Consider the following 44,582-nt stretch of genomic DNA (forward strand, 5'->3'; position numbering starts at 1 on the left):
ATGGTGATCGCGATGGACTGGTTCTCGGGCTGGCTGCGCGGGCGCCTGATCGGCCGGAACGAGGCGCATTGATGGCGCGCCTGAGCCCCGACACGCCGTTCGTTCACCCCGATTGCGAGATCACCGACAGCCGCTTTGGCCGCTATGTCGAGATCGGGCGCGGCAGCCGCGTGGCCCACTCGGTGATCGGCGACTATTCCTATTGCGACCGCCAGGCCGACATCGCCAATGCCGAGATCGGCAAGTTCGCCAATATCGCCAGCTTTGCCCGGATCGGCCCGACCGATCACCCGATGGACCGGGCCAGCCTGCATCATTTCCACTATCGTTCGGCGGATTACTGGGACGACGCGGAAAACGACGCGGATTTTTTTGCCCGCCGCCGCGCCCGCATCGCCCGGATCGGGCATGACACGTGGATCGGGCACGGCGCCGTCATCCGACCCGAGGTGACCATCGGGCATGGGGCGGTTGTCGCAACGCTGGCCGTCGTCACCCGCGACGTGGCGCCCTACGAGATCGTCGCGGGCATACCGGCCCGGCCGATCCGCCAGCGAATTGCGCCTGACATCGCGGAACGCCTGATCGCCCTGGCCTGGTGGGACTGGGATCACCAGACCCTGCGCGCGCGACTTGCCGAGTTCCGCGCGCTGCCCATCGAGGCGTTTCTCGAGAAATACGAAACCCGCTAGGGGGTGACGGACCGGGTCGGTGTGCGTACGAAGAGCATACGCCCGCCGCCTCACTCGGCCGCAAGTCGTGGCTGCGCCAGCACAGACATGAACCGTGCGGCGACCTCGCCGGCGAGATAGGCCAGCTCTCCCCTCGCAAGCGTCGCCTCGATCACCCGCGTCTGGGCGTTCATCACGACGATATCGGCCCGTTTGCCGGGGTCGAGCGTGCCGCGATCGGCAAGCTTCATGATCCGCGCCGGGTTGGTCGAGATCATCGCCCAGGCCCGCGCAAAGGACAGCGGCCCGTCTTGGGCCAGCGCCTGCGCCGCGGCCGGCAGCGCCGGGTAATGGTAATCCGACACCAGCACATTGCAAAGGTTCCGTGCGATGAGGGTCGAGGCCGACACGTTGCCCGACTGCGACCCCCCGCGCACCACGTTGGGCGCACCCATCACGACCGCGTCACCATAGGCCCGGGCCACCGCAGCCGCGTTACTCCGCGTGGGGAACTCACAGATCCGTGCCCCGATGGCGTGGAACAGGTCGCGGGTTTCTCCGTCCGGGTCGTCATGGCTGCCGTAAAGCACGCCCATGTCGTCGAACGCCGCGGCCAGCGCGTTGAGATGGCGCGGAACCTCTCCGGCCCGGTCCTGCGCGGCCCGGATACGGGCAATGAAATCCTCGACGGTTCCGCCTTCTCGCTCGGCCCAGTGGGCGAGGTTCTGCGGCGCCTCGCGCACCATCTGGATCGCCTCGGGGATGTGGTTGTTGAACACCACGTAGTCGATCCCGAACCGGCGCACCGCCGCGATCATCCGCTCGCGGGTCTCGGGCATGTGGGTTTCGCAGCGGATCTGCAACCGCATGTCGGTCATCGCACCGGGCCTGTAAGCCATAAGCGCCCCGGCCAGATCCTCGGCGAAATCCGGCCCCCGCAACCCGCCTTCCCAGCTCCAGCCCTGGGCCAGCCACGCGGTGGTGATCCCATGCGCCGCCAATTCGCGATCAAGCGAATGCAGGGCCATGTCGATCGGAAAAGGTGCCTTGGGGCGCGGCGCGATGTGGCGCTCGAACCCGTCGCCATGCATGTCCACGATCCCCGGCAGCAGGAAATAGCCCGACAGGTCGACATCCACCGCATCCCTGCCATGCACCGCCCCGACGATCCGCCCTTCCGCAAGGGACAGATCATCGGTGCGCAACGCATCGTCGCGCAGGACTGCAGCACCCGTGAGGCGCAAGGGAGGAAGCCGTCGTGTCATCGCCGAAACCTGCTCTGGCTTTTTGCACGGTTATACAGGGGCTTCGTATCGTTTACATGACGCAGCGTCATCAATCGGGCGCCACGGTCAGCGTCACGCGCTCGCCCGCGAACCATGTCGTGCCCCGCTCGATCGGCCGCCCCTCGGGGCAGACATTCACGCTCAGCGCCTTGAGGAGTGGATCACCCTCGCGCAGCCGCAGATGCAGCGCCTGCGTCGCCGTGGCCCGCTCGGCCACGAGCCGGGTTTCGGCGCGGGTGAAATCGGCAATCCCGTTCATCCGCAGCGCCTCGGTCACGGAACTCGTCTCGGTCAGCGCCTCGGCCAGAGCCGGCACGCGGGCCTCGGGAAAGACACTCTCGAAATGGGCGATCGGCGTGCCTCCGGCTAGCGAAAGCCCTTCATAGACGATCACCCGCGCCCCGGTGTCCAGCCCGAGCGCCGCCGCCTCGTCGCGGTTGCAAAGCCGGGTTTCGACCCGCAACACCTGCTTTTCCGGCAACCGCCCCGTCGCCGCGATGTTGCGGTGAAACCGCACGCGACGACCGATGGGATAGTCCGCCGGGGGCGTCTCGACGAACACCCCCGCGCCGCGCCGCGAGCGCGTGATGCCCCGCTCCGACATATCCGCCAGCGCGCGGCGCACCGTGTGGCGATTGACGCCGAACCGCGCGGCCAGAACCGCCTCGGTCGGCAGCTTGTCACCGGCCCGGTAGTGCCCTGCCGTGATCTCGCCTTCCAGGGTCGCGGCGATCGAAGTCCAGACTGGTTTGCGTGTCATGTGTCACCAAAAATTCACGAAAGACGGGTTGCCATGCCACCACCGGCGGCTCTATGATTTGTCTAGTTGTATAGTAATGTGGACAAATCGGCAAGGTGTCTAGATGACCGCGCAAGACAAGCAAAACAAGGCCCGCAAAGCCTGGATGGGCCTGCTGGCCAAATCTCCGGGCGAACGCCTTGCCGCCCTCACCGGCCACATGACCGGTTGGCCCGAATACGAATGGCTCCGCCCGCCCGAGGTCGGCGGCGTGATGGTGCGCGGCCGCACCGGCGGCACCGGCGCGCCCTTCAATCTCGGCGAGATGACGGTGACGCGCTGCGCCTTGCGCCTTGCCACGGGCGAGGTCGGGCATGGCTATGTGCAGGGCCGCGACAAGGCCCATGCCGAACGTGCCGCCCTGATCGACGCTCTGATGCAGACCGAGCGCGCCGAGGAACTGCGCCGCGCGGTGCTTGACCCGCTGGAAACGCAACTGCAGGCCGACAAGGCCAGCCGCGCCGCCAAGGCCGCCGCCACCAAGGTCGATTTCTTCACGATGGTCCGGGGGGAAGACTGATGCGCGACGACACGCTTTCCGGTGGCTTTGCCAACCCGTCCGTCGATGCCGCCCATGCGTTCCGCGCGGCGCTTTCGGCGCTGTCCCGGCCCGGGCACATAGAAACCCTTGCCGGGGCTCATGCCCCCGCCCCGGTCTCGCCCGCCGCGGCGGCGCTTCTGCTCACGCTCTGCGACGCGGAAACGCCGATTTACCTCGCCCCCTCGCATGACACGCCCGCCATACGCGACTGGATCGCCTTTCACACCGGCGCACCCATCACGCCCCCCGAGGCGGCACAGTTCGCCCTGGGCCGCTGGCCCGACCTGCCCGGCCTGGAGGACTTCCCCACCGGCACGGCGGATTATCCCGACCGCTCGACCACGATCATCGTCGAGCTGGATCGGCTCACGGCGGAGGGCGCGCGCCTCACCGGACCGGGGATCGAGACCGAGGCGCAACTCTCGCTGCCCGCAATCGCGCCGTTCCGCGCCAACCGGGCGCTCTTTCCGCTCGGGCTCGATTTCTATTTCACCTGTGGCGCGTCGCTTGCCGGGCTGCCACGCAGCACGAACGTGGAGGATGCCTGATGTACGTGGCGGTCAAGGGTGGCGAACGCGCCATCGACAACGCACATGACTGGCTGGCCGAGGAACGCCGCGGCGATGCGTCGGTGCCCGAACTGGACGTGGCGCAGATCCGCGAACAGCTTTCCCTCGCCGTCAATCGCGTGATGGCCGAAGGCTCGCTTTACGACCCGGACCTCGCGGCTCTGGCGATCAAGCAGTCGCGCGGTGACCTGATCGAGGCGATCTTTCTGATCCGCGCCTATCGCACCACGCTGCCCCGGATCGGCCATTCCCGCCCGGTCGATACCGGCGCCATGGCCTGCATCCGGCGCATTTCGGCCACGTTCAAGGACGCCCCCGGCGGGCAGGTGCTGGGCCCGACCTTCGATTACACCCATCGGCTTCTGGATTTCAAACTCGCCGCCGAGGGCGAGACGCCACGGGCCGCCACGGGCGAGGATCTCGCCCCCGAGATGCCCCGGATCACCGATTTCCTGAACCGTGAAGGGCTGATCCAGGACGAACCGGCCTGTGACGACACCCCGCCCGACATGACCCGCGCGCCGATGGAGTATCCCGCCACCCGCGCCCTGCGGCTTCAGGCGCTGACGCGCGGCGACGAAGGCTTCGTGCTGGGCATGGCCTATTCCACGCAGCGCGGCTATGGCCGCAACCATCCTTTCGTGGGCGAATTGCGCATCGGCACGGCCGCCGTGGAACTGGACATCCCCGAGCTGGGCTTTGCCATCGAGATCGGCGAGATCACCCTGACCGAATGTGAAACCGTAAACCAGTTCATGGGCTCCAAGACCGAGCCGCCGCAATTCACCCGCGGCTATGGTCTCGTCTTCGGCCAGACCGAGCGCAAGGCGATCTCGATGGCGCTGGTCGATCGCGCCTTGCGCTGGGAGGAACTGGGCGAGGATTGCGAAAACGCCCCGGCCCAGGACGAGGAATTCGTGCTCTCCCACGCCGACAACATCCAGGCCACGGGCTTTCTCGAACATATCAAGCTGCCGCATTACGTCGATTTCCAGTCCGAGCTCGAGCTGATCCGCAAGGTCCGCGCCGAGGCCCAGGAAGCGGCCCGGCAGGAGGCGGCGGAATGACCCATATCGTCTTTGATATCGGCAACGTGCTCCTGCGATGGGATCCCTACGCGGCCTTTGCCCACCTGCCCCGGGCCGAGGTCGAGGCGATGTTCGACGCGGTCGATTTCCCGGCCTGGAACCTCGCCAATGACGGCGGCCGGAGCCGGGCCGAGGCGATCGCGGCCATAAACGAAACCCACCCGGGGCACGCTGCGCGGATGGAGGAATATTTCGACCGGTTCCACCACACGATCCGCGAGCCGATCCACGGCACGTGGCAGATTGCCGACCGGCTCAAACGGGATGGCAGGCGGCTCTTCGGCCTGACCAATTTCTCGGCGGACACATGGCCCGTCGCGCTCGACCTGCATGGCGGGTTGGCCCATCTGTTCGAGGATGTCGTGGTTTCGGGGATGGAAAAGACCGTGAAACCCGAACCGCACATCTACACCATCCTGTGCGACCGCAACGGGCTGGAACCCGCTGATTGCCTCTTCATCGACGACCGCGCAGAGAACGTCGCCGGCGCGCGGGCCGTGGGCTGGGACGGGGTACAATTCACCACGCCCGAAGCACTGGAACTGGCCTTGGCCGAAAGGGGGCTGCTGTGAGCGATTACAACTTCGCCTATCTCGACGAACAGACCAAGCGGATGATCCGCCGCGCCCTGCTCAAGGCGGTGGCGGTGCCGGGCTACCAGGTGCCGTTCGCCAGCCGGGAGATGCCCATGCCCTATGGCTGGGGCACCGGCGGGGTGCAGGTCACGGCGGCCTGCCTCACCCCCGATGACACGCTCAAGGTGATCGACCAGGGCGCCGACGACACCACCAACGCCGTGTCGATCCGCAAGTTCTTCGAGAAAACCGCGCAGGTGGCGACCACCGAACAGACCCGCGCGGCCAGCGTGATCCAGACCCGCCACCGCATCCCCGAGGAACCGCTCACCGCCGACCAGATCCTGGTTTACCAGGTGCCGATCCCCGAGCCGCTGCGCTTTCTCGAACCGCGCGAAACCGAAACCCGGCGGATGCACGCGCTCGAGGAATACGGCCTCATGCATGTGAAACTCTACGAGGACATCGCCCGCCACGGCCATATCGCCACGTCCTATGCCTACCCGGTCAAGGTCGAGGGGCGCTACGTGATGGACCCGTCGCCGATCCCGAAATTCGACAACCCCAAGCTGGAAACCGCGGCGCTGCAACTCTTCGGCGCGGGCCGCGAACAGCGCATCTATGCGATCCCGCCGCATACCAGGGTGGTCAGCCTCGATTTCGAGGATCATCCCTTCGAGGCGAGCAAGGCCGATCATCCCTGCGATCTCTGTGGCGCGCGTCACACCTATCTCGACGAGGTCATCACCGATGATGCGGGCGGGCGCATGTTCGTCTGCTCCGACACCGACTATTGCGCCCAGCGCCGGGCCGAGGGCCATCGCGGCCGGCTTTCCCCACAGGAGGACGCAGCATGACCCCGCTTCTCTCGGCGCGCAGTATCGCGAAATTCTATGGCCCCCGCATCGGCTGCACGGATGTGAGTTTCGACCTCTACCCCGGCGAGGTTCTGGGGATCGTGGGCGAATCCGGCTCGGGCAAATCCACGCTCCTGAACTGCCTTGCCGGGCATCTCGCCCCGGACACGGGCGAGATCCTCTTCGACACCCGCACCGACGGGCCCCGCGACACCCTCAGGATGAGCGAGGCCGAGCGGAGGATGCTGTCGCGCACCGATTGGGCCTTCGTGCACCAGAACCCGCGCGACGGGCTGCGCATGGGCGTCTCGGCGGGCGGCAATGTAGGCGAGCGGCTGATGGCCGTGGGCGCGCGCCATTACGGCAACATCCGCGCCGAGGCCACCGACTGGCTCGGCCGGGTCGAGATCACCGAGGACCGGCTCGATGACCGCCCCTCGGATTTTTCCGGCGGGATGCAACAGCGGCTCCAGATTGCACGCAACCTCGTTACCGGGCCACGGCTTGTCTTCATGGACGAACCCACCGGCGGGCTTGACGTGTCGGTGCAGGCGCGGCTGCTGGACCTCCTGCGCGGGCTGGTCCGCGAAATGGGCCTCTCGGCGATCATTGTCACCCATGACCTTGCCGTGGTGCGGCTCTTGGCGCATCGGCTCATGGTGATGAAATCCGGCCACGTGGTCGAACAGGGCCTCACCGACCAGGTGCTGGACGATCCGCAACATGCCTATACCCAGCTTCTCGTTTCCTCGATCCTGCAGGTGTGACCCGATGATCCGTATCGAAAACGTCTCGAAATCCTTTACCCTGCACAACCAGGGCGGCGCGGCGATCCCTGTGATGGAGGGCGCCTCCCTCACCGTCGCTCCCGGCGAATGCGTGGCCCTGACCGGCGATTCGGGGGCGGGCAAGTCCACCTTGATGCGGATGATCCACGGCAATTACCTCGCCGCCTCGGGCCGCATTCTCGTGGGCGAGACCGATGTCGCCCGGGCCGAGCCGCGCGAGATCCTCGCCCTGCGCCGCGACACGCTGGGCTATGTCAGCCAGTTCCTGCGCGTCGTGCCCCGCGTGCCAACCCGCGACGTGGTGGCCGAACCGCTTCTGGCCGTCGGTATCGACCGCGCCACCGCCCATGCCCGGGCCGAGGCATTGCTCACCCGGCTCAACATCCCGCAAACCCTGTGGTCGCTCAGCCCCACAACCTTCTCGGGCGGCGAACAGCAGCGGGTGAACATCGCCCGGGGTTTTGCCCATGATTTCCCTGCCATGCTGCTTGACGAGCCCACCGCCAGCCTCGACGCCACTAACCGCGAAACCGTGCTGCGCCTGATCGAAGAGGCAAAGGCACACGGCGCCGCGATCATCGGCATCTTTCACGACGCCGAGGCCCGCACCCGCGTCGCCGACCGCGAAATCGATGTTTCGGCCTTCACCCCGGCGCGCGCGGCATGAGCGGCGCGATATTTACAATCGTCGGCCCCTCGGGCGCGGGCAAGGACACGCTGATGCGGGCCGCCGCCGCCCGCCTGCCCGACCTCTGCCTCGTGCGCCGCGTGATCACCCGGGCACCCGATTCAGGCGGCGAGGATTTCGAAGCCATCAGCGAGAGCGAGTTCTCCACGCGCCTCGAACGCGGCGCGTTCGCCCTGCACTGGCAGGCCCACGGGCTGCGCTATGGCATTCCCGTATCGGTGAACGCCCATGTCACAGAGGGCAAGACCGTGCTCTTCAACGGATCGCGCGCCATGCTGCGCGAAGCCGCCCGGACCTTTGCCGGCCTGCGGGTGATCCATGTCACCGCATCCGACGCCGTTCTGTCGCAGCGTCTGCGCGCCCGCGACCGCGAAAGTGCCGCCAACATCGCCGCGCGGCTGACCCGCGCCCGCCTGCCCCTGCCAGAGGGGCTCGACGTGACCGAGATCGACAATTCCGGCCCGCTCGACATGGGCCTCGACCGGCTGATATCCATCCTCACCCCCGACCCGGAGACCACGACATGACCGACATGACCCTTGCCAACGCCCGGATCGTGCTTCCGGATGAGGTGGTCCATGGCGCGATCGAAGTGAAAGACGGCCATATCGCCGCCATCGAACCGGGCAAGAACGTGCCCAACGGCGCCGTCGATGCGGCGGGCGATCTGGTCATTCCCGGCCTGATCGAGCTTCACACCGACAATCTCGAACGTCACATCCAGCCCCGCCCCCGGGTCGATTGGCCCCATGCCGCCGCGATCCTCGCCCATGACGGCGAACTGGCCTCGGTCGGCGTCACCACCGTGTTCGACGCGATGCGCGTGGGCTCGGTGCCGGGCGGCAAGGGACGTTATCTCAAGTATGCCCGCAACCTCGCCTCCGAACTGTGGGATCTGCGCGCCGCAGAGGCGCTCAGGATCAACCATTACCTGCACCTGCGTGCCGAGGTCTGCTCGGAAACCCTGGTCGAGGAAATGGCCGAATTCGGCCCCGAGGACCGCGTTGGCATCGTCAGCCTCATGGACCATACCCCCGGCCAGCGCCAGTTTCGCGACATCTCGAAACTCAAGGCGTATGTCCAGGGCAAGCTCAACCTGACCGACCCGGAATTCGAGGAGCACGTCGCCGACCTGCACGCATTGCGCCGCGCCAATGGCGAGCGTCACGAGGCCGCGGCGGTGGCCGAGGCCGCCCGCTATGGCGCCGTGCTGGCCAGCCATGACGACACCACCGCCGAGCATGTCGCAAAGAGTGCCGCCCACGGCATCGCGCTGGCCGAATTTCCGACCACGGTCGAGGCCGCCCGCGCCTGTCATGCGCATGGCATCAAGGTGATGATGGGTGCGCCCAACCTCATTCGCGGCGGCTCGCATTCGGGCAATGTCGCGGCGCATGAGCTGGCCGAGCTTGGCCTGCTGGACATCCTGTCATCCGACTACGTGCCCTCGGCGCTGATGAGCTCGGCCTTCCTGCTGGCCGATCTCTGGGACGACCTGCCCCGCGCCATTGCCACCGTCACCGCCAACCCCGCACGCGCCGCCGGGCTTGAGGACCGCGGTCGCGTCGCCACCGGCCTTCATGCCGACCTGGTCCGGGTTGCACGCATCGGCGGCACGCCGGTCATCCGCGGCGTCTGGTGCCACGGGCGACAGGTCGGTTGATTACCGCGCCTCGCCGTCGCGCTCGCGGCGAAGCGCCTCGATCTTGGCATCCAGCGCCTCGAGCCGCGAGAGAACCTCGTCGCGATAGGCATCGGTATTGGCCACGTCCTCTTCGTGATGCGCCTCCTGCATCGAGTTGACGATGAGACCGACCACGAGGTTCACCACCGCGAACGTGGTAACGAGGATGAAGGGCACGAAGAACGCCCAGGCCAGCGGATAGACCTCCATCACCGGGCGCACGATCCCCATCGACCAGCTTTCCAGCGTCATGATCTGAAAGAGCGAATAGGCGCTGCTGCCCAGGTCGCCGAACCATTGCGGAAAGCTGTCGGCGAAAAGCTTTGTCGCCATCACCGCCGCGATGTAGAAGATCAGCCCCATCAGCAGAAAGACCGACCCCATCCCCGGCACCGCGCGGATGAACCCCTCGACCACCCGGCGCAGCGACGGCGCGACCGACACCACCCGCAGCACCCGCAGGATGCGCAAGGCGCGCATCGCGGTAAAACCGGCGCCGGCCGGGACAAGCGAGATGCCGACGATCACGAAATCGAAGTTGTTCCAGCCATTGCGGAAAAACCGCGGCCCATGGGCCACGAGCTTCATCGCGATCTCCACGACGAAGATCGAAAGGCAGGCCGTATCGAGCGCCAGGATCAGCGGCCCCGCGGCCTCCATCACCGGTTTCGATGTCTCGAGCCCGAGGATCACCGCGTTGAAGATGATCACGCCAGTGATGAAGGTGATGAAACGCGGATGCTCGACAAGACGCGCAAGGCGTTGACGCATGGGTTTATCCTTCGGCACTCAGAAGCGCGGGCAAGCCCTCGCGATAGCTGGGGTAAAGCAGGCGCACGCCCAGTTCGTCCTTGATCCGGTCATTCCGCACCCGCTTCGACTCGGCATAGAACGAGCGCGCCATGGGCGTCATCTCGGCCTCGGAGAAATCCTCTTCGGGCGGCAGCGGCAGGCCCAGCAATTCGGCGGCATGGGCCAGCACATCCTGCGGCGGGGCCGGATCGTCGTCACAGACGTTATAGACCGCGCCGGGATCGGGCCGCGCGATCGAGGCAGCCAGAACCTGCGCAATGTCATCAACATGGATGCGCGAGAAAACCTGACCCGGCTTGATGATGCGCCGCGCGGTGCCCCGGCGCACCTTCGAGAACGGGCCGCGCCCGGGGCCATAGATCCCCGCAAGGCGAAAGACATGCAGCGGCAGGCCGGTCGCCTGCCATTGTGCCTCGGCCATGACGCGCTGGCGGCCGCGCTCGGTGCCCGGGGCAAGGGGTGTGCTCTCATCGACCCAACCGCCTTGGTGATCGCCGTAAACGCCGGTAGTCGACAGATAGCCCACCCATTCGAGGTTCGGCGCAAGACGGGCAATGCCGGACCCCAGTTCCGCGATCACCGGATCGCCGTCCTCTCCCGGTCCCGCCGAAATCAAGAGGTGCGTCGCCCCGGCCAGCGGCGGGCGCGGGTCATCACCCGGCCAAATGTGGGGCGTGACGCCCTCCGCCGCGATCCGGTCCCGTTTCTCGGGCTTGCGCGTCGTGCCGAAAAGCCGCCAGCCCCGCGGCGCCAGAAGACGGGCCAGCGCGGATGCGGTGAAGCCGTGACCAAAGGTGAAAAGCGTGCCTGCCATGGCTGCATAAGTGCGGCCTGACCGGTCCAATTGCAAGGGCCGGAGCCGCGAGATCACCGTGCCGCCCGCAATTGCCGGAACATCGAGGTCGTATAGAGGACAAGTGCCGCCCAGATCATCGGAAAGGCGATCATCCGGGCCCGCCCGAATTCTTCGCCAAAGACGAAAACGCCGATCAGCATGATCATGGTCGGCGCGGTATATTGCAGGATGCCGATGGTTGAAAGCCTGAGCAGTTTCGCCCCGTTGGCATAGAAGAGAAGCGGCACGGCGGTCACGACCCCGCAGCCCAGCAGAAGGCCGATATCGGCAGCCCCGGTGAAATGGCTTTCGCCCCTGGCGACGCGCCATGCCACCCAGATCAGCGCCGGCGGTGTGAGGATCAGCACTTCCAGCAGGAACCCCTGGTTGGGTCCGATCGGCAGCCATTTCTTGAAGAAGGCATAGAACCCCCATGAAAAGGTCAGGCCCAGCGCCGCCCAGGGCACCCGCCCATTGTCGAGCGTGAGCACCAGAACCGCCAGCGCCGCCAACGCGATGGCCGCGACCTGCATTCGCGCCAGCCGCTCGCCGAGCAACACGGCCCCAAGCAGGACCGAGAAAAGCGGATTGATGTAGTACCCAAGCGCCGCGTCGAGCGCGTGATTGGTCGCGATCGCCCAGACATAGATCGCCCAGTTCACCGAGATGAGCGCGGCGGTAACACAGCCCATGGCCAGCATCTGCGGATCGCGCAACGCGATGCGGATGCTGTCGGTCCGGCCCAGCACGATCAAGAGTCCGCCGGCCACCGGCACCGACCACAGGATCCGGTGCGCCACGACCTCGGCCGCCGGAACATGCGACAAGAGCTTGAGATAAAGCGGCAGGAAGCCCCAGAGCCCATAGGCCGTGAGGGCAAAGGCGAGTCCTTGCGGCGTGTCGCGGTTCTCGGGCCGGTCGGGGGTTCGGGTCATCGGGCATACTCCTCGGCCATCGGCTTAGCGGCAGATCGCGCGATGATCCAGAGCCCGTGGCCGCCCCCTCTGGCGAACGCCCACCCACCCACCCCGTCCGCCAGAGGGGGCTTGGTGCCGCTTTTTCGGCGATGCGCAGACGGAGAGGGCGGATTTCGAGTATTTTCACCAAGAAAGAGACAGGTTCACAATTTTTCTGCCGGTGTTCTTTCTTGGGAAAAATACTCATCTGCAGGCCGTCCAGCCTGCGCAATTCGTTCCTGTGCGCGGCACCTTGACAATGCCCGCCGCCACGCGCGCTATGGCCAAAAGACGAAAGGCCCGCCATGCATCCCAACCCGGCATACCGCCCCGACAACGCGGACGAATCTCTCGCCTTTGCGCGGGAGGCGGGGTTCGGTCTTCTGGCCGTCGCCGACGGTGACCGGGCGCCGATGCTGTCGCATGTTCCGTTTCTCGTGGCCGGGGACGGCGCCTCGGCCGAATTGCATCTGGTACGCTCTAACCCGATCGCGCGGGCCTGTGGCGCATCGATTGCCGCGCGGATCGCGTTGCAGGGGCCGCATTCCTATGTTTCGCCCGACTGGTATGGCATCGACGATCAGGTGCCGACATGGAACTACCTCGCGATCCACCTGACCGGGCGGCTCACCCCACTGCCCGATGCGGAGCTGCCCGGCATCCTCGACCGGCTTTCGGCGCATTTCGAATCCCGCCTCGCGCCCAAGCCGGAATGGACCGCCGACAAGATGGACCCCGACACCCTGGCCCGCATGATGCGCCAGATCCGGCCCTTTCGGTTTGTCATCGAACGGCTCGACAGCACCTGGAAGCTGAGCCAGAACAAGCCCGCGCCCGCGCGGCTGGCCGCGGCGGACATGCTGGCCAGCTACGGCCAGGGACAGGAGGTCGCTGTGCTCGCCGCGATGATGCGCAAGCCGCCCATGTGACCGGCGTGGACAGCCCCGGCCCCGCGCTCTAAGGTCGCCACGACACCACGCGAAAGGACCCCCTTGGAATGGAACTGATCTACTCCGCCGCCTCGCCATATGTGCGCAAGGTCTGCACGCTCCTGCACGAGACCGGACAGGTCGACGATGTCACCCTCGTCCCGGTCAAGACCTCTCCCATGGCCACCGCCGACACGGTGCGCGCCGCCAACCCGCTGGGCAAGATTCCGGCGCTGGTGCGGCCCGACGGCCCCGCGCTCTATGACAGCCGGGTGATCTCCCGCTATCTCGACGCCCGCGCCGGTGGCGAATTTTATCCCGAGGCCCGCATCTGGGAGGTGCTGACGCTCGAGGCGACGGCGGATGCAATCATGGATGCGGCCATCCTCGTGACCTATGAGAACCGCCTGCGCCCGCCCGAGCACCGTTCCGAGGACTGGATCGAGGCGCAATGGAGCAAGATCGCCCATGCCGTGCGCGCCCTCAACGACCGCTGGATGAGCCACCTTGCCGGGCCGGTCGACATGGGCCATGTCGCCATCGGCTGCGCGCTGGGTTATCTCGATTTCCGCCACGACGCGCGCGGCTGGCGCAAGGGGTGCGACGCGCTCGATGACTGGTTCACCGTGTTCGCCGCGCGCGACAGCATGCAGGCCACCGCCCCCAGGGACTGACCGGGATCGACAGGGCCGGACCACGCCTTGCCGGGCGCATGATACGACCGGGCACAAGCTGCGCCCAAAGGGCGCATTTTCCATTCCCTTCTGGACGCAAGCGCCAAGCCTCGCTACATAACGCCCGAGAAGGGCCGCGGCGAGTCTGCGGCCATCTTGTTGCTCGCCGGTTCCGGCCTGAAAAAACGGAGAATACCTCGTGTCCAACGCAGAAGATCACGCAGGCACCCGCAGAGATTTCCTCTACTACGCCACCGCAGGGGCCGGTGCCGTGACTGCAGGTGCCGCCGCCTGGCCTCTTGTCAACCAGATGAACCCCTCGGCCGATGTCGCGGCGCTCAGCTCGATCCGGGTCGATGTCTCGGGCGTCGACGTCGGCACGCAACTGACGGTGAAATGGCTGGGCAAGCCGGTCTTCATCCGCCGCCGCAGCGCCGAGGAGATCGAGGCCGCGCGCGAAGTGGCGCTTGAAGACCTGATGGACAAGAACGCCCAGAACGACAACGACCCGTCGCTTGATGCCTCTGACCAGAACCGCACGCTCGACGAGGAGGGCGAGTGGCTGGTCATGATCGGCGTCTGCACGCATCTGGGCTGCGTCCCGATCGGGGATGGCGCGGGCGATTTCGGGGGCTGGTTCTGCCCCTGCCACGGCTCGCATTACGACACGGCCGGCCGCATCCGCAAGGGACCGGCGCCCGAAAACCTCTGGATCCCGGTTGCCGCCTTCGACGGTGACGATCTGGTGCTCGGATAAGGAGACGCGCGAATGTCCGGAATTCCTCACGACCATTACGAACCCAAGTCGGGTTTCGAAAAGTGGCTGCACAAGCGTCTGCCTGTGGTCGGCCTGATGTATGACACGCTGGTGATCCCCACGCCCAAGAACCTCAACTGGATGTGGATCTGGGGCATCGTGCTGGCCTATTGCCTGGTGCACATGATCGTCACCGGCGTGATCCTGGTGATGCACTACACCCCGCATGTCGATCACGCCTTTGCCTCGGTCGAACACATCATGCGCGACGTGCGCGGCGGGCACATGATCCGCTACCTGCACATGAACGGCGCGTCGCTGTTCTTCCTTGCCGTCTATATCCACATCTTCCGCGGGCTCTATTACGGCTCCTACAAGTCGCCGCGCGAGGTGACCTGGATCATCGGCATGCTGATCTTCCTTCTGATGATGGCCACCGGCTTCATGGGCTACGTGCTGGTCTGGGGGCAGATGTCGTTCTGGGGCGCCACGGTGATCACCGGGCTCTTCGGCGCGATCCCCTTCATCGGCGAACCGATCCAGACCTGGCTGCTGGGTGGGCCGGCAGTCGATAACGCGACGCTGAACCGCTTCTTCTCGCTGCACTACCTGTTGCCGTTCATCATCGCGGCGCTGGTCATCGTGCATATCTGGGCCTTCCACACCACCGGCAACAACAACCCCACCGGGGTCGAGGTGCGCCGCGGCTCCAAGGAAGAAGCCGAGAAGGACACGCTTCCCTTCTGGCCCTATTTCGTGATCAAGGACCTCTTCGCGCTGGCGGTGATCCTGGCGATCTTCTTTGCCATCGTGGGCTTCATGCCGAACTATCTCGGTCACCCCGACAACTATATCGAGGCCGACCCGCTGGTGACGCCCGCGCACATCGTGCCGGAATGGTATTTCCTGCCCTTCTACGCGATCCTGCGCGCCTTTGACGGCGATGTCTGGGTGGTGATCGCAGCAAGCTGGATCACCGGCGGCATCATCGACGCCAAGTTCTTTGGCGTGCTGGCGATGTTCGGCGCGATCATCGTGATGGTGCTCGTGCCCTGGCTCGATACCAGCCGCGTGCGCTCGGGCCGTTTCCGGCCGCAGTTCAAATGGTGGTTCTACCTGCTCGTCATCGACTTCCTGGTCCTGATGTGGGCCGGGGCGATGCCGGCCGAACCGCCCTACTCGACCATCGCGCTGATCGGTTCGACCTACTGGTTCGCCTACTTCCTGGTGATCCTGCCGATCCTCGGCGTGATCGAGAAACCGACTGCCGCACCGGCCACCATCGAAGAGGACTTCGATGCCCATTACGGCACCAAGACCACCCCGGCCGAATAAGGAAAGGACAAGGGAAATGCTGAGAAAGATTGCACTCACCGCTGCAACCGCCCTTGCCCTTTCGGCAGGGGGCGCCATGGCCGCCGGCGAAGAGGGGCATGTCGAGGATGTGGCCTTCTCCTTCGAAGGTCCGTTCGGCAAGTTCGACGAGGACCAGCTCAAGCGCGGCCTCAAGGTCTATACCGAGGTCTGTGCCGCCTGCCACGGATTGCGGTATGTGCCGCTGCGCACGCTGGGCGACGAGGGCGGCCCGCATTACAACGAGGCCGAAGTGCGCGCCTATGCCGAGCAGTTCGAGGTTTTCGACGAAGAGATCGACGATTACCGCCCGGCCATTCCGACCGACCATTTCCCGATGTCGGGCGATCCCAATGCGCCTGACCTGTCGCTGATGGCCAAGGCACGTGCGGGCTTCCACGGCCCGGCGGGCACCGGGCTCAACCAGCTCTTCAAGGGGATGGGTGGCGCGGAATACATCTACTCGCTCCTGACCGGCTATACCGGCGAGGAAAAGGAAGAGGCGGGAACCCTCTTTTACGAGAACACCGCCTTCCCCGGCGGCTGGATCTCGATGGCCCCGCCCCTCTTTGACGAGATGGTCGAGTTCGATGACGGCAGCGACAATTCGATCGAGGCCATGTCGGAGGATCTCGCGGCCTTCCTGATGTGGACGGCCGAACCCAAGATGATGGCGCGCAAGCAGGCGGGCTTTGTCGGGGTGCTGATGCTCACCGTCCTGTCGGTGTTGCTCTACCTCACCAACAAGCGCCTCTGGGCGCCACACAAGGGCAAGCGCGAGGTCTGACCCGCGCACCAGCCCAGGCTGAAATCACGAAACCCCGCCCTTCACCGGGCGGGGTTTTTCTTTGCCCGACCGGGCAGCCCGCGACACCGTCAAGAGGGCACCCGCCCGGGCAAGGTGAGTTCAGCCGACCGTACGCCGAATTAACCTTTTCCCGGTTAACCAATGGTTGCTTCTCCTGGCATACGCCTGGCAGCCGGGCAGCAGCCGGAAATCACCCCCGTTTCCGGGGCCTCCTGCACCCGTCAACACAGGTTGCGATCCGGTTAATTTCCAAGGTAATCCCTTAACACGGGTGACGGGTGGTCCAGCAGGTCCGCCACCGGCACGGGCGGCTCTGCCCGCCCCTCGGCCACGAGAATCGCCAAGCCGCCCAGCCGCCGCGCGTCGCCGGGATCGTGGCTTACCATCAACAGCGTCGCGCCGATCTCGCTGGCCACGTCCTCGACCAGCGCCAGCATCTCGGCGCGCAGCGCAGGCCCCAGCGCGGCAAAGGGTTCATCCAGCAATATCAGTGGCTTGCCCTGCACCAAGATGCGCGCCAACCCGGCACGGCCCTGCTGCCCGCCTGACAATCGCCCGGGCTTGCGCCCGCCCATGCCGGCCAACCCGACACGTTCCAACGCCGCCTCGACCTGCGCTTTCTGATCCGGCGTGAGCCGCAGACCGGGGTCGATTCCCAGCCCCACATTCTGCGACACCGTCAGGTGCGGAAAAAGGTTATTATCCTGGAACAAAAGGGAAATCGCGCGCTCTCCGGGTGGTTTCCGGGTGATGTCACGCCCCTCCCACAGCACCCGCCCGGCGCTCGGCTCGAAAAACCCCGCGATCACGTTCAAAAGCGTCGTCTTGCCCGCGCCCGACGGCCCGATCACCGACACGCGCGCGCCCTTGGGCACCTCGAAATCCGCGCGCAGCTCGAAATCGTCCTGCCGGATCACCACATCCTCAAGCGTCAACATCACCGCGCCCTCCCCGGTCGAAAATCCAGAAAATCCCGAGACTTAGCGCCAGAAGGATCAGCCCCGCACCCGCCGCCGCCTCCATTCGGTAAGCGCCCATCAGGCGATACATCTGCAGCGGCAGCGTGGCGAAATCCGGGTCCGCGAACAATGCCACGACCCCCAGGTCCCCCATCGACAGCGCGCCCGCCAGCCCGGCCGAAAACCCCAGCGCCGGGCGCAGCCGCGGCAGGATCAGCCAGCGCAACCGCGCCCACCCGCGCAAGGACAGCGCATCGGCCAACCGCCCGAAATCCGCCTCGGTGCGCGCCACGTCAGGCGCCAGCACCCGCATCGCAAAAGGCAATGCCATCAACGCATTGACCAGCGCCGTCACCGGCATGGCAAGGCGCGCGGGGTCGATCCAGGGGTTCACGATCACGAAGAGGCCGGTGCCGATCACCAGCGGCGAAACCGCGATCCCCATCAAGGCCACCACCTCGGCCCAGCCGCGCCGCACCATCGCCAACGACAAGGCCAGCCCGATGCACAGCGCGGTGGATATGAGCGCGATGGTCATCGACGCGCCCGCCGCCCGCCAGACCGCGCCGGGCACCTGCGTCAAACCGTTAACCCCGTTGAGGAAAATCATCGCCAACGGAACGATCAGGAACCCCGCCGCCAGCCCGATCCACCCCGCATCGAGCGCCCGCGCCCCCCAGGTCTCCGCCTCCCACCGCCGCACCACCCGCCCCAGCCCCGCGCCGAACCCGGCGGGCACCGCGGCCCAAAACGCGACCACGGCCGCCGACCCCGCCAGCACGAGTTGGATCACTGCCAGGCGGGCCGCACGGCCCAGGTCGAAATCGAAGTTAAATGCCTGATAAATCGCCAATTCCACGGTGGTCGCCCGCGGCCCACCGCCGAGGGTCAGCGCCACGGCGAAACTGCTCAGGCAGATCGCGAACACCACCATCAGCGCCCCCGGCACCACTGCCCGCAGCATTGGCCATTCGAGGAAACGCGCCACCTGCACCCCCGACAGGCCCAGGTTTGCCGCCAGCCGGAACCGTTCCGCCGGGATGCCCTGCCAGCCCTGAAGGATGATCCGCGTGGCCAGCGGAAGGTTAAAGAACACATGCGCCAGGACCACGCCCTGAAGCCCGTAAATGCTCACCGGCGGCAGGCCCAGCGAGGTGAGCGCCGTGTTGACGATCCCCGCGCGTCCGAACACCGCCAAGAGCCCCAGAACCGCGACGATCACCGGAAGGATGAACGGCGCCCCCAGAAGCGTGATCAGGATCCCCCGCCCCCGGAACGCCCGCCGCGCCAGTGCGCGGGCCACCGGAATGGCCAGCGCAATGCTTAACAACGCCGACAATGCGGCCTGCAAAATGGTAAACCGGACGGCGGACCAATCGGATGTTAACACCTGTGCGCCAGCCTCGGCGCGCATGAAAACCGCGACAAGCGGGCCGAGAATCAGCGCCGCGACGATCCCCGCCGCGACCCATCCCGGCCCGCTGCGCGTCATTTCGACAGCGCGCGCTGCCACTCGGCCAGCGCCGCTTCCCGCTGCGCCGGAACCTCGTCCGGCGCAAACAGAAGCGCCTTGTCTTCCGCGAGCGGCGCATCGAACCCGTCGGGCAAACCGTCCTCGGGCATGGCGACCGGATACATCCAGTTGGTCGTCGGAATGATCGACTGGAACGCATCCGAGACCATGAAGGAGAGGAATTGATCGGCCAGCTCCGGCTGCGCACTCGCGGCCAGTTTTCCGGCCACCTCGATCTGCATGTAATGCTGCGGAAAGATCGCCGCAGCCTTTCTGTCATCCTCTTCGGCAATCCGGTGATAGGCGGGCGACGTGGTATAGCTCAGCACCATGTCCGCCTCGCCTTCGCCAAACAGCCCATAAGCCTCGGACCAGCCCGGCGTGACCGTCACGATATTGTCGGAAAGCCCTTCCCATATCGCTTCGGCTCCATCGCCATGCACCGCCTTGACCCAAAGCAAAAGGCCCAGTCCCGGCGTCGAGGACCGCGGATCCTGGATCACGATGCTGACATCCGAATTGGCCAGTTCCTCAAGGGTTTCAGGCGGTTGCGGCAATTTCTCGCGATCATGCACAAAGGCGAAATAGCCCCAGTCATAGGGCAGGAACAACTCGTCCCGCCATGCCTCTGGGCGCGGCACATCCAGCTCCGCCTCGATCCCGTGCGGCGCGAACAGCCCGGTTTCCCGCGCCGCCGCGGTCAGGTTGGTATCCAGCCCCAGAACCACGTCCGCCTTGCTGCGCGCGCCCTCGAGCCGCAACCGCGACAAGAGCGACGCCCCGTCGCCCGCCGCCACGAATTGAAGGTCGCAATCGCAAACCTCCTCGAACGCCGCCTCGACGGCCGGCCCCGGCCCCCAGTCGGCAACGAAGCTGTCATAGGTATAGACAGTCAGAACGGGTGTTTCGGCCGTGGCTTGGGTGGCCAGAAGAACTCCCGCGGCAATGAATAGACGTTTCATGTCATCTCCCATTCTTGCGACGGGCGGGGCAAGTGTTGGGAGTCTCCCAGACCTTCCCTCCGCCGGTCTTAACCGGTTCAGGTTCAACGGGTTCGCCTCTTGCTCAGCATCTCAGCCTGAACCGCCGTCCAGGCACCCCGAGGTGAAATAACACCTATGCAACCGGCGCCGCCTTGGCAAGCACCCCGCGTTCCATCCCCGGCGCTTCGGTGTTGGCAGGGCCTGCGGGCCATGCTAGGGCGCAGACATGAGCCAGCTGCCCTCCCGTGACGAGATCCTGCAATGGATTTCCGACAACCCGACCCAAAGCTCCAAACGTGACATCGCCCGCGCCTTCGGCATCAAGGGCGCGGCGCGGATCGACCTTAAACGCATGCTCAAGGAGCTTGAGGACGAGGGCCACCTCACCAAGCGCAAGAAAACCTATCGCGACCCGGACAAGCTCCCGCCCGTGGCGGTGCTGCAGGTTGGCCCCCAGACCGCCGACGGCGACCTGACCGCGCGCCCGATGGAATGGCAGGGCGAAGGGGACGCACCCGCCATCGTGATCGTGCCGCGCGCCTCGGATCCAGCCTTGGGCGAGGGCGACCGCATCCTTGCCCGCCTGACCGAGACCAAGGGCGATTTCGCCTACGAGGCAAGGCTTATCCGCCGCATCGGCACCAACCCGCGCAAGGTTCTGGGCGTGTTTCGCGCCACTCCCGAAGGCGGGCGCATCCTGCCCATCGACAAGGGCGACGGCAAGGAATGGCAGGTGCCGAAATCCGACACCGGCGGCGCGAAAGAGGGCGAATTGGTCGAGGCCGAACAATCCGGCCCCAAGGGCCGCATGGGCCTGCCCCGCGCCCGCGTCCTCGCCCGGCTTGGTGATCCGAGCGCGCCGCGCGCCGTCTCGCTGATCGCGATTCACCAGCATGGAATTCCGCACGACTTCCCCGACGAGGTGATCGCCGAGGCCGATGCGATGCACCCTGCCAAGCTTGATGAAAACCGCGAGGATCTGACCGATCTGCCGCTCATCACCATAGACCCGGCCGATGCGCGCGACCACGATGACGCCTGCTGGGCCCATCCCGATGACGACCCCAAGAACGCAGGCGGCCATGTGATCTGGGTCGCCATCGCCGATGTCGCCCATTACGTCCGCCCCGGCACCGCGCTCGACGCCGAGGCACGCAAGCGCGGCAATTCCTCCTATTTTCCCGACCGTGTCGTGCCGATGCTGCCCGACCGGCTTTCGGGCGATCTGTGCTCCCTGCACGAGGGCGTGCCGCGCGCCTGCATCACCGTTCGGATGCAGATCGACGCCCATGGCGAAAAGATCGCGCATCGTTTTTCCCGCGCCATCATGCGTTCGACAGCCTCGCTCACTTACAGGCGCGTGCAGGCGGCCCGCGACGGCAATCCCGACGAACAATGCGCGCCGCTCATGGACGAGGTGATCCACCCGCTCTTCAACGCCTACGAGGCGCTTGCCCATGCCCGCAACCGCCGCCAGCCGCTCGACCTCGACCTGCCCGAACGCAAGGTCGTGATCTCGGACGAGGGCGAGGTCGAAAGCGTTAATTTCTCCGACCGGCTCGACGCCCATCGCATGATCGAGGAATTCATGGTGCTGGCCAATGTCGCGGCCGCCGAGGAATTGATCTCCCGCCGCTCGCCACTCCTCTTTCGCGTTCACGAAGAACCCCCGCCCGAGAAACTCGACACGCTGCGCGACACCGCCGAGGCCGCGGGCCTCACGCTGGCCAAGGGCCAGGTGCTGAAAACCGCCCATCTCAACGCGCTTCTGGCCCAGGCCGAAGGCACCGAGAATGATCAGTTGATCAACCTCGCCACGCTGCGCTCGATGACCCAGGCGTATTACAGCCCGTCGAATTTCGGCCATTTCGGACTGGCATTGCAGGCATATGCGCATTTCACCTCGCCGATCCGGCGCTATTCCGACTTGGTGGTGCACCGAGCGCTGATCACTGCCCACAAATGGGGCGAGGACGGGCTTTCACCCGACGATATCGCCCGACTCGAACCCACCGCGGCGCATATCTCCGAAACCGAACGCCGCTCCATGATGGCCGAGCGCGACACCAATGACCGTTACCTCGCCGCCTTCCTGTCGGATCGCGTCGGCAGCACCTTCTCGGGCCGCATCTCGGGCATCGCCCGTTTCGGCGTTTTCGTCACGCTGGATGAGACCGGCGCCGACGGGCTGGTCCCGATGCGCGCACTGGGGCATGAATATTTCCGCCTCGACCGCGACGCCGGCACCCTCACCGGCAGCGACAGCGGCACCGTGATCGGCCTTGGCCAGCGCGTCACCGTCAAGCTGACCGAGGCCGCGCCGGTCACCGGCGGGCTCGCCTTCGAACTGGTGTCTCTCGACGGCGACCCCCTGCCCCGTGCCCGGCGCGGCGGGTCGAAATCGGCCCCCCGTGGCCACAAACCTGCCCGCGCGAAACGCAAATCCGACAAGGTGAAGCGCAAGGTTTCGCGTACGCGGAAATAAGAAACATCCCGCGGCTGCCTCCGGCTTGCCACCGCCGATTTACGCTCGCACAAGAAAGCAGCCTTTGCCTGAAGCGCGACTTGGCTTATCCTTCTGAAAAACGCTGAATCAAGGCATCGGGCACATGCGTCTTTCGCTCATCATTGCGCTCGCCGCGCCTGTCGCGGCACCGGCGCTGGCCGAACCACCGGTGCAATCGCTGCGCCCTCCGGCCGTCATGTTGAATCCCGTGATCTCGACCAGGAGCGCGGGTTTTCAGAACTGGCTCGCCGGATTTCACGATCGTGCTATCGCCGCGGGCATCCCCGGCCATGTGCTCGACGATGCCCTGAGCGGCATCCGCTACAATACCGACGTGATCGAGAAGGACCGCACCCAGAACGAGTTTACCAAGACGGTCTGGGTCTATCTCGACAGCGCCGCCTCGGACGCACGGATCGCCGCCGGGAAAAAGGCGCTGCAACAGCACCGCGCGCTGCTCGACCGGATCGAGGCGCGCTACGGCGTGGAAAAGGAAATCCTCACTGCCATCTGGGGGCTCGAATCCGCCTATGGCGGTTATCGCGGCACCATCCCCACGATCGAGGCGCTGGCCACGCTGGCCCATGACGGGCGGCGCGAGGCGTTCTTCGAAGGGCAGCTGCTTGACGCGCTCCGTATACTCGCCGATGGCGACGCCCGCCCCGCCGACCTTCGCGGAAGCTGGGCCGGAGCCATGGGGCATACCCAGTTCATGCCATCAAGCTATCTCGCTCATGCCGAGGATTTCACCGGCGACGGGCGCCGCGACATCTGGGGCGACGATCCCGCCGATGCGCTGGCCTCGGCGGCGGCTTATCTGCACGCCAACGGCTGGCAGACCGGCCAGCCCTGGGGCATCGAGGTGACACTGCCGAAAGGCTTCAACCACATGCTGGCCCGGCGCGAGCTTGAGAAAATGCCCTCGCAATGGGCCAATCTCGGGGTCCGTGCCGCAGATGGCGAACGCATTCCCGATCATGGCCCCGCCTCGATCCTGCTGCCCGGCGGTCACAACGGCGCGGCGTTCATGATCTTCCGCAATTTCGAGGTGCTGGAAAGCTACAACACCGCTGACGCCTACGTGATCGGCGTGGGCCATCTCGCCGACCGGATCGCGGGCGGCGGCCCGATCCGCGCAAGCTGGCCGCGCGAGGATCGCGCGCTCAGCTTCGAAGAGAGGGTAGAATTGCAACGCCGTCTGCGCGCCGCCGGGTTCGACCCTGAAAAACTCGACGGGCGGATCGGTCCTCTCACTATCAACGCTGTGCGCGCCTACCAGAAATCCCGCGGCCTCGTGCCCGACGGCTACGCCTCGCCCGGATTGCTCGCCCACCTGCGCTGAACCGGCTCCCATTGCTTCATCTTGCAGCAAATACTCCCCGCGGAGCGTCCGCACCCACGGCGCGGCCCGCGGCTTCGGCCAAAGCCGCCCGGGACGCGCGGGGGCGGGCTGGTGGGCGCGCGGTCCGGGCGGCCTTGCGACCTCAATACCGGCGTGGCGTGCAGGTCATCCCGGTCACCGTCTCGCCAAGCCCGCGATCGACATGGGCATCCTCGATGTCACACTCGTATTCGATCCGCCCCGGCAAGATCTCCATCGGGCGGTCACCCCTGCCGCACTTGAGCCAAGCAAAGAACTGCGCCTGGTCTCCATCGAGCCTGTGCACGGTGCAGCCTGACACCCGCTCGATTGCCGCCACCGCGCGCGGTGCCACCGCTTCCGGACGCGGCGCCCATTCCACGTTGCGCCGGATCGCCTCGGCCTTGCGATCCCTGACCCTGATGTCGAACGTGCTCTGACCCACGGTGATACGCACCGGCTCCACCCCGGCGAAACGTGGATGCGGTGTGTCGCAACCCGCAAGAATGACAAGACAAGGCAGAACCCAGCGCATGGCACAATCTGACCCGGCCCTGGTTAACGAATGGTAAAGACCACCCCCGCCCGGCAGGCGCGACAATTCGACCGCGCTACAAGCGGGCTCAACCCTTCATATTCCATGTTTCGCATGTTATATATATTCCAACCTTCATATGTGACTCCCGCAACCGAAAGGAGCCGATCCAATGCAAACCGATATCAAAAGACCCGCTGACAGTTATTCGCCGCTCTATTTCCTCGCCTCGCTCGGCGCCGGCGGTCTCGCTGTCACGTTCTTCATGTTCCTCTTCTTCTGGGTGCCGCATCCCGATCAGCCCGTTCCGATCTTCGAGGACGTGATGGCCGCCTTTGCCCAGGGCTACCTGCCCCAGCAGATCGCCATCGTGATCGCCTGGGTCGGGATCGCGGCGATGTCCTTTCTCAACGTGAAATACCTCGCCTGGAACTTCTCCGCGCTCTCGGCCTTCTCGAAAACCGAAGCCTACGAGAAACTACGCAACTCCAATGCTGAAACAACGTTGCTCGCCGGGCCACTGGCCACGGCCATGACCATCAACGCCATGTTCATCGTCGGTCTGACCTTCGTGCCCAGGCTCTGGACCGTCGTCGAGTATCTCTTCCCGCTCGCCATGGTCGCCTTCGGCCTCGTCGGAATCTGGGCGCTCAAGATCATCGGCGATTTCCTCGGCCGCGTCCTTTCGCAGGGCGGCGTGTTCGACGTCACTGCCCATAACAGCTTTGCCCAGCTTCTGCCCGCCTTCGCGCTTTCAATGGTCGGCGTCGGCTTTGCCGCCCCCGCCGCGATGAGCACTCAGACCGTGACCGTCGGCACAGCACTCGTCATCTCGACCTTCTTCGCTGTCGCGGCGCTCATCTACACCGCCCTGGCCGCCGCGACCGCCTTCTCGTCGATGCTGCAACACGGCACCGCCAAGGAGGCCGGACCGACCCTCATGGTGATCGTGCCCATCGTCACCATCCTGTCGATCCTTTTCCTGCGCCAGGACCACGGGCTGCATGCCACCTTCGATGTTCAGTCCGAGGCCGGTGACACCATGATCTTCCTCGCCCGGATGATCGCCGTTCAGGTCCTCTTCCTCGCGCTCGGCCTCACCGTGCTGCGCCGACAGGGCTATTTCGCCGATTTCGTCCTCGGGCCGAAAACCTCGCCCGGCTCCTATGCGCTGGTCTGTCCCGGCGTGGCATTTGCCGTGCTGATGCACTTCTTCATCAACAAGGGGTTGGTCGATGCCGGGGTGATCGTCGAGTTCGGCCCCGCCTACTGGGTGCTCTCGGGTATCGCCGTGATCTCTCAGGTGCTGATGATCGCGCTGGTGATCCGGCTCAACCGCCAGCATTTCGGCAAATCCGCCGCACTCGCGGTTCCGGCCGAATAAAGATACCGGGCCACGACCTCCCTCGTGGCCCGATGTGGTGGGTGGCCTGCTCCTCCTTGGCCGCCCGCCGATTTTCAAATGCCCGTGCGAACACGCTTGCATGCGCGCACGACCTTGTCCAGACTCTTGTGAAACCACAGGGATCGGACAGATGAACCACCCCACTGCCAACCATCGCCGCACGGCGGGCTAACCCATGGCCGAAACCCGCCTTCTCACCGAACTGGGCCTTGGCACCTCGCTGCGTCGTCAGGACTACACCGAGGCCGCCCTGCGCGGCGTGCGCGATGCGCTCTGGCGCAACTCGATCAACCTCGCCGAGCTGTTCGGCGCCCCGCGCGAGGCGATGATCCTCGATGTGGAAATCGGCGTCGCCCGCCCCGAGGCCATCGATACCGACCGCATCGTCGCTGCCTTTCCCTATGGCGAACCCCGCGTGCGGGTGGTCAGGGGCGGGCTCGACGTGCCGCGCCCCGATGCGCCGCCCAATGTCATCGCCAATGTCGCGATCTCGGTCTCGCTCGATCTGGAGCGCACGACATGAGCCGCCGTTTCATCATCGAGATGGGCAGCGGCAGCGACCTGCACGGGCAGGACCACGGCAAGGCGGCGCTGCGCGCAGTGCAATCCGCCCTTCAGGGTGCCTCTCTCACCCTGATCGGTCTCGATCCCGGCTTGCGCGACGTGCTGCGGGTCAAGGTGACCTTAGGAGTCCAGAACCCCGACGCGGTGGATCGCGCCGCGATTGCCGCCTGCCTGCCCGTGGGACAGGTCGAAATCGAGGTTGTCGAGGGCGGGCTTGACGTGACCCCCCAACCGGGTGGCGAACCGATCGTGGTGGCCAGCGCGGCGATCGAGGCATTCCTGCCCGATACCCCCGGCGGATACAGGGCGGTCTGGACAACGCCGGTCTGAGTTGCTATAGACCGGCTTCCTGCTAATCCAGCAACTCAAATCTAGAAAGGTGGTGAAAACCACATGCAGGTAAGTGTTCGCGATAACAACGTCGATCAGGCGCTTCGCGCCCTGAAGAAGAAGTTGCAACGTGAAGGTGTCTTTCGCGAAATGAAGCTCAAGCAGCATTTCGAGAAACCCTCCGAGAAGAAAGCGCGCGAGAAGGCCGAGGCGATTCGCCGGGCCCGCAAACTCGCCCGCAAGAAAGCCCAGCGCGAAGGTCTGCTCTGAGCCGACCCCGTTCTGGGACGAAACGACGACCCCCGCGGCCCGGCCACGGGGGTTTTTCATTTCCGGGGGCCATTCGGCGCGATCATGGGCAAGCGGTAATCCGGCAGGCGGTCCTTGAGAAAGCTGTAGCCCGCGCGCGCCGCATCGATCTCCGCGCGCGTGAGCGTCACGATACGAAACGCCTCGTCATGCTCGGGGAACGCCACGGGTTGCGTTACCTCGTCCATCCATGGGCGACAGAACAGCGAATTTCCATAGCTCGCCCCGGCACGGTTGAGCGACAGGAAAAACACCTGGTTTTCAAGCGCCCGGGTGATCGCGAAGGGGTGCCATGTGTGAAAGCTCTCGTCGCGGAAATAGGCACCACAATGCAGGATCGCATCAACCCCGTGTTCGGTGACAAGCGCCCGCGACAATTCGGGGATGCGGATGTCGTAACAGATGATCGGCGCAAGCCGGAATCCCTTGACCTCAAAAGTGAACACGTGGTCGCCGCGCCGGAAATATTCCTTTTCCATCGACGCGCCATATTGCGCGAGATGTATCTTGTCGTAGTACCCCATCAATTGCCCGTCCGGCCCCACGACCGCGGTGCAGATGAAGGGCCCGCCCGCGTCCGCCCGCGCGAAACCAAACGCGACATGCACCCCATGTGCCATGGCCACACGACGCCATGCCTGAAACGACGGGCCGTCCAGCGGCTCGGCCAACGCGTCGAGTCGGGCAAAGGTGGCGCGGGAATAGTCGATGCTCGACAATTCCGGCAGCACGACAAGTTCGGCCTCCTGCCGGTCAAGCTGCGCCTCGATCTTTGCCACCGTGGCGGCGAGATGCGCGTCACGCTCGGCGGCGCTGGTCATCTCCGGCACCGTGATCTGGCAGGCCATCAGGCGCAGTGTCTCGTCATCTTGCATGAATGCCCCCCTCGTTTTCCGACCGACGAATGCAACCGTGTTACGCGACGCCGCCACGGCGGCCAAGCGCCTCGTGCGCAAGCGCACAGGCCGGACGCACCGTCGCCCCTTTCATCCCGGCCCATCCCGTGTCTAACTCTGCGCAAAGCGCAACAAGGAGTCCCGCATGACTGACAGCTACAGCCCTCCGAAGGTCTGGACACCGGACACCGAATCCGGTGGCCGCTTTGCCTCGATCAACCGACCTGTCTCGGGCGCCACCCATGAGAAGGACCTTCCCGTGGGCAAGCACCCGCATCAACTTTATTCGCTGGCCACTCCAAACGGGGTCAAGGTCACCGTCCTGTTCGAGGAATTGCTGGAGCTGGGCATCAAGGAGGCCGAATACGACGCCTGGCTGATCCGCATCATGGAGGGTGAACAGTTTTCTTCGGGCTTCGTCGCGGTCAATCCCAATTCCAAGATCCCGGCGCTGATGGATCATTCGACCGAAACACCGACGCGCGTGTTCGAATCCGGCGCGATCCTGCTCTATCTGGCCGAGAAGTTCGACCGCTTCCTCGGCTCCGACCGTCCGGAAATGCTCTCGTGGCTGTTCTGGCAGATGGGCAGCGCGCCCTATCTGGGAGGGGGGTTCGGCCATTTCTATGCCTATGCCCCCGAGAAATGGGAATACCCGATCAACCGGTTCACGATGGAGGTGAAGCGCCAGCTTGACGTGCTCGACAAGCGGCTCGCTGACAATCGCTTCCTGACCGGCGACGACTACACCATCGCCGACATAGCCAACTGGGCCTGGTATGGCCAACTTGCGCTTGGGAGACTTTACGAGGCAGGCGAATTTCTCGACGTCCAAAGCTATGCCCATGTCCAGCGCTGGGCCGGGGAAATCGACGCCCGCCCCGCCGTCAGCCGCGGACGCATGGTCAACCGGACCTTCGGCGAGGCGAAATTCCAGCTACGCGAACGCCATGACGCGGACGATTTCGAAACCCGCACGTGGGACAAGATCGGCGACAACGTGGATTAAGAGGGGGCGATTGCCCCCCGGTCGATCCTGTGCGCATCCTGGGGGCAAGGCGCCGAAATGCGCCGATACCGCGTTCAGGGGATGGGATTGATGACAGGTCTGATGACGTTCGACGAATTGAACAGGGAAGCCATGGCCGGCGCCATCGACACGGTGCTTGTCTGCCTGGTGGACATGCAGGGCCGCCTGATGGGCAAGCGCTTTCACGTCTCGCATTTCCTCGAAAGCGGCCATGTCGAGACCCATTGCTGCAATTACCTGCTGGCCACCGATCTGGAAATGGCCACGCCGGACGGTTTTGCCGCGACAAGCTGGGCCTCGGGCTATGGCGATTACGTGATGAAACCCGACCTTTCGACCCTGCGCCGCATCCCGTGGCTCGACGGCACGGCCATGGTGATCTGCGACCTGATCGACCATCACAGCCACGAACCCGTGCCGCATTCCCCCCGCCAGATCCTCAAGGCGCAGGTCGCCCGCGCCGAGGCGATGGGGTTCACGCCCCAGATGGCCACCGAGCTTGAATTCTTTCTCTTCGAACAAGGCTTCGACGCGATCCGCCGCGGCGGATTTCGCGATCTCACCCCGATCAGCGGCTATAACGAGGATTACAACATCCTCCAGACCACCCGCGAAGAGCACGTCATGCGCCCGATCCGCAATCACCTGGTGGCGGCGAGCGTGCCGGTGGAGAATTCCAAGGGCGAGGCCGAAACCGGGCAGGAGGAGCTCAACATCCGCTATGCCGACGCGCTCCTGACCGCCGATCACCACACCATCGCCAAGCAGGCGGTCAAGGAAATCGCCGACCAGATTGGCCATGCGGCCAGCTTCATGGCGAAATGGCACCATGCCAAGGTCGGCAGCGCCGCGCATATCCACCAATCCCTGTTCCGCGAGGGCAAGAACGCCTTTCACGACGCGACGCGCGATCACGGAATGTCTGAAACGATGGCGGCCTATGTCGCGGGGCTTTTGAAATACTCGGCCGAGGGCACCTTCTTCCTCGCCCCCTATATCAACAGCTACAAACGCTTTGTCCCCGGCACCTTTGCACCGACGAAAATCGCCTGGTCGATCGACAACCGCACCGCCGGTTATCGCCTCGTCGGCGAGGGCACCCGGGGCGTGCGGATCGAATGCCGCATTCCCGGCTCCGACATCAACCCCTATCTCGCCTGCGCGGCACAACTCGCCGCCGGGCTTTCGGGCATCGAAGAGGGGCTGAGCCTTGCGCCGCCCGTTTCGGGCGATGTCTATGGCATGGATGACGTGCCCGAAATTCCCTGCACCCTGCGCGCCGCCACCGAGGCGCTGCGCAATTCGGCCATGCTGCGCCGCACGATGGGCGACTGGGTGGTCGATCACTACACCCGCGCCGCCGAGGTCGAGCAGGAGACATTCGACGCCGTTGTGACTGACTGGGAAATCATGCGCGGGTTCGAACGCGCCTGATACCACCCACCCCTATCGTCTGAAAAAGGTCTGACCCCATGAACCTCACCGGCAACTGGTCCTATCCCACCACCATCCGCTTCGGCGCGGGGCGCATCCGCGAAATCGGCTTGGCCTGCGAGACGGCAGGCATTCGCAGGCCGCTGCTCGTCACCGACCGTGGCCTTGCCACGATGGAGATCACCGCCCGCACCCTAGACCTGATGGACGAGGCCGGGCTGGGCCGCGACTGTTTCGCCGAAGTCGATCCCAACCCCAACGGTGCCAATCTCGACGCCGGGCTGGCCATGCTGCGCGATGGCGATTTCGACGGCGTGATCGCCTTTGGCGGCGGCTCGGGGCTCGATCTGGGCAAGGTCCTGGCCTTCATGGCCGGTCAGACCCGCCCGGTCTGGGATTTCGAGGATATCGGCGACTGGTGGACCCGCGCCGACCCCACAGGCATCCTGCCAATCGTCGCCGTGCCGACCACCGCCGGCACCGGCTCCGAGGTGGGGCGCGCGGGCGTGCTCACCAATGCCGACACCCACGAGAAAAAGATCATCTTCCACCCCGACATGCTCCCTGCCGTGGTCATCGCCGACCCGGAACTGACCGTGGGCATGCCCAGGCACATCACCGCGGGCACCGGGCTCGACGCCTTTGCCCATTGCGTCGAGGCATTTTCCAGCCCGCACTACCACCCGATGAGCCAGGGCATCGCGCTCGAAGGGATGCGGCTGGTCAAGGAGAACCTGCCCCGCGCCTATGCCGACGGCAGCGACATCGAGGCCCGCGCCCACATGATGAGCGCCGCCGCCATGGGCGCCACCGCCTTTCAGAAGGGGCTGGGCGCGATCCACGCGATCAGCCACCCGGTCGGCGCGATCTGGGGCACGCATCACGGCACCACCAACGCCGTCTGCATGCCCGAGGTGCTGAAATTCAACGCCCCCGCAATCCGCGACCGGTTCGACACCGCCGCCGCCTACCTGGGCATTTCTGGCGGGTTCGACGGGTTCCGTGCCTTTGTCGATACTTTCAACGCCGGGTTCGCCATTCCGCAGAAGCTCTCGGCGCTGGGTGTCTCGGGCGCCGAGCCCGACGCGCTCACCCGCGCGGCGCTGAACGATCCCAGCACCGGTGGGAACCCGATCGAGATGACCTATGACAATACCCGGCCCCTGATCGAGGCGCTGCTCTGAGCCTGCGGCCTCACCCTGTCAGAATCATCTGCGCGGCCTTTTCCGCGATCATGATCGTGGGCGCATTGGTGTTGCCGCTGGTGATCCGTGGCATCACGCTCGCATCCACCACCCGCAAGCCCCCGAGCCCCCGGAACCGCAATTCCGCATCCAGCGGTGCCGTCTCATCCGCACCCATGCGCACGGTGCAGGTGGGGTGAAAGATCGTCGTGCCCACATCGCCCGCCGCCCGGGCCACGTCGTCGTCGGATTGAAAAGCCGGTCCGGGCTTGATCTCTTCGGGCTGATACTGCGCCATCGCCGCCTGATCCATGATCTCGCGCGCCTGCCGGATCGCCGCCACGGCCACCGCCCGGTCGCCCTCGGTCGAAAGGTAATAGGGCGCAATCCGCGGTGCGGCCTTGGAGTCGGGCGATGCGATCTCGACAACGCCCCGGCTTTCGGGCCGCAGGTTGCACACGCTCGCGGTGATCGCCGGGAAATCATGCAGCGGCTGCCCGAATGCCTCCAATGAGAGGGGCTGCACGTGATATTCCAGGTCCGCCGTCTCGACACGCTCGGATGAGCGCGAAAACGCACCAAGCTGGCTCGGCGCCATCGACATCGGCCCCGACCGCTTGAGCGCATATTCCAGCCCGATCTTGGCCTTGCCCCAAAGCGACCCCGCCAGCGTGTTGAGCGTTGTCGCCCCGTTCAGCCGCCAGGCGCAGCGCAATTGCAGGTGATCCTGCAAGTTCGCGCCCACCTGTGGCTGGTCCAGCGCCACCTCGATCCCGTAGCGCTGCAACAGCGCCCCCGGCCCAACCCCCGAAAGCTGCAAAATCTGCGGGCTGCCGATCGCACCCGCCGACAGAACCACCTCGCCACCGCAGCGCACCTGTTTCACCGTGCCGCCCTGCTCGTATTCCACGCCCACGACGCGCCCGCCCTCGATCAACAGGCGTCGCACATGCGCCTGCGTCTCGACCTTGAGGCCCTGACCCGTCGCCGTGCGCAGGAACGCCTTGGCCGTGTTCATCCGCCAGCCGCCGCGCTGGTTGACGCGGAAATAGCCCACGCCCTCGTTGTCGCCGGTGTTGAAATCGCGCGTCGCGGGCAGACCCCATTGCTGTGCCGCCGCCATCCAGTCGTCCAGCACCTCCCAGTGCAGGCGCTGGTCCTCGACCCGCCATTCGCCGCCCGCACCGTGCATCTCGGACTCGCCCTCGACATAATCCTCGGACTTTTTGAACAACGGCAGCACGTCATCCCAGCCCCAGCCGGTGAGTCCCATCTGCCGCCAGCCGTCGTAATCGGCGGCCTGCCCGCGTAGATACAACATCCCGTTGATCGAACTGCACCCGCCCAGAACCTTGCCCCGCGGATAGATCAGCGACCGGCCATTCAGCCCCGCCTCCTCCTCGGTGCGAAACATCCAGTCGGTGCGCGGGTTGCCGATGCAGTAAAGGTACCCGATGGGGATATGCACCCAATGGTAATTGTCGCTGCCCCCGGCTTCGAGCAGCAGCACCCGCCGCCCGGCATCGGCCAGCCGCTTGGCCACCACGCAGCCCGCGCTGCCCGCACCCACGATGATATGATCCCAATCCATCCCAGCCTCTTCGCACATCTTTCGGGCCGTCACGCCCGCGCCGAGACTGCACCGTGAGGACCGCGGTTACAACGTCACCATGCACCCCCGGGGCAGATCGTCCTTTCAAGGGATTGATCCCCCGAACGCAGGGTCTCGCAGGCGGCCCACGCCGTCGCGTCGAACATCACACCGGCAATGCGGTGGTGCGGAACACCGTGCGCAGCGCGAAACTCGATTGCATCTGCGCCACGCCCGGCAGGCGCGACAGGTGCTGTCGGTGGATGCGCGCGAAATCGTCGGTGTTCTCGGCCACCACCTTGAGGATGTAATCGGCCGTCCCGGCCATCAGGTGACATTCCAGCACATCCGGTATCCGCGCCACCGCCTTCTCAAAGGCATCGAGAACCTCGTCGGCCTGTCCCTGGAGCGTGATCTCGACGAAAACCGTCGTCGGCAACCCGATCTTGCGCGGGTCGAGCAGCGCGACATAATCGCGGATGAATCCCTCGCTCTCCAATCTCTGCACCCGCCTGTGGCAGGCGCTGGGCGACAGGTTAACCGCCTCGCTCAGATCGGCATTGGACATCCGCCCCTTACGTTGCAACACGTTCAGGAGACGGCGATCAATTGCATCGAGCGACATCTGCGCAAACTCCTTCGAATATTAAATGATTATATCGAAGATTCTGCGGTTTCGTCCAGTGGCGCAGCGTCAGATTCCAAGCACATTGCGCCCGAAATGCGACATTCTGACCGGCAAGAGGATCGGGAAGGAGAGCCCAATGAAGATCGGATGCCCGAGGGAAATCAAGCCACAGGAGTTCCGTGTCGGCATGACCCCTGTCGCCGCGCAGGAGGCAGTGGCCCACGGCCACGAGGTCATCATCGAGACAGGCGCCGGGCTGGGCGCGGGCTTCGACGACGCCGCCTACAAGGCCGCCGGCGCGACGATCATCGACACCGCCGAGGAGGTCTTTGCCAGCGCCGACATGATCGTCAAGGTCAAGGAACCGCAAGCACCCGAGCGCAAGATGCTGCGCGAGGGGCAGGTGCTTTTCACCTATCTGCACCTTGCGCCGGACCCGGAACAGACCCACGACCTGCTCGAGTCGGGTTGCACCGCGATCGCCTATGAAACCGTTACCGACGACCGGGGCGGCTTGCCCCTGTTGGCGCCGATGTCCGAGGTTGCCGGCAAGCTTGCCCCGCAGGTGGGTGCATGGACGCTGCAAAAGGCCAACGGCGGGCGCGGCGTGCTGATGGGTGGCGTGCCCGGCGTCGGCCCGGCCAAGGTCGTGGTGATCGGCGGCGGCGTCGTCGGCACCCATGCGGCGCGCGTCGCGGCGGGGATGGGCGCGGATGTGACCGTGCTCGACATGTCACTCACCCGGCTGCGCTATCTCGATGACGCGTTCCGTGGCGAGTTCAAGACCGGCTACGCCTCGAAGGGCCACACCGCCGAACTGGTCGTCGAGGCCGACATGGTGGTGGGCGCAGTACTCATCCCCGGCGCGGCGGCGCCCAAGCTGATCACCCGCGACCAGCTTTCGACGATGAAAGCGGGCGCGGCGCTCGTCGATGTCGCGATCGACCAGGGCGGCTGTTTCGAGACCTCGCGCGCGACCACCCATGCCGATCCGATCTATGAGGTCGATGGAATCATGCATTACTGCGTCGCCAACATGCCGGGCGCGGTGGCGCGCACCTCGACCATTGCGCTGGGCAATGCGACCATGCCGTTCATGCTGGCGCTGGCCGACAAGGGCTGGAAACAGGCCTGCACCGATGATCCGCACCTTTTGAACGGGCTCAATGTCCATGCCGGGCAACTCACCTACTACGCGGTGGGCAAGGCCCTGGGGCTCGACGTGGTCTCGCCGCAACTGGTGATCAAATAGGCTCTCCTCCGACGGCCCTCCCCGGGGCCACGGTCGGCTGGCGCGGCGCATCCCGGAACGGGACGCCGCGCCTTTTTTTTGCATCGTGTCGCGGCCCGGCTTCCCGATTGCCCCCATGCTTTGCGCAACGGCAAGCAGGTGCAAGGTTGCAGGTGCGACAAACTTGTCTATCCTGTGCGGCATGAACGGGCTATCGCCCGGAAAAGAACAGGGAGCTTGACATGAAAACGACTGCATTCCTTGCTGCTGCGCTGCTTGCCGGAACGGCGATCGGCGCATCGGCCGAAACTCTGCGCTGGGCGCGGGCGGGCGATTCGCTCACCCTCGATCCACATGCACAGAACGAAGGCCCCACACACACGCTGTCCCACCAGATGTATGAGCCGCTCATCATCCGCGACATGACCGGCGAATTCGAGCCCGCGCTCGCCACCGACTGGGCGCCGAGCGAGGATGATCCCAACGTCTGGGTGTTCAACCTGCGCCAGGGCGTGACATTCCACGACGGGGCCGATTTCACCGCCGAAGACGTGGTGTTCTCGATCAACCGGGCAAAGTCCGACAATTCGAACATGAAAGAGCTGTTGAGCTCGATCGTCGAAGTGCGTGCCGTGGATGACCACACCGTCGAATTCGTCACCGACGGGCCGAACCCGATCCTGCCGTCGAACCTGACCAACCTCTTCATGATGGACAAGGACTGGGCCGAGGCGAATGATTCGGTCGATGTTCAACAGGTCGAAGCGGGCGAGAAAACCTTCGCTTCGAGCAACAGCAACGGCACAGGTCCCTACAAGCTGGTCAGCCGCGAAGCGGATGTGAAGACCGTCCTCACCCTCAACGAGGACTATTGGGGCCGTGACGAATTCCCGCTCGACGTGACCGAGATCGTCTATTCCCCGATCCAGAACGCCGCGACGCGCGTCGCGGCGCTCCTCTCGGGCGAAGTCGATTTCATCCAGGACGTGCCGGTTCAGGACATCAATCGCGTGGCAGAGACCGACGGCCTCGTGGTCAAGACGGCCCCGCAGAACCGCACCATCTTCTTCGGCATGAACATGGGCGCCGACGACATCGAGAATGACAATGTCGAGGGCGAGAACCCGCTGGCCGATGCGCGCGTGCGCCGCGCGATGAACCTCGCGATCAACCGCGACGCCATCAAGCAGGTGGTCATGCGCGGGCAATCGGAACCCGCCGGCATCATCGCCCCGCCCTTCGTCAACGGCTGGACCGAGGAGATGGACCAGACCTCGACCGATATCGAGGCCGGCAAGGCACTGATGGAAGAGGCCGGTTATGGCGACGGGTTCTCGATCCAGCTCGATTGCCCGAATGACCGCTACGTCAATGACGAGGCGATCTGTCAGTCGGTGGTCGGAATGCTGGCGCAGATCGGGGTGAACGTGAATCTCGACGCCAAGCCCAAGGCGCAGCACTTCCCGCTGATCACCAATGGCGAGACCGATTTCTACATGCTGGGCTGGGGTGTTCCGACCTACGATTCGGAATACATCTTCAACTTCCTCGTCCACACCCGTGGCAGCGACCGCGGCAGCTGGAACGGAACCGGTTACTCCAACTCCGAGATCGACGAGAAGATCGTCAGCCTGGCGTCGGAAACCGATCTGGACAAGCGCGACGCGACCATCCAGGAGATCTGGGACGAGGTGCAGGAGCAGACCCTCTATCTGCCGATCCACCACCAGGTTCTCAACTGGGGCATGAGCGAAAAGGTCGGCACCGAGGTCAGCCCCGAGGATGACCCCAAGTTCAAGTTCTTCACGATGAACTGAGCCAAACCGGGCGGGCCATCAAGTGCCCGCACCACCGACCGCGCCCGCCCCTTTGCGGGCGCGGTTGCGCATTGAACGGAGCCTTCGATGCTTGCCTATATCATTCGACGCGTGTTTCAGTCGGCGCTTGTCCTGCTCGTGGTCGGGCTGGTCGCGTTTTCCATGTTCAGCTTTGTCGGCGACCCTATCGACAACATGCTGGGCCAGGAACGCACCCAGGCCGATGTCGAGCGCCTGCGCCAGACACTGGGCCTCGACAAGCCCTTCGTGGTGCAGTATTGGCGCTTTCTCGAACAGGCCGCACAGGGCAATTTTGGCCAGAGTTACCGACAGGGCCGCCCGGTGGCCGAGATCTTTCTCGAACGACTCCCCGCAACGCTGGAACTGGCCTTCATTTCGGGGCTGATGGCACTGATCGGGGGGATCTCGCTGGGGATTTTTACCGCGATCAGACGGCGCGGGACCGCCGCAAACCTGATCATGACCGCCTCGCTCATCGGGGTCTCCCTGCCCACGTTCCTGATCGGTATCCTGCTGATCTATCTCTTCTCGGTCGAACTGGGCTGGCTCCCCAGTTTCGGGCGCGGCGAGGTCACGCGCGTCGGAGACTGGACCACCGGGTTTCTCACCACGAGCGGGATCAAGGCACTGATCCTGCCATCGATCACGCTGGGGCTTTACCAGATGACGCTGATCATGCGGCTGGTGCGCACCGAGATGCTCGAAGTGCTGCGGATGGACTACATCCGCTTTGCCCGTGCCCGCGGCATCCGTGAGAAATCGGTGAATTTCCACCACGCGCTCAAGAACACGCTGGTGCCGGTGATCACCATCACGGGCCTCCAACTCGGCAGCATCATCGCCTTCGCGATCATCACGGAAACCGTGTTCCAATGGCCCGGTGTGGGTCTGCTCTTCATCAACGCGGTCCAGTTCGTGGATATCCCCGTCATGGCCGCCTACCTGATGATGATCTCGGTGATGTTCGTGGGCATCAACCTGATCGTCGACATGCTCTATTTCGCGATCGACCCGCGCCTGCGCGTCGACCGCGCGGCAGGAGGGCACTGACATGACCGACACTCCCATTCCCCCCGCCCCGCCCTCGCGCCTGCGCCGCACATGGGATAGCGATCTTTTCTGGTCCTTCCGCAATGCCCCGGTGGCGATGGCGTCGTCTTTCGTCGTCATAGTGCTGATTCTCGGTGCGGTGCTGGCGCCGCTGATTGCGCCGCACGACCCGTTCAGCCCGGGCACGCTCAACCTGATGAACGGCTTTACCCCACCCGGCCAGGCCAATGCCATGACCGGCGACATGTTCCTGCTGGGCACCGACGACCAGGGGCGCGACGTGTTCTCGACCATCCTCTACGGGATGCGCATATCGCTCTTCGTGGGTTTCTCGGCGGTTCTGCTGGCCATGGTGCTCGGTGTCACGCTGGGCCTACTGGCGGGCTATGTCGGCGGCTGGACCGAGACCATCATCATGCGCGTCGCAGATGTGCAACTGACCTTTCCGGCGATCCTCGTCGCGATGCTCATCTTTGGAATCGCCAAGGGCATCACCCCGCCCGAATACCGCGACGAGATGGCGATCTGGGTGCTGATCCTCGCCATCGGCCTGTCGGACTGGGTGCAGTTCGCCCGGGTGGTGCGCGGCGCGACCCTGGTCGAGAAGAACAAGGAATACATCCAGGCCGCGCGGCTCATCGGGCGCACGCCGTTCTCGATCATGCTGCGCCATATCCTGCCCAACGTGCTCAACCCGGTGCTGGTCATTGCCACCATCAGCCTGGCGCTCGCGATCATCGCCGAGGCCACGCTTTCCTTCCTCGGCGTGGGGGCGCCGCCGACCAAGCCGTCGCTCGGCACGCTCATCCGCATCGGGCAGGAATTCATGTTCTCCGGTGAATGGTGGATCCTGATCTTTCCTGCCGCCACCCTTCTGGCGCTGGCGCTCTCGATCAACCTGCTGGGCGATTGGCTCCGCGATGCCCTGAACCCGAGGCTCAGATGACCGACACACCCGTTCTTTCCGTTCGCAATCTCGTCGTCGAGATTCCCACCCGCCATGGCCTCCTGCGCCCGGTGGACGATGTCAGCTATGACATCGAGGCCGGCGAAATCCTTGGCGTCGTGGGTGAATCCGGCGCCGGCAAATCCATGACCGGCAACGCGGTGATCGGCCTTCTCGACCCGCCCGCACGGATCACCTCGGGCGAGATCCTGCTTTCGGGACAGCCGATCCACAATCTCGGGCGCTCTGCGCTGCGTCGTCTGCGCGGCAAGAAGATGGGCATGATCTTCCAGGATCCGCTGACCTCGCTCAACCCGCTGCTGACCGTGGGCGAACAGTTGAGCGAAACCATTCGTGAACATCTCGACGTGAGCCGGGACCAGGCGCGCAAGCGCGCCGTCGCCGCGCTGGAAGAGGTCGGCATCCCCGCCGCAAGCGCGCGGATCAATAGCTATCCGCACGAGTTCTCGGGAGGGATGCGGCAGCGCGTGGTGATCGCGCTGGCGCTTTGTGCCGAACCCGATCTCGTCATCGCCGACGAACCCACCACCGCGCTCGACGTGTCGGTCCAGGCCCAGATCATGGCCCTGCTCAAGCGGCTTTGCCGCGAACGCGGCGTGGCGGTGATGCTCGTCACCCATGACATGGGCGTGATCGCCGAGGCCGCCGACCGCGTGGCGGTGATGTATGCCGGGCGGCTGGCCGAACTGGGCGGGGTGCGCGAGGTGCTGACCAATGCGCGCCACCCCTATACCGACGGGCTCATGGCTTCGACGCCGCTGGCCAGTGCGGGCCTCAAGCGCCTGCGCCAGATCCCCGGCGCGATGCCGCGCCTCGGCGCATTGCCCACCGGCTGTGCGTTCCATCCGCGCTGCGAATATGCCCAGGACCGGTGCCGCCAGGACCCCGGGCCGACGATTGCCAGCTGCGACGGGCACGCCGCCTGCTGGTTCCCGCTCGCCACCGACAGGAAAGAGGAAGCCCAGGCATGAGCGCGATCATCAAGGTCGAACATCTCACCCGCGTTTTCGACGTCTCGAAACCCTGGCTGAACCGGGTGATCGAACGTCTGCCCCGCGCCCTTCTGACCGCCGTGTCGGATGTCAGCTTCGAGATTGAGGAAAACAGCGTCTATGCACTCGTCGGCGAAAGCGGCTCGGGCAAATCCACCATCGGCAAGATCATGGTCGGCCTCGTCGCGCCCACCGAAGGCAGCGTGCAGATATCCGGTGTCGATCTGGCCAGCGAAACCGATGCGGCCAAGATCGAGGCGGTGCGCAGCGAAATCCAGATGATATTCCAGGATCCGTTTGCCTCGCTCAACCCGCGCTGGCGGGTGCGCGACGTGATCGCCGAGCCGGTCGCGGCCAAGGGCGGTGATACCACCGGGCTGGCCGAGAAGCTGCTCGAACAGGTGGGGCTTTCGGCGGCGGATGCGGGCAAGTATCCGCATGAGTTCTCCGGCGGTCAGCGACAGCGGATCTGCATCGCCCGGGCGCTGGCCTCGAACCCGCGGATCATCGTCTGCGACGAACCCACATCGGCGCTCGACGTGTCGGTCCAGGCGCAGGTTCTCAACCTGATGTCCGACCTGCGCGAGGAACTGGGCCTGACCTATCTCTTCATCAGCCATGACCTCACCGTGGTGCAGCACATGGCCGACCGGATCGGCGTGCTCTACCTTGGCCGCCTGGTCGAAGAGGCCCCCCGCGACGTGCTGTTCAACGATCCCAAGCACCCCTACACGCAGATGCTCTTTGCCGCCGCGCCCAAGATGGACGGGTTCGGCCGCGAGATCGAGGCCCCCAAGGGCGAGATCCCCGACGCGATCAACCCGCCCACGGGCTGCGCCTTTCATCCGCGCTGCCCGCTGGCCGTCGAGCGGTGCAGTCGCGAACGCCCCGAGATGCGCAATATCGGCGAGACCCGCGTCGCCTGTCACATGGCCGAGTGATCCGCATGACGGTGCCCGCCCATCCGATTTTTCGCTGAAAGATCGTCTGCCGGCTCACGCCACCATCTGCTCGGCCTTCTTGAGGTCCACGCTCACCAGTTGGCTTACCCCCTGCTCCTGCATGGTGACACCAAAGAGCCGGTCCATCCGCGCCATCGTCACCGCGTGGTGCGTGATGATCAGGAACCGCGTGTCGGTCCGGCGGCACATCTCGTCAAGCATGTCGCAGAACCGCGTGACATTGGCATCATCGAGCGGTGCATCGACCTCATCGAGCACACAGATCGGCGCCGGGTTGGCCAGGAAAACGGCGAAGATCAGCGCCAGCGCGGTCAGCGTCTGCTCACCCCCCGACAAGAGCGACAGCGTGGCCAGCTTCTTGCCCGGTGGCTGGCACATGATTTCCAGTCCTGCTTCGAGCGGGTCGTCGCTTTCCACCAGCACCAGCTTGGCCTCGCCACCACTGAAGAGGTGCCGGAACAGCAGCGAGAAATTCTCGTTCACCTGCTCGAATGCCGTCAGAAGGCGTTCGCGTCCCTCGCGGTTGAGACTGGCGATCCCGTTGCGCAGGGTTCGGATCGCCTCCTCGAGGTCGGTCTTTTCCTTCACAAGCTCGTCATGCTCGGTCTGAACCTCGCGCGCATCCTCTTCGGCGCGCAGGTTGACCGCGCCAAGCGCATCCCGCTGGCGCTTGAGACGGCCCACATCCGCCTCGATCGCCTCTGACCCGGGCATTGCTTCGGGATCGGCCCCAAGGCTTTCAAGAAGCGTCGCGGGTGTGCACTCCTGTTCCTCCCCGATCCGGTCCTCGGCATGGGTCACCGTCTCGCGGGCCGCATCGGCGCGCGCCTCGGCCCGCGCCCGCGCCTCGCGCGCCTCGCTGGCCGTGCGTTCGGCCTCGCGCTCGCTTGTGACGGCAGCGCGCAACGCGGTTTCCGCCTCGGCCAGCGCATCGGCGGCCGCACGTTGGCGCGACTCGGCCTTTTCGATCTCGCCCGACAACTCCTCGCGCCGTGCGGCGATCTCGCCCGGTGCCGCCATCGCGTCCTGCAACTCGGCCTCGGATGCGGTCTTGCGCTCGCCCAGCTCGGCAATCCGCTTGCCGGCCGTCTCGAGCCGATGCCTCCAGCCGCTGATCTCCTTCGTGACCTCCTGCGCGCGCTTCAGCCGCGCCTCACCCTCGCGGCGCAGCTCGTCATGGGCCGACCGGCGCGACATCATCGTGATCCGCGCCGCCTCGACCGTCATCTTGACATCCTCGACCCGCCCCCGCGCAGCATCGAGATCGCCCAGGTCGGCCAGCCCCTTCTCGGCCTCGGCCAGTTGCGTCCGCGCCGACATCGCCTCTTCCTCGTGGCGCGACAGTGCCAGCCCCGCGGATTCGAGCCGCGACGCGGCGAGGCTGCGGTCGGCGTCGGCCCGGCTCAATGCCCGCGCGGCCTCGGTCAGCATCCGGTCGGCCGCACGCCGCGCCTCGCGGGCCTGGCTGTCAGCCTCGCTCAAATCCTTCAGGCGCGCCTGCAACATCTCATGCGCCGCGCGCGCCCCATCGGCCCTTGCCGTGGCCCTCTCCATCTGCTGCTTAAGCGCTTCGAGCCGGTTGAGCTGTTGCAGCCGCAGCGCTGCGGCGCTCGGCGCATCCTCGGCCCAGGCGCGATACCCGTCCCAGCGCCACAGGTCGCCCTCAAGGCTCACCAGCCGCTGACCGGGCCGCAACAGAGCCTGCAAACGCCCGCCCTCTTCCGCATCGACAAGGCCGATCTGGCTCATCCGGCGGGCCAGGACCTCGGGAACGCTGACATGGTTCGACAGCGCGTCCACCCCGTCTGGCAGGGGTTGGGCCGCGTCGTAGCCGGGCATCAGCGCCCAGCCCGACGGCCCGTCCTCGCCCACTTCCGGCGCGCGCAGGTCATCGGCCAGCGCCGCACCCAGCGCCTTTTCGAATCCCTGCTCGACCTGCAACCGGTCCATGATCTGTCCGCCCTCGGCGGTGTCGCGCTCGACCAGCTTGGCCAGCGCAGTCGCCTCGGCGCGCAACGCGTTGACCTCGCCCTCGGCTTCGCTGCGTTCGGCCCGTGCATCGGCCTCGCGCGATTGCGTCTCGGCCCGCGCCGACTCGGCCTCGGTCAGGGCCGCGTCGGCCTGTTCGGCCTGGTCCTGCGCCGCAGCCTCCGCCCGCTCGGCCTCGGTGTGATCGGCCTCGGCCCGGCTCAGCGCCGCCTCGGCGTCGCACGCCGCAGCCTTCGCCTTCTCGGCCTCGGCCTCGCTGCGGGCCAGCGTCTTGCGGCTGTCTTCAAGGAAGCGATTGGCCGATTGGTGCCGCGCCGCCAGCCGCGCCACATCCTCGGTCAGTTGCGCGAGATCGCCCTCGCGCGCCTGCAACACCTGCGCCGCCTCGCGCGCCGCCTCGGCGGCTTCTTCGAGGCGCGCATCATGCCCCTCCCCGGCCTTTTCAAGCTCGCGCGCCTCCCATTCCAGCCGCTCGATCGTCTCGCCCGCATCACGGTTCAGCCCCGCCTCGCGCTCCATGTCCGCGCTCAACTGCCCGATCCGCCGTTCCAGCGTCGCAATGGTCTCTTTCGCACGCGCCTCCTGATCGCCGAGCGCATCATGCTGCACCCGCAACCGCTGCAACACCGCCGCCGCGATCGCCTCTTCCTCGCGCAAAGGTGGCAGCGCCTCCTCGCGCTGCGCGCGCAGCTTGGCGGCATCACGCGCCGCCGCCTCGGCCCGGGCCGTCGCGTTGATCCGCTCGCGCAGTTCACCCTCGGCGGCCAAACGCGCCACTTCGGCCTCTTTCCAGCGCCGGTAAAGCAACATCCCTTCCGCCTGGCGCAGCTCCTCGCCGATCGCGCGGTAGCGCGCCGCCTGCTTTGTCTGCCGCGCCAACTGCTGCAACTGCTGCGCCAGCTGCTCGATAACGTCATCGACGCGGGTCAGGTTCGCCTCGGCGCCTTTCAGCTTCAATTCGGCCTCGTGGCGGCGCTGGTAGAGACCGGAAATCCCCGCCGCCTCTTCAAGGATACGCCGCCGCGCCTTGGGTTTTGCGTTGATGAGTTCGGCAATCTGCCCCTGCCGGACCAGAGCGGGCGAATGCGCCCCGGTCGAGGCATCGGCAAACAGCATCTGCACATCACGCGCCCGTACATCCTTGCCGTTGGTCTTGTAGGCGCTGCCCACGTCGCGGGTGATCCGCCGCACGATCTCCAGAACGTCGCTGTCGTTGAACCCTGCCGGGGCCAGCCGTTCACTGTTGTCGATCAGGATCGAAACTTCCGCGAAATTCCGCGCCGGCCGGGTCGCCGCCCCGGCAAAGATCACGTCTTCCATGCCACCGCCGCGCATCGCCGTCGGGCGGTTCTCGCCCATGACCCAGCGCAGCGCCTCGAGCAGGTTCGACTTGCCACAGCCGTTGGGCCCGACCACGCCGGTCAACCCGTCCGAGATGATCAGGTCGGTCGGATCGACGAAGCTCTTGAAGCCGGTCAGTCTGAGCTTGGAAAAACGCACGAACCCCTGCCTGCGGTCTGATTCCTCTATCCGGCCGATTGTGACGGCGTGACGACCATCGAGTCAACGCCAGCGCGTCACGATATAGGGGTCACGTCTGACTTATCCCCAATATATCGCCCCAACCGCAGCCTGCGCGCGCCGCGGGACGGTGG

General features: G+C 65.5%; 43 protein-coding genes and 1 riboswitch. Of the genes, 30 read left to right on the forward strand and 13 right to left on the reverse strand.

The window, feature by feature from the left end; genetic code table 11:
* Positions 1-71: 71 nt before the first annotated feature.
* Positions 72-692, forward strand: a complete 621-nt coding sequence (locus ACESL9_RS02605) for a chloramphenicol acetyltransferase (protein WP_372611786.1) — start codon at positions 72-74, stop codon at positions 690-692.
* A 50-nt stretch (positions 693-742) separates the two neighbouring features.
* Here the strand turns inward: ACESL9_RS02605 and ACESL9_RS02610 are convergent, their stop codons facing one another.
* Complete coding sequence (locus ACESL9_RS02610; RefSeq protein WP_372611784.1) at positions 743-1,936, reverse strand: alpha-D-ribose 1-methylphosphonate 5-triphosphate diphosphatase; 1,194 nt, start codon at positions 1,934-1,936, stop codon at positions 743-745.
* A 70-nt stretch (positions 1,937-2,006) separates the two neighbouring features.
* Entirely contained in the window at positions 2,007-2,717 is a 711-nt protein-coding gene (gene phnF, locus ACESL9_RS02615) for a phosphonate metabolism transcriptional regulator PhnF (RefSeq protein ID WP_372611782.1), read from the reverse strand.
* A gap of 103 nt (positions 2,718-2,820) precedes the next feature.
* Here phnF and phnG point away from each other — a divergent pair, with 103 nt between their 5' ends.
* The 9 genes from phnG to ACESL9_RS02660 are packed head-to-tail and all read left to right on the forward strand — an operon-like array spanning position 2,821 to position 9,525.
* Positions 2,821-3,276 (forward strand): phosphonate C-P lyase system protein PhnG, encoded by a 456-nt coding sequence (phnG, locus tag ACESL9_RS02620; protein WP_372611781.1) that lies wholly within the window; start codon positions 2,821-2,823, stop codon positions 3,274-3,276.
* Positions 3,276-3,845 carry a phosphonate C-P lyase system protein PhnH gene (gene phnH, locus ACESL9_RS02625; RefSeq protein ID WP_372611779.1) on the forward strand — a complete coding sequence of 190 codons (570 nt, stop codon included), beginning with the start codon at positions 3,276-3,278 and terminating at the stop codon, positions 3,843-3,845. Before phnG ends, phnH begins: the two co-directional genes overlap by 1 nt.
* A complete protein-coding gene (locus ACESL9_RS02630; RefSeq protein WP_372611777.1) occupies positions 3,845-4,933 on the forward strand; it encodes a carbon-phosphorus lyase complex subunit PhnI in 1,089 nt (362 codons plus the stop codon). Before phnH ends, ACESL9_RS02630 begins: the two co-directional genes overlap by 1 nt.
* Positions 4,930-5,526, forward strand: coding sequence for an HAD family hydrolase (locus tag ACESL9_RS02635; protein ID WP_372611775.1), 597 nt, complete (start codon positions 4,930-4,932; stop codon positions 5,524-5,526). The genes ACESL9_RS02630 and ACESL9_RS02635 overlap by 4 nt, the downstream gene beginning before the upstream one ends.
* Complete coding sequence (locus tag ACESL9_RS02640; protein WP_372611773.1) at positions 5,523-6,386, forward strand: alpha-D-ribose 1-methylphosphonate 5-phosphate C-P-lyase PhnJ; 864 nt, start codon at positions 5,523-5,525, stop codon at positions 6,384-6,386. The genes ACESL9_RS02635 and ACESL9_RS02640 overlap by 4 nt, the downstream gene beginning before the upstream one ends.
* The gene (gene phnK / locus ACESL9_RS02645; protein WP_372611771.1) at positions 6,383-7,153 is read left to right on the forward strand and encodes a phosphonate C-P lyase system protein PhnK; all 771 of its coding nucleotides are present in this window, start codon (positions 6,383-6,385) and stop codon (positions 7,151-7,153) included. The genes ACESL9_RS02640 and phnK overlap by 4 nt, the downstream gene beginning before the upstream one ends.
* 4 nt (positions 7,154-7,157) lie before the next feature.
* A complete protein-coding gene (gene phnL / locus ACESL9_RS02650; RefSeq protein ID WP_372674473.1) occupies positions 7,158-7,841 on the forward strand; it encodes a phosphonate C-P lyase system protein PhnL in 684 nt (227 codons plus the stop codon).
* Entirely contained in the window at positions 7,838-8,389 is a 552-nt protein-coding gene (phnN, locus tag ACESL9_RS02655; protein ID WP_372611767.1) for a phosphonate metabolism protein/1,5-bisphosphokinase (PRPP-forming) PhnN, read from the forward strand. Before phnL ends, phnN begins: the two co-directional genes overlap by 4 nt.
* Positions 8,386-9,525, forward strand: coding sequence for an alpha-D-ribose 1-methylphosphonate 5-triphosphate diphosphatase (locus tag ACESL9_RS02660; RefSeq protein WP_372611765.1), 1,140 nt, complete (start codon positions 8,386-8,388; stop codon positions 9,523-9,525). The genes phnN and ACESL9_RS02660 overlap by 4 nt, the downstream gene beginning before the upstream one ends.
* Here ACESL9_RS02660 and ACESL9_RS02665 read toward each other — a convergent pair whose 3' ends face one another.
* Genes ACESL9_RS02665 through rarD form a run of 3 tightly spaced genes read right to left on the reverse strand, consistent with a single transcriptional unit; the run spans position 9,526 to position 12,129 of the window.
* Positions 9,526-10,317 (reverse strand): ion transporter, encoded by a 792-nt coding sequence (locus tag ACESL9_RS02665; protein WP_372611763.1) that lies wholly within the window; start codon positions 10,315-10,317, stop codon positions 9,526-9,528.
* 4 nt (positions 10,318-10,321) lie between these two features.
* A complete protein-coding gene (locus tag ACESL9_RS02670; protein WP_372611761.1) occupies positions 10,322-11,173 on the reverse strand; it encodes an SDR family oxidoreductase in 852 nt (283 codons plus the stop codon).
* Between the two features lie 53 nt (positions 11,174-11,226).
* Positions 11,227-12,129, reverse strand: a complete 903-nt coding sequence (gene rarD / locus ACESL9_RS02675) for an EamA family transporter RarD (protein WP_372674474.1) — start codon at positions 12,127-12,129, stop codon at positions 11,227-11,229.
* Between the two features lie 326 nt (positions 12,130-12,455).
* Here rarD and ACESL9_RS02680 point away from each other — a divergent pair, with 326 nt between their 5' ends.
* From ACESL9_RS02680 to ACESL9_RS02700, 5 genes are all read left to right on the forward strand, one after another.
* On the forward strand, positions 12,456-13,079 hold the full coding sequence (locus ACESL9_RS02680; RefSeq protein ID WP_372611757.1) for an FMN-binding negative transcriptional regulator: 624 nt from the start codon (positions 12,456-12,458) through the stop codon (positions 13,077-13,079).
* Between the two features lie 68 nt (positions 13,080-13,147).
* Positions 13,148-13,753, forward strand: coding sequence for a glutathione S-transferase (locus tag ACESL9_RS02685; protein ID WP_372611755.1), 606 nt, complete (start codon positions 13,148-13,150; stop codon positions 13,751-13,753).
* Between the two features lie 199 nt (positions 13,754-13,952).
* Entirely contained in the window at positions 13,953-14,510 is a 558-nt protein-coding gene (gene petA, locus ACESL9_RS02690) for a ubiquinol-cytochrome c reductase iron-sulfur subunit (RefSeq protein ID WP_372611753.1), read from the forward strand.
* A gap of 12 nt (positions 14,511-14,522) precedes the next feature.
* Positions 14,523-15,845 carry a cytochrome b gene (locus ACESL9_RS02695; protein ID WP_372611751.1) on the forward strand — a complete coding sequence of 441 codons (1,323 nt, stop codon included), beginning with the start codon at positions 14,523-14,525 and terminating at the stop codon, positions 15,843-15,845.
* Between the two features lie 16 nt (positions 15,846-15,861).
* Positions 15,862-16,650: a cytochrome c1 gene (locus ACESL9_RS02700; protein ID WP_372611749.1), complete on the forward strand. Its 789-nt coding sequence runs from the start codon at positions 15,862-15,864 to the stop codon at positions 16,648-16,650.
* 263 nt (positions 16,651-16,913) lie between these two features.
* On the opposite strand, the gene ACESL9_RS02705 is transcribed toward ACESL9_RS02700, so the two are convergent.
* The 3 genes from ACESL9_RS02705 to thiB are packed head-to-tail and all read right to left on the reverse strand — an operon-like array spanning position 16,914 to position 20,105.
* A complete protein-coding gene (locus ACESL9_RS02705; RefSeq protein WP_372611747.1) occupies positions 16,914-17,609 on the reverse strand; it encodes an ATP-binding cassette domain-containing protein in 696 nt (231 codons plus the stop codon).
* Positions 17,596-19,143: a thiamine/thiamine pyrophosphate ABC transporter permease ThiP gene (locus ACESL9_RS02710; protein ID WP_372611745.1), complete on the reverse strand. Its 1,548-nt coding sequence runs from the start codon at positions 19,141-19,143 to the stop codon at positions 17,596-17,598. The genes ACESL9_RS02705 and ACESL9_RS02710 overlap by 14 nt, the downstream gene beginning before the upstream one ends.
* Positions 19,119-20,105: a thiamine ABC transporter substrate binding subunit gene (gene thiB, locus ACESL9_RS02715; RefSeq protein ID WP_372611743.1), complete on the reverse strand. Its 987-nt coding sequence runs from the start codon at positions 20,103-20,105 to the stop codon at positions 19,119-19,121. The genes ACESL9_RS02710 and thiB overlap by 25 nt, the downstream gene beginning before the upstream one ends.
* A gap of 37 nt (positions 20,106-20,142) precedes the next feature.
* Positions 20,143-20,255: riboswitch (TPP riboswitch) on the reverse strand.
* A gap of 97 nt (positions 20,256-20,352) precedes the next feature.
* Between thiB and rnr the strand changes: the two genes are divergently transcribed.
* Positions 20,353-22,611 carry a ribonuclease R gene (gene rnr / locus ACESL9_RS02720; protein WP_372611741.1) on the forward strand — a complete coding sequence of 753 codons (2,259 nt, stop codon included), beginning with the start codon at positions 20,353-20,355 and terminating at the stop codon, positions 22,609-22,611.
* 124 nt (positions 22,612-22,735) lie between these two features.
* Positions 22,736-23,974 carry a lytic murein transglycosylase gene (locus ACESL9_RS02725; protein WP_372611739.1) on the forward strand — a complete coding sequence of 413 codons (1,239 nt, stop codon included), beginning with the start codon at positions 22,736-22,738 and terminating at the stop codon, positions 23,972-23,974.
* Positions 23,975-24,116: 142 nt separating this feature from the next.
* On the opposite strand, the gene ACESL9_RS02730 is transcribed toward ACESL9_RS02725, so the two are convergent.
* Entirely contained in the window at positions 24,117-24,527 is a 411-nt protein-coding gene (locus ACESL9_RS02730; RefSeq protein ID WP_372674475.1) for a hypothetical protein, read from the reverse strand.
* A gap of 172 nt (positions 24,528-24,699) precedes the next feature.
* Between ACESL9_RS02730 and ACESL9_RS02735 the strand changes: the two genes are divergently transcribed.
* The 4 genes from ACESL9_RS02735 to rpsU all read left to right on the forward strand — a co-directional run bounded on the left by ACESL9_RS02735 (position 24,700) and on the right by rpsU (position 27,096).
* On the forward strand, positions 24,700-25,911 hold the full coding sequence (locus tag ACESL9_RS02735) for a TsoY family (seleno)protein (protein ID WP_372674476.1): 1,212 nt from the start codon (positions 24,700-24,702) through the stop codon (positions 25,909-25,911).
* A gap of 196 nt (positions 25,912-26,107) precedes the next feature.
* The gene (locus tag ACESL9_RS02740) at positions 26,108-26,455 is read left to right on the forward strand and encodes a Lin0512 family protein (RefSeq protein ID WP_372611734.1); all 348 of its coding nucleotides are present in this window, start codon (positions 26,108-26,110) and stop codon (positions 26,453-26,455) included.
* Positions 26,452-26,826 carry a Lin0512 family protein gene (locus ACESL9_RS02745; protein WP_372611732.1) on the forward strand — a complete coding sequence of 125 codons (375 nt, stop codon included), beginning with the start codon at positions 26,452-26,454 and terminating at the stop codon, positions 26,824-26,826. The genes ACESL9_RS02740 and ACESL9_RS02745 overlap by 4 nt, the downstream gene beginning before the upstream one ends.
* Positions 26,827-26,889: 63 nt before the next feature.
* Positions 26,890-27,096, forward strand: coding sequence for a 30S ribosomal protein S21 (gene rpsU / locus ACESL9_RS02750; protein ID WP_005614280.1), 207 nt, complete (start codon positions 26,890-26,892; stop codon positions 27,094-27,096).
* A gap of 56 nt (positions 27,097-27,152) precedes the next feature.
* Here rpsU and ACESL9_RS02755 read toward each other — a convergent pair whose 3' ends face one another.
* On the reverse strand, positions 27,153-28,010 hold the full coding sequence (locus ACESL9_RS02755; protein WP_372611727.1) for a carbon-nitrogen hydrolase family protein: 858 nt from the start codon (positions 28,008-28,010) through the stop codon (positions 27,153-27,155).
* Between the two features lie 166 nt (positions 28,011-28,176).
* Between ACESL9_RS02755 and yghU the strand changes: the two genes are divergently transcribed.
* The 3 genes from yghU to ACESL9_RS02770 all read left to right on the forward strand — a co-directional run bounded on the left by yghU (position 28,177) and on the right by ACESL9_RS02770 (position 31,679).
* On the forward strand, positions 28,177-29,040 hold the full coding sequence (yghU, locus tag ACESL9_RS02760; protein ID WP_372611725.1) for a glutathione-dependent disulfide-bond oxidoreductase: 864 nt from the start codon (positions 28,177-28,179) through the stop codon (positions 29,038-29,040).
* 90 nt (positions 29,041-29,130) lie between these two features.
* On the forward strand, positions 29,131-30,495 hold the full coding sequence (locus ACESL9_RS02765; protein WP_372611723.1) for a glutamine synthetase family protein: 1,365 nt from the start codon (positions 29,131-29,133) through the stop codon (positions 30,493-30,495).
* A gap of 38 nt (positions 30,496-30,533) precedes the next feature.
* Positions 30,534-31,679, forward strand: a complete 1,146-nt coding sequence (locus ACESL9_RS02770; RefSeq protein WP_372611721.1) for an iron-containing alcohol dehydrogenase — start codon at positions 30,534-30,536, stop codon at positions 31,677-31,679.
* 10 nt (positions 31,680-31,689) lie between these two features.
* Here ACESL9_RS02770 and ACESL9_RS02775 read toward each other — a convergent pair whose 3' ends face one another.
* On the reverse strand, positions 31,690-33,270 hold the full coding sequence (locus ACESL9_RS02775) for a GMC family oxidoreductase (RefSeq protein WP_372674478.1): 1,581 nt from the start codon (positions 33,268-33,270) through the stop codon (positions 31,690-31,692).
* A 166-nt stretch (positions 33,271-33,436) separates the two neighbouring features.
* Positions 33,437-33,895, reverse strand: coding sequence for an Lrp/AsnC family transcriptional regulator (locus tag ACESL9_RS02780; RefSeq protein ID WP_372611717.1), 459 nt, complete (start codon positions 33,893-33,895; stop codon positions 33,437-33,439).
* Between the two features lie 139 nt (positions 33,896-34,034).
* Between ACESL9_RS02780 and ald the strand changes: the two genes are divergently transcribed.
* The 6 genes from ald to ACESL9_RS02810 all read left to right on the forward strand — a co-directional run bounded on the left by ald (position 34,035) and on the right by ACESL9_RS02810 (position 40,917).
* Entirely contained in the window at positions 34,035-35,150 is a 1,116-nt protein-coding gene (gene ald / locus ACESL9_RS02785) for an alanine dehydrogenase (RefSeq protein WP_372611715.1), read from the forward strand.
* Between the two features lie 221 nt (positions 35,151-35,371).
* The gene (locus ACESL9_RS02790) at positions 35,372-36,946 is read left to right on the forward strand and encodes an ABC transporter substrate-binding protein (protein ID WP_372611713.1); all 1,575 of its coding nucleotides are present in this window, start codon (positions 35,372-35,374) and stop codon (positions 36,944-36,946) included.
* Between the two features lie 87 nt (positions 36,947-37,033).
* Positions 37,034-38,017, forward strand: a complete 984-nt coding sequence (locus ACESL9_RS02795) for an ABC transporter permease (RefSeq protein ID WP_372611711.1) — start codon at positions 37,034-37,036, stop codon at positions 38,015-38,017.
* A 1-nt stretch (position 38,018) separates the two neighbouring features.
* The gene (locus ACESL9_RS02800) at positions 38,019-38,963 is read left to right on the forward strand and encodes an ABC transporter permease (protein ID WP_372611709.1); all 945 of its coding nucleotides are present in this window, start codon (positions 38,019-38,021) and stop codon (positions 38,961-38,963) included.
* Entirely contained in the window at positions 38,960-39,955 is a 996-nt protein-coding gene (locus ACESL9_RS02805) for an ABC transporter ATP-binding protein (RefSeq protein WP_372611707.1), read from the forward strand. Before ACESL9_RS02800 ends, ACESL9_RS02805 begins: the two co-directional genes overlap by 4 nt.
* Positions 39,952-40,917 carry an ABC transporter ATP-binding protein gene (locus tag ACESL9_RS02810; protein WP_372611705.1) on the forward strand — a complete coding sequence of 322 codons (966 nt, stop codon included), beginning with the start codon at positions 39,952-39,954 and terminating at the stop codon, positions 40,915-40,917. Before ACESL9_RS02805 ends, ACESL9_RS02810 begins: the two co-directional genes overlap by 4 nt.
* Positions 40,918-40,971: 54 nt before the next feature.
* Here the strand turns inward: ACESL9_RS02810 and ACESL9_RS02815 are convergent, their stop codons facing one another.
* Positions 40,972-44,427 (reverse strand): chromosome segregation SMC family protein, encoded by a 3,456-nt coding sequence (locus ACESL9_RS02815; protein ID WP_372611704.1) that lies wholly within the window; start codon positions 44,425-44,427, stop codon positions 40,972-40,974.
* Positions 44,428-44,582 lie beyond the last annotated feature (155 nt).

The sequence above is a fragment of the Aquicoccus sp. genome, from assembly GCF_041686535.1.
GTDB lineage: Bacteria > Pseudomonadota > Alphaproteobacteria > Rhodobacterales > Rhodobacteraceae > Aquicoccus.

Bases quoted from the DNA above. Each gene is read 5' to 3' on its own strand.
- ACESL9_RS02770 (WP_372611721.1), top strand. From the start codon at position 30,534: ATGAACCTCACCGGCAACTGGTCCTATCCCACCACCATCCGCTTCGGC.
- ACESL9_RS02610 (WP_372611784.1), bottom strand. From the start codon at position 1,936: ATGACACGACGGCTTCCTCCCTTGCGCCTCACGGGTGCTGCAGTCCTG.
- ACESL9_RS02665 (WP_372611763.1), bottom strand. From the start codon at position 10,317: ATGCGTCAACGCCTTGCGCGTCTTGTCGAGCATCCGCGTTTCATCACC.
- ACESL9_RS02755 (WP_372611727.1), bottom strand. From the start codon at position 28,010: ATGCAAGATGACGAGACACTGCGCCTGATGGCCTGCCAGATCACGGTG.
- ACESL9_RS02790 (WP_372611713.1), top strand. From the start codon at position 35,372: ATGAAAACGACTGCATTCCTTGCTGCTGCGCTGCTTGCCGGAACGGCG.
- yghU (WP_372611725.1), top strand. From the start codon at position 28,177: ATGACTGACAGCTACAGCCCTCCGAAGGTCTGGACACCGGACACCGAA.
- phnL (WP_372674473.1), top strand. From the start codon at position 7,158: ATGATCCGTATCGAAAACGTCTCGAAATCCTTTACCCTGCACAACCAG.
- thiB (WP_372611743.1), bottom strand. From the start codon at position 20,105: ATGAAACGTCTATTCATTGCCGCGGGAGTTCTTCTGGCCACCCAAGCC.
- ACESL9_RS02685 (WP_372611755.1), top strand. From the start codon at position 13,148: ATGGAACTGATCTACTCCGCCGCCTCGCCATATGTGCGCAAGGTCTGC.
- ACESL9_RS02775 (WP_372674478.1), bottom strand. From the start codon at position 33,270: ATGGATTGGGATCATATCATCGTGGGTGCGGGCAGCGCGGGCTGCGTG.
- phnN (WP_372611767.1), top strand. From the start codon at position 7,838: ATGAGCGGCGCGATATTTACAATCGTCGGCCCCTCGGGCGCGGGCAAG.
- rnr (WP_372611741.1), top strand. From the start codon at position 20,353: ATGAGCCAGCTGCCCTCCCGTGACGAGATCCTGCAATGGATTTCCGAC.
- ACESL9_RS02810 (WP_372611705.1), top strand. From the start codon at position 39,952: ATGAGCGCGATCATCAAGGTCGAACATCTCACCCGCGTTTTCGACGTC.
- ACESL9_RS02745 (WP_372611732.1), top strand. From the start codon at position 26,452: ATGAGCCGCCGTTTCATCATCGAGATGGGCAGCGGCAGCGACCTGCAC.
- ACESL9_RS02605 (WP_372611786.1), top strand. From the start codon at position 72: ATGGCGCGCCTGAGCCCCGACACGCCGTTCGTTCACCCCGATTGCGAG.
- phnF (WP_372611782.1), bottom strand. From the start codon at position 2,717: ATGACACGCAAACCAGTCTGGACTTCGATCGCCGCGACCCTGGAAGGC.
- ACESL9_RS02805 (WP_372611707.1), top strand. From the start codon at position 38,960: ATGACCGACACACCCGTTCTTTCCGTTCGCAATCTCGTCGTCGAGATT.
- ACESL9_RS02705 (WP_372611747.1), bottom strand. From the start codon at position 17,609: ATGTTGACGCTTGAGGATGTGGTGATCCGGCAGGACGATTTCGAGCTG.
- ACESL9_RS02660 (WP_372611765.1), top strand. From the start codon at position 8,386: ATGACCGACATGACCCTTGCCAACGCCCGGATCGTGCTTCCGGATGAG.
- ACESL9_RS02700 (WP_372611749.1), top strand. From the start codon at position 15,862: ATGCTGAGAAAGATTGCACTCACCGCTGCAACCGCCCTTGCCCTTTCG.
- ACESL9_RS02730 (WP_372674475.1), bottom strand. From the start codon at position 24,527: ATGCGCTGGGTTCTGCCTTGTCTTGTCATTCTTGCGGGTTGCGACACA.
- rpsU (WP_005614280.1), top strand. From the start codon at position 26,890: ATGCAGGTAAGTGTTCGCGATAACAACGTCGATCAGGCGCTTCGCGCC.
- ACESL9_RS02735 (WP_372674476.1), top strand. From the start codon at position 24,700: ATGCAAACCGATATCAAAAGACCCGCTGACAGTTATTCGCCGCTCTAT.
- ACESL9_RS02725 (WP_372611739.1), top strand. From the start codon at position 22,736: ATGCGTCTTTCGCTCATCATTGCGCTCGCCGCGCCTGTCGCGGCACCG.
- ACESL9_RS02795 (WP_372611711.1), top strand. From the start codon at position 37,034: ATGCTTGCCTATATCATTCGACGCGTGTTTCAGTCGGCGCTTGTCCTG.
- phnH (WP_372611779.1), top strand. From the start codon at position 3,276: ATGCGCGACGACACGCTTTCCGGTGGCTTTGCCAACCCGTCCGTCGAT.
- ACESL9_RS02800 (WP_372611709.1), top strand. From the start codon at position 38,019: ATGACCGACACTCCCATTCCCCCCGCCCCGCCCTCGCGCCTGCGCCGC.
- ACESL9_RS02740 (WP_372611734.1), top strand. From the start codon at position 26,108: ATGGCCGAAACCCGCCTTCTCACCGAACTGGGCCTTGGCACCTCGCTG.
- ACESL9_RS02670 (WP_372611761.1), bottom strand. From the start codon at position 11,173: ATGGCAGGCACGCTTTTCACCTTTGGTCACGGCTTCACCGCATCCGCG.
- phnK (WP_372611771.1), top strand. From the start codon at position 6,383: ATGACCCCGCTTCTCTCGGCGCGCAGTATCGCGAAATTCTATGGCCCC.
- ACESL9_RS02765 (WP_372611723.1), top strand. From the start codon at position 29,131: ATGACAGGTCTGATGACGTTCGACGAATTGAACAGGGAAGCCATGGCC.
- ACESL9_RS02680 (WP_372611757.1), top strand. From the start codon at position 12,456: ATGCATCCCAACCCGGCATACCGCCCCGACAACGCGGACGAATCTCTC.
- ACESL9_RS02695 (WP_372611751.1), top strand. From the start codon at position 14,523: ATGTCCGGAATTCCTCACGACCATTACGAACCCAAGTCGGGTTTCGAA.
- rarD (WP_372674474.1), bottom strand. From the start codon at position 12,129: ATGACCCGAACCCCCGACCGGCCCGAGAACCGCGACACGCCGCAAGGA.
- ACESL9_RS02630 (WP_372611777.1), top strand. From the start codon at position 3,845: ATGTACGTGGCGGTCAAGGGTGGCGAACGCGCCATCGACAACGCACAT.
- ACESL9_RS02635 (WP_372611775.1), top strand. From the start codon at position 4,930: ATGACCCATATCGTCTTTGATATCGGCAACGTGCTCCTGCGATGGGAT.
- ACESL9_RS02780 (WP_372611717.1), bottom strand. From the start codon at position 33,895: ATGTCGCTCGATGCAATTGATCGCCGTCTCCTGAACGTGTTGCAACGT.
- ald (WP_372611715.1), top strand. From the start codon at position 34,035: ATGAAGATCGGATGCCCGAGGGAAATCAAGCCACAGGAGTTCCGTGTC.
- phnG (WP_372611781.1), top strand. From the start codon at position 2,821: ATGACCGCGCAAGACAAGCAAAACAAGGCCCGCAAAGCCTGGATGGGC.